At 49.4% G+C, this 57,671-nt stretch carries 47 protein-coding genes (1 of these 47 running past the window's edge); 30 read left to right on the forward strand and 17 right to left on the reverse strand.

The genetic code is table 11. The features are described 5' to 3' along the window. Nucleotides 1-295: 295 nt before the first annotated feature. The 5 genes from aspA to Q1A04_RS18020 all read right to left on the reverse strand — a co-directional run bounded on the left by aspA (nucleotide 296) and on the right by Q1A04_RS18020 (nucleotide 5,877). Nucleotides 296-1,705: an aspartate ammonia-lyase gene (aspA, locus tag Q1A04_RS18000; protein ID WP_299708855.1), complete on the reverse strand. Its 1,410-nt coding sequence runs from the start codon at nucleotides 1,703-1,705 to the stop codon at nucleotides 296-298. A gap of 32 nt (nucleotides 1,706-1,737) precedes the next feature. Continuing rightward, on the reverse strand, nucleotides 1,738-2,922 hold the full coding sequence (locus Q1A04_RS18005; protein WP_299708858.1) for an HRDC domain-containing protein: 1,185 nt from the start codon (nucleotides 2,920-2,922) through the stop codon (nucleotides 1,738-1,740). A 127-nt stretch (nucleotides 2,923-3,049) separates the two neighbouring features. Further along, nucleotides 3,050-3,280, reverse strand: a complete 231-nt coding sequence (locus tag Q1A04_RS18010; protein ID WP_299708861.1) for a hypothetical protein — start codon at nucleotides 3,278-3,280, stop codon at nucleotides 3,050-3,052. Between the two features lie 310 nt (nucleotides 3,281-3,590). Then, nucleotides 3,591-5,315: a M28 family metallopeptidase gene (locus Q1A04_RS18015; protein WP_299708864.1), complete on the reverse strand. Its 1,725-nt coding sequence runs from the start codon at nucleotides 5,313-5,315 to the stop codon at nucleotides 3,591-3,593. Nucleotides 5,316-5,391: 76 nt separating this feature from the next. Continuing rightward, a complete protein-coding gene (locus Q1A04_RS18020; RefSeq protein WP_299708867.1) occupies nucleotides 5,392-5,877 on the reverse strand; it encodes a very short patch repair endonuclease in 486 nt (161 codons plus the stop codon). Between the two features lie 278 nt (nucleotides 5,878-6,155). Between Q1A04_RS18020 and Q1A04_RS18025 the strand changes: the two genes are divergently transcribed. The 5 genes from Q1A04_RS18025 to Q1A04_RS18045 all read left to right on the forward strand — a co-directional run bounded on the left by Q1A04_RS18025 (nucleotide 6,156) and on the right by Q1A04_RS18045 (nucleotide 13,503). Next, complete coding sequence (locus Q1A04_RS18025; protein ID WP_299708870.1) at nucleotides 6,156-8,912, forward strand: 2-oxoglutarate dehydrogenase E1 component; 2,757 nt, start codon at nucleotides 6,156-6,158, stop codon at nucleotides 8,910-8,912. Nucleotides 8,913-9,013: 101 nt separating this feature from the next. After that, nucleotides 9,014-10,588: a 2-oxoglutarate dehydrogenase complex dihydrolipoyllysine-residue succinyltransferase gene (odhB, locus tag Q1A04_RS18030; protein ID WP_299708873.1), complete on the forward strand. Its 1,575-nt coding sequence runs from the start codon at nucleotides 9,014-9,016 to the stop codon at nucleotides 10,586-10,588. A 206-nt stretch (nucleotides 10,589-10,794) separates the two neighbouring features. Further along, nucleotides 10,795-12,198, forward strand: a complete 1,404-nt coding sequence (lpdA, locus tag Q1A04_RS18035; protein ID WP_299708876.1) for a dihydrolipoyl dehydrogenase — start codon at nucleotides 10,795-10,797, stop codon at nucleotides 12,196-12,198. A gap of 140 nt (nucleotides 12,199-12,338) precedes the next feature. Next, nucleotides 12,339-12,548 (forward strand): hypothetical protein, encoded by a 210-nt coding sequence (locus Q1A04_RS18040; protein WP_299708879.1) that lies wholly within the window; start codon nucleotides 12,339-12,341, stop codon nucleotides 12,546-12,548. Nucleotides 12,549-12,714: 166 nt separating this feature from the next. Further along, nucleotides 12,715-13,503 carry a pentapeptide repeat-containing protein gene (locus tag Q1A04_RS18045; protein ID WP_299708882.1) on the forward strand — a complete coding sequence of 263 codons (789 nt, stop codon included), beginning with the start codon at nucleotides 12,715-12,717 and terminating at the stop codon, nucleotides 13,501-13,503. Between the two features lie 59 nt (nucleotides 13,504-13,562). On the opposite strand, the gene Q1A04_RS18050 is transcribed toward Q1A04_RS18045, so the two are convergent. Beyond that, nucleotides 13,563-14,558, reverse strand: a complete 996-nt coding sequence (locus tag Q1A04_RS18050; protein ID WP_299708885.1) for a S41 family peptidase — start codon at nucleotides 14,556-14,558, stop codon at nucleotides 13,563-13,565. A gap of 233 nt (nucleotides 14,559-14,791) precedes the next feature. Between Q1A04_RS18050 and Q1A04_RS18055 the strand changes: the two genes are divergently transcribed. Next, nucleotides 14,792-15,895: a histidine kinase gene (locus Q1A04_RS18055; RefSeq protein WP_299708888.1), complete on the forward strand. Its 1,104-nt coding sequence runs from the start codon at nucleotides 14,792-14,794 to the stop codon at nucleotides 15,893-15,895. A 16-nt stretch (nucleotides 15,896-15,911) separates the two neighbouring features. Next, complete coding sequence (locus tag Q1A04_RS18060) at nucleotides 15,912-16,664, forward strand: LytTR family DNA-binding domain-containing protein (RefSeq protein ID WP_299708891.1); 753 nt, start codon at nucleotides 15,912-15,914, stop codon at nucleotides 16,662-16,664. Nucleotides 16,665-16,691: 27 nt separating this feature from the next. On the opposite strand, the gene Q1A04_RS18065 is transcribed toward Q1A04_RS18060, so the two are convergent. After that, nucleotides 16,692-17,255 carry a hypothetical protein gene (locus tag Q1A04_RS18065; protein WP_299708894.1) on the reverse strand — a complete coding sequence of 188 codons (564 nt, stop codon included), beginning with the start codon at nucleotides 17,253-17,255 and terminating at the stop codon, nucleotides 16,692-16,694. A 307-nt stretch (nucleotides 17,256-17,562) separates the two neighbouring features. Here Q1A04_RS18065 and Q1A04_RS18070 point away from each other — a divergent pair, with 307 nt between their 5' ends. The 4 genes from Q1A04_RS18070 (at nucleotide 17,563) to Q1A04_RS18085 (ending at nucleotide 22,148) form a co-directional block, all read left to right on the forward strand. After that, a complete protein-coding gene (locus tag Q1A04_RS18070) occupies nucleotides 17,563-18,282 on the forward strand; it encodes an ABC transporter ATP-binding protein (RefSeq protein WP_299708896.1) in 720 nt (239 codons plus the stop codon). A gap of 45 nt (nucleotides 18,283-18,327) precedes the next feature. After that, on the forward strand, nucleotides 18,328-19,572 hold the full coding sequence (locus Q1A04_RS18075; protein WP_299708898.1) for an ABC transporter permease: 1,245 nt from the start codon (nucleotides 18,328-18,330) through the stop codon (nucleotides 19,570-19,572). A 186-nt stretch (nucleotides 19,573-19,758) separates the two neighbouring features. Next, nucleotides 19,759-21,009 carry an ABC transporter permease gene (locus tag Q1A04_RS18080; RefSeq protein WP_299708900.1) on the forward strand — a complete coding sequence of 417 codons (1,251 nt, stop codon included), beginning with the start codon at nucleotides 19,759-19,761 and terminating at the stop codon, nucleotides 21,007-21,009. A 41-nt stretch (nucleotides 21,010-21,050) separates the two neighbouring features. Further along, the gene (locus tag Q1A04_RS18085; protein WP_299708903.1) at nucleotides 21,051-22,148 is read left to right on the forward strand and encodes an efflux RND transporter periplasmic adaptor subunit; all 1,098 of its coding nucleotides are present in this window, start codon (nucleotides 21,051-21,053) and stop codon (nucleotides 22,146-22,148) included. Between the two features lie 54 nt (nucleotides 22,149-22,202). Here Q1A04_RS18085 and Q1A04_RS18090 read toward each other — a convergent pair whose 3' ends face one another. Beyond that, complete coding sequence (locus Q1A04_RS18090; RefSeq protein ID WP_299708906.1) at nucleotides 22,203-22,793, reverse strand: membrane-associated protein; 591 nt, start codon at nucleotides 22,791-22,793, stop codon at nucleotides 22,203-22,205. Between the two features lie 151 nt (nucleotides 22,794-22,944). Between Q1A04_RS18090 and Q1A04_RS18095 the strand changes: the two genes are divergently transcribed. Further along, a complete protein-coding gene (locus Q1A04_RS18095) occupies nucleotides 22,945-23,430 on the forward strand; it encodes a GNAT family N-acetyltransferase (protein ID WP_299708908.1) in 486 nt (161 codons plus the stop codon). Nucleotides 23,431-23,457: 27 nt separating this feature from the next. Here Q1A04_RS18095 and Q1A04_RS18100 read toward each other — a convergent pair whose 3' ends face one another. Beyond that, nucleotides 23,458-24,000 carry a DUF4864 domain-containing protein gene (locus Q1A04_RS18100; protein ID WP_299708910.1) on the reverse strand — a complete coding sequence of 181 codons (543 nt, stop codon included), beginning with the start codon at nucleotides 23,998-24,000 and terminating at the stop codon, nucleotides 23,458-23,460. Between the two features lie 156 nt (nucleotides 24,001-24,156). Here Q1A04_RS18100 and Q1A04_RS18105 point away from each other — a divergent pair, with 156 nt between their 5' ends. From Q1A04_RS18105 to Q1A04_RS18120, 4 genes are all read left to right on the forward strand, one after another. Further along, entirely contained in the window at nucleotides 24,157-24,945 is a 789-nt protein-coding gene (locus Q1A04_RS18105) for a phosphatase PAP2 family protein (RefSeq protein WP_299708913.1), read from the forward strand. Nucleotides 24,946-25,013: 68 nt separating this feature from the next. Further along, a complete protein-coding gene (locus tag Q1A04_RS18110; protein WP_299708916.1) occupies nucleotides 25,014-26,273 on the forward strand; it encodes a zinc dependent phospholipase C family protein in 1,260 nt (419 codons plus the stop codon). A gap of 242 nt (nucleotides 26,274-26,515) precedes the next feature. Then, a complete protein-coding gene (locus Q1A04_RS18115; RefSeq protein ID WP_299708918.1) occupies nucleotides 26,516-26,965 on the forward strand; it encodes a hypothetical protein in 450 nt (149 codons plus the stop codon). A 142-nt stretch (nucleotides 26,966-27,107) separates the two neighbouring features. Beyond that, on the forward strand, nucleotides 27,108-27,554 hold the full coding sequence (locus Q1A04_RS18120) for a hypothetical protein (protein WP_299708921.1): 447 nt from the start codon (nucleotides 27,108-27,110) through the stop codon (nucleotides 27,552-27,554). A gap of 33 nt (nucleotides 27,555-27,587) precedes the next feature. On the opposite strand, the gene Q1A04_RS18125 is transcribed toward Q1A04_RS18120, so the two are convergent. The 5 genes from Q1A04_RS18125 to Q1A04_RS18145 form a co-directional block, all read right to left on the reverse strand. Further along, nucleotides 27,588-29,102 (reverse strand): HTTM domain-containing protein, encoded by a 1,515-nt coding sequence (locus tag Q1A04_RS18125; RefSeq protein ID WP_299708924.1) that lies wholly within the window; start codon nucleotides 29,100-29,102, stop codon nucleotides 27,588-27,590. Between the two features lie 92 nt (nucleotides 29,103-29,194). Beyond that, nucleotides 29,195-29,698: a hypothetical protein gene (locus Q1A04_RS18130; protein ID WP_299708927.1), complete on the reverse strand. Its 504-nt coding sequence runs from the start codon at nucleotides 29,696-29,698 to the stop codon at nucleotides 29,195-29,197. 158 nt (nucleotides 29,699-29,856) lie between these two features. After that, on the reverse strand, nucleotides 29,857-31,221 hold the full coding sequence (locus tag Q1A04_RS18135) for a lysophospholipid acyltransferase family protein (RefSeq protein ID WP_299708930.1): 1,365 nt from the start codon (nucleotides 31,219-31,221) through the stop codon (nucleotides 29,857-29,859). Nucleotides 31,222-31,346: 125 nt separating this feature from the next. Beyond that, nucleotides 31,347-31,742, reverse strand: coding sequence for a hypothetical protein (locus Q1A04_RS18140; protein ID WP_299708933.1), 396 nt, complete (start codon nucleotides 31,740-31,742; stop codon nucleotides 31,347-31,349). 292 nt (nucleotides 31,743-32,034) lie between these two features. Further along, a complete protein-coding gene (locus Q1A04_RS18145) occupies nucleotides 32,035-32,256 on the reverse strand; it encodes a hypothetical protein (RefSeq protein ID WP_299708936.1) in 222 nt (73 codons plus the stop codon). Nucleotides 32,257-32,464: 208 nt separating this feature from the next. Here Q1A04_RS18145 and carB point away from each other — a divergent pair, with 208 nt between their 5' ends. From carB to Q1A04_RS18170, 5 genes are all read left to right on the forward strand, one after another. Further along, the gene (gene carB, locus Q1A04_RS18150; protein WP_299708939.1) at nucleotides 32,465-35,278 is read left to right on the forward strand and encodes a carbamoyl-phosphate synthase large subunit; all 2,814 of its coding nucleotides are present in this window, start codon (nucleotides 32,465-32,467) and stop codon (nucleotides 35,276-35,278) included. 433 nt (nucleotides 35,279-35,711) lie between these two features. Continuing rightward, a complete protein-coding gene (locus Q1A04_RS18155) occupies nucleotides 35,712-35,984 on the forward strand; it encodes a DUF4834 family protein (protein WP_299708942.1) in 273 nt (90 codons plus the stop codon). A gap of 42 nt (nucleotides 35,985-36,026) precedes the next feature. Further along, the gene (locus tag Q1A04_RS18160) at nucleotides 36,027-38,468 is read left to right on the forward strand and encodes a YfhO family protein (protein ID WP_299708945.1); all 2,442 of its coding nucleotides are present in this window, start codon (nucleotides 36,027-36,029) and stop codon (nucleotides 38,466-38,468) included. 39 nt (nucleotides 38,469-38,507) lie between these two features. Continuing rightward, nucleotides 38,508-39,413 (forward strand): 1-aminocyclopropane-1-carboxylate deaminase/D-cysteine desulfhydrase, encoded by a 906-nt coding sequence (locus tag Q1A04_RS18165; protein ID WP_299708948.1) that lies wholly within the window; start codon nucleotides 38,508-38,510, stop codon nucleotides 39,411-39,413. A 66-nt stretch (nucleotides 39,414-39,479) separates the two neighbouring features. Further along, nucleotides 39,480-40,109, forward strand: a complete 630-nt coding sequence (locus Q1A04_RS18170) for a DUF4230 domain-containing protein (protein WP_299708951.1) — start codon at nucleotides 39,480-39,482, stop codon at nucleotides 40,107-40,109. Nucleotides 40,110-40,134: 25 nt separating this feature from the next. On the opposite strand, the gene Q1A04_RS18175 is transcribed toward Q1A04_RS18170, so the two are convergent. Both Q1A04_RS18175 and Q1A04_RS18180 read right to left on the reverse strand, forming a co-directional pair. After that, nucleotides 40,135-40,383, reverse strand: coding sequence for a PLD nuclease N-terminal domain-containing protein (locus tag Q1A04_RS18175; RefSeq protein WP_299708954.1), 249 nt, complete (start codon nucleotides 40,381-40,383; stop codon nucleotides 40,135-40,137). 151 nt (nucleotides 40,384-40,534) lie between these two features. Beyond that, nucleotides 40,535-41,014, reverse strand: coding sequence for a regulatory protein RecX (locus Q1A04_RS18180; protein ID WP_299708957.1), 480 nt, complete (start codon nucleotides 41,012-41,014; stop codon nucleotides 40,535-40,537). Between the two features lie 135 nt (nucleotides 41,015-41,149). Here Q1A04_RS18180 and Q1A04_RS18185 point away from each other — a divergent pair, with 135 nt between their 5' ends. The 3 genes from Q1A04_RS18185 (at nucleotide 41,150) to Q1A04_RS18195 (ending at nucleotide 45,260) form a co-directional block, all read left to right on the forward strand. Further along, nucleotides 41,150-42,043, forward strand: coding sequence for a DMT family transporter (locus Q1A04_RS18185; protein WP_299708960.1), 894 nt, complete (start codon nucleotides 41,150-41,152; stop codon nucleotides 42,041-42,043). Nucleotides 42,044-42,156: 113 nt separating this feature from the next. Further along, a complete protein-coding gene (locus tag Q1A04_RS18190) occupies nucleotides 42,157-44,778 on the forward strand; it encodes a DUF5686 and carboxypeptidase regulatory-like domain-containing protein (protein ID WP_299708963.1) in 2,622 nt (873 codons plus the stop codon). A 116-nt stretch (nucleotides 44,779-44,894) separates the two neighbouring features. Further along, entirely contained in the window at nucleotides 44,895-45,260 is a 366-nt protein-coding gene (locus Q1A04_RS18195) for a hypothetical protein (RefSeq protein WP_299708966.1), read from the forward strand. Between the two features lie 75 nt (nucleotides 45,261-45,335). On the opposite strand, the gene Q1A04_RS18200 is transcribed toward Q1A04_RS18195, so the two are convergent. Next, nucleotides 45,336-46,286, reverse strand: coding sequence for an EamA family transporter (locus Q1A04_RS18200; RefSeq protein WP_299708968.1), 951 nt, complete (start codon nucleotides 46,284-46,286; stop codon nucleotides 45,336-45,338). Between the two features lie 254 nt (nucleotides 46,287-46,540). On the opposite strand from Q1A04_RS18200, the gene Q1A04_RS18205 reads away from it, so the two are divergent. The 6 genes from Q1A04_RS18205 to Q1A04_RS18230 all read left to right on the forward strand — a co-directional run. Beyond that, a complete protein-coding gene (locus Q1A04_RS18205; protein WP_299708971.1) occupies nucleotides 46,541-48,991 on the forward strand; it encodes a bifunctional UDP-N-acetylmuramoyl-tripeptide:D-alanyl-D-alanine ligase/alanine racemase in 2,451 nt (816 codons plus the stop codon). 110 nt (nucleotides 48,992-49,101) lie between these two features. After that, complete coding sequence (locus tag Q1A04_RS18210) at nucleotides 49,102-49,350, forward strand: FeoA family protein (RefSeq protein WP_299708974.1); 249 nt, start codon at nucleotides 49,102-49,104, stop codon at nucleotides 49,348-49,350. Nucleotides 49,351-49,361: 11 nt separating this feature from the next. Next, on the forward strand, nucleotides 49,362-51,515 hold the full coding sequence (gene feoB / locus Q1A04_RS18215; protein ID WP_299708977.1) for a ferrous iron transport protein B: 2,154 nt from the start codon (nucleotides 49,362-49,364) through the stop codon (nucleotides 51,513-51,515). Between the two features lie 929 nt (nucleotides 51,516-52,444). Then, nucleotides 52,445-55,657 (forward strand): SusC/RagA family TonB-linked outer membrane protein, encoded by a 3,213-nt coding sequence (locus tag Q1A04_RS18220; protein ID WP_299708980.1) that lies wholly within the window; start codon nucleotides 52,445-52,447, stop codon nucleotides 55,655-55,657. Nucleotides 55,658-55,668: 11 nt separating this feature from the next. Further along, nucleotides 55,669-57,147 carry a SusD/RagB family nutrient-binding outer membrane lipoprotein gene (locus Q1A04_RS18225; RefSeq protein ID WP_299708982.1) on the forward strand — a complete coding sequence of 493 codons (1,479 nt, stop codon included), beginning with the start codon at nucleotides 55,669-55,671 and terminating at the stop codon, nucleotides 57,145-57,147. Between the two features lie 285 nt (nucleotides 57,148-57,432). Further along, nucleotides 57,433-57,671: the start of a TonB-dependent receptor gene (locus tag Q1A04_RS18230; RefSeq protein ID WP_299708985.1), read on the forward strand. 2,119 nt of this gene lie beyond the right edge of the window; 239 of the gene's 2,358 nt are visible here — the first part of the coding sequence; its start codon is at nucleotides 57,433-57,435; the stop codon falls past the right edge of the window.

Consider the following 57,671-nt stretch of genomic DNA (forward strand, 5'->3'; position numbering starts at 1 on the left):
GAACAGAGAAGTTAAGCCCGGCTGCGCCGATGGTACTGGGGTCACACCCGGGAGAGTAGGTGGCCGCCAACCCCAACTAAAGGGCCGTCCCAAAAAGGACGGCCCTTTTCTTTTTTGTACCACACGCTACGAGCCGATCCGTATTGAATATTCAGGACTTATTCGTTGGCTAGGATAAATATCCTAAAGACCGGATATACTTTTGCGGCTAATCGCAAAAACCATATTTAAACAAGAAGCGGCTCTCCTATTAATAGGAGAGCCGCTTCTTTATGTGTTGGAGTGTGACTGATTTTTAGATATTGATGAATTTAGGATGAATCAAATTCTCCATAGAGAATATCTCGTCCCATTTGGCTTGTGTAATCAGTTTACGCTCCAAGACTGTAATCTCATGGATAGACTTGCCGGTTGCTAGAGCTTCTTTAGCAATAGAAGCAGACTCTTCGTAGCCTAATATCGGGTTAAGAGATGTCACAATGCCAATGCTATTCATTACCATGTTCTTACATATCTCTTCGTTGGCTGTGATGCCATCTACACATTTAGCTTGTAAGGTATAGCAAGCATTTTCAAGGAATGTCAGGGAGTTAAACAAGCTATAGGCGATAACAGGCTCCATTACATTCAGCTGTAACTGCCCAGCCTCGGCTGCCATTGTCACCGTCATATCAGCCCCTATTACATAATAGGCTGTTTGGTTCACTACCTCAGGTATAACAGGGTTCACCTTGCCCGGCATAATAGAAGAGCCCGGCTGCATCCGAGGTAAGTTAATCTCGTTCAAGCCGGCACGTGGGCCAGATGATAGCAGGCGAAGGTCATTACATATCTTAGATACTTTTACGGCGCAGCGCTTCATCACACCAGATACCTGTACATAGGCGCCTGTGTCGCATGTGGCTTCAATCAAGTCTTCTGCCAAGATTACCGGTACTTCCGAAATCTCACGGAGAATATCAGTTACCAATTGCGGATAACCTTCCGGGGCATTTATTGAGGTGCCAATGGCTGTCGCTCCCATGTTAATCTCACAGATTAACGCTCTCACCTCATTTAGGCGCTGAATATCTTCCTTGATGGTTGTAGAGAAACCATGGAATTCAGCACCTAGTGTCATTGGAACGGCATCCTGCAACTGAGTGCGGCCCATTTTCAATACCTCCTTAAACTCATCACTCTTTCGTGAAAAAGATTGTTGCAAGGCATCTAGGCTTTCGATGAACCCTTGGATCTTCCAGTAGAGCGCTAGTCTAAAAGCAGTAGGATAAGCATCGTTAGTGGATTGAGAGCAATTCACATGGTTGTTAGGGTGAAGGAAGTTGTAAGCGCCTTTTGTATGGCCCATATACTCCAATCCCACGTTGGCGATCACCTCATTCACATTCATGTTAACTGATGTGCCCGCACCGCCTTGAATCATATCAGTTACAAACTGATCTAAGTACTCTCCGGCTATTAGTTTATCGCAAGCATAGGAAATAGCCTCTGTTACCTCTTTGCTAAGTACCCCGCATTGATGATTAGCAAGGGCAGCCGCTTTTTTTACATAAGCAAAAGCTTTGATGAATAAAGGCTCTTTAGAGATAGGTATACCGGTTATGTGAAAGTTCTCAATTGCCCGAGCTGTCTGAATACCATAATAAACTTCGCTCGGTATCTCTTTCTCACCTAGGAAGTCATGTTCAATCCTTACTGCATCCATGTTGTATGTTCTCTTCGTGATGTATGTATTTGTTATTCACCCGGCTGGGGAGCTGTTATAGACAATGGTACATCTATGCCCAGCTCTTGCGCGGCAGCCAGCACAATATCAGTGGCGTATTTCTTCGTGCATCGCAGTTTACCACTTTGGCTAAAGTCTGTAATCAAACTCTGATTGATGATGAGTTTAGAGGCATACTCGCCGTAGTTAGCCATAATGTATTTCTGTACTTCTGTTAAGTGCTCTTTACGTCGCTCTGTCTCAGGGGTGCGCAGCGGTCTATGGAAGCGGTGCTCCGGGTAGTCATGACTTATGTTGTTTTCTTTCGCAGCAGCCTTAGACTGTTGCATGGCCTCCTGTAACAAGCGCTCATTTTTAGGTTTCTTAAGATTACCATGTATCCCCCTTGTGTGGTTGAGCCATTCATGCAGGTCTACATTGGGGTTGTTGGCCAACTCAACCAATGCCTCGTTCGGGATGACGAAGTGCGCCGGTTTGTTAAACTGCCTTGCCATCTCTTCTCGGAAGGCGTAAAGTCCTTTCAAGAGGTACTGCTGATAATAGTTGAGCCGGTATGAGTGCTTTAGTCTGAGATGGGGATTATCAGACTCTGTATATTTAAGTTGCTCCAAAATGTGGTTTTCCTCTTCCAACCAGTGCATGCGTCCCTGCTTTTCGATCTCCTCAAGCAATTTAGCTTTGATCTTATGCAGATATATGACGTCTATGGCAGCATACCGCAACTGGTCCTCTGTGAGAGGCCGCTTATTCCAGTTACTTGATTGCTGCGACTTATCGATCTCTTTGCTAAATTCCTCCTTGAGCACAGTTGCCAACGAAGAGCGCTCGTAGTTCAATATTTTGGCAGCCACATCGGTGTCCATAATACCTTTTACACTGCAACCCATCTTATCTAGTAACAGGATATCGTTGTTGGAGTGATGGATTATCTTTGTGATAGCAGGATTTTCCATCAGCCTGAAAAATGGGCTAAGGTCTTCTATGTAAAACGGATCTATGATAAAGCAAGTCCCGTTGCCATCTGCAATCTGTACAAGGCACAGATTAAAGCCATAGGTATAGCGGTTTTGATCAAACTCAAGGTCAACGGCCAACTCTGTGCATTGTTCTAACTGATTGATGGCCTGTTGCAAGGCATCTTCAGAAGCTACCAACTCAATAGCCACGCCATCCTCTTCTAAAGGTAAATTTTCCATTGGCTAAATTTAAACAAGTATTAAGCCATATCCACGCGCCAACCACTATTTTCTTTTCGGTGATCAGGGACAAAAAAAGTCCCCACCAACTAATTGGTGGGGACTTTTCTTCTATGTATCTATGTAATTACTGGATAGGTCTTTCCTCTGGAATTTGATCAGCTACACCGTCATTCACGGTAGTATCCATTACTGTAGTTGTATCAGCTTCCATATCCATATCTGCGTCCATGTCGATGTCCGTGGTCTCCACCTCATCAATACGATCTGTTTCTGTAGCCGTATTGTTCTCAGAACCACAGGCCGTGAAAGCGAAAAATGCGAATGCAGCGAAAGCAAATTTTATTGTCTTTTTCATGATAATTCAAGTTTTGTTAAACAAGTAAATTTGTACTTATTTATTCGTGTTATACGGAAAGGTAACCCGAATGATTAAAGTTTTTTTAAAATTTGCCAGTGAAACAGCCTTGTAAGCTTGTAAAAGGAGGTTTTTAGATAGTGTAAGGACTAAAACTGTGTCAGTATAGCTTAAGGGATATTATGGCTCTTATCTCTTGAAATAGGATATTGTTAATAAAGATCTCTATGGGTTTTGTCTTGGTCAAGTAAAAACAAAAGCCCTTTGGTTTTCCAAAAGGCTTTTGTTTTTACCTAAGCGGATTGACACATTATTGTGCCAAAGAGCTATCACGTTTAGCTTTAAACTCCGACTTTTCTCGCCACTCGGGGTAAGTCTCGCCGTTAGCAACGCGGTATCCTACCAGGAAGAATAAACGCAGATCCTCTACGGCGCCATCCAAGTTCCAGTCATCACGCACTTCATCGCTTACTTTATGGTAGTGGTCTGCTGTGTATTGTTCCTGCCGCTTGGTAATGTAGTCAGCATCTTGGCCACGGGCGATTATACCTGACTTGGCGTATAGTGCAGGCACGCCCTGCTTGGCAAACTCAAAATGGTCGGAACGGTAGAAAGAGCCTTTCTCTGGAGAAGCCTCCGGTACAATGCGTCTGTTTTGTGAGCGGGCCTCTTCTGCCAAAATATCCTCTAGCGAAGAGTTTCCATGCCCGATCACGATCACATCTTCTGTAGGGTGATAAGGATTGAGCACATCCATGTTGATATTAGCCAGTGTCTTGTTGAGCGGGTACAGCGGATTAGACGCGTAGTATTTGGACCCAAGTAGGCCTTTCTCCTCTGCTGTCACGGCCAAGAACAGAATGGAGCGCTTCGGCTTTTCAGGCAGCTGGGTAAAAGCCTTAGCCAGCTCAATTAGGCCGGCAGTGCCGCTGGCGTTGTCCATGGCACCGTTATAGATTTGATCGCCTTGCAGCTTTTCGTCTTTGCCCAAGTGGTCCCAGTGCGCGGTATATACTATGTACTCATCTGTTAATTCCGGGTCGCTACCTTCTAACTTTGCAATTATATTGCGCGAGTCAGTCTCGCGTAGTTGATTCTTTACTGTAAAGTTAGCCTTAGCATTCAAGTTAATAGGCTTAAAGCCTTTTTGGGCAGCGGCAGTCTTCAGTTGTTCAAAGTTATTGCCAGCCGCGGAGAAGAGTTCTTTGGCCTTGGCCTCTGTTATCCATGACTCAACTGCTATGAGGTCCATGTTTTTGCCGGTGTTGCTGATATCAAAGTTCTCACGACTCCAACTGCCCGACACTACTTCATAAGGATAGCCAGCAGGTCCGGTTTCATGGATGATGATAGCGGCGGCGGCGCCTTTCTCGGCGGCTATCTCATACTTGTAAGTCCACCGGCCATAGTAGGTCATGGCTTTGCCGCCGAACATGGTACTGTCTAACTGGTCTGGATTGTTTGGGCTAGGTATAGGCGGATCGTTGATGAGCATCACGATAGTCTTACCCTTAACGTCCACTCCCTTGTAATCGTCCCAGCCATATTCCGGAGCTACGATGCCGTAGCCCACGAACACCATGTCGGAGTTGTTAACGTTTACATTCTGCACAAAGCGGCGCGACACGGCCACATAATCATCTGGGAAGTTGAGGTTGATGGTTTTGCCTCCGGCTGTGAAGTTGGCTTTTGGCTGTGCTGTAAAACCGAACATTGGTACGTTTTGGACGAATGTGCCATCCGGGTTGCCGGGCTGCAAGCCCAGCTTTTTAAACTCGCGGGTGAGGTAGTTTACTGTGGAGTCTTCACCGGCTGTGCCCGGGCTCCGGCCTTCGAACTCGTCAGAGGCCAGCACCTTGATGTGCTGCAGCAGGTCATTGGCATTTATACTTTGTAGTGCGGGCTGTATCGAGGCACTATCAGTGTCCACTACGGAGCGCTCGTCGGTTGTTTGGTCTGCGACCTCTCTTGCGTTTTCGCTGCAGGCAAAGGCCACTAGGCTAAGGCAAGCCAGACCGATAATATTCTTTTTCATAGGGTTAGTATAGGTGTTAAAGTACTGAAGATAATACTTTTATTCACGCCTATAGTTACGCCGTGCCGGATTTTACTTAGGCTGCCACTTCCCAGCTGGCTGGCACGCCACGGTGCAGTACTTTGATTAGACCAAGGCAGGCATCCAAGTCTTGGTAGAGCTGACACTCCCAAATAACCACGCGCTGCCAACCTGCTTCCCGGTATTGGATTTTATAGCGTTCGTCACGCTGTTGGTTACTAGTAAACTTTTCTTCCCAGAATCGTAGGTTTGATTTGGGAAAAGCCGGCTGACAATGAGGGCAGCGATGCCAGAAGCAGCCATGCACGAAAATAGCGAGCCGGCGAGAAGGGTAGCAGATATCTGGTTTGCCGGGAGCTTTGCGCCAATGTATTCTGTAGCCACGGAGTCCCTCTTTCCAAAGGGCACGTCGAAGCAACAGCTCAGGCTGTGTATTGCGGCTCTTATTGGCGCGCATGTAGCGTGTGACTTTCTCACGGGTTGTGAGGGCTTGTGGGCTTACGGCCTGCTTATACTTTTTTGCGTTTTTCTTAATAGCCAAACTAGGTAGACTAATTGATGCTGTAAGGTAAACACTGAGCCAAAGGTATAAGTGCCAGTAATGGTTCTAGATCAATCAAAAAGGCTGCTTAAGAATCGCTTTATGGAAAATCTAAATCATAATAGCTTGTTGCTGCGGTTAACACTAAACTAAATAGAAATCTTATATATAAAGGTAGTGAGTTGATAAAGAGACGTATTTGCTTATGCGAATGTATAAAGTTTGAATTGTTGTAAATACTCTTAACTTTGCCTTTACACACAGCCGTAAACTTAACTATGGATAAATATACCTACATCGCAAATGCGCACGGGACTTACATCGATGAGCTTTACAAATCTTATCAACAGGACCCGGAGTCGGTAGACTTTGGATGGCGCAAATTCTTCGAAGGCTTTGAGTTTTCGACAGCCTATAACGAGAACGGCCACGAAGTAGAAGGCGCTCCCATGGCCGCCCCAGCCAAGGCTGCGGGAGCAGCTGGTGAATCTGACAAGGAAGTAGCGGTTCGCAACTTTATATACGCTTACCGCAGCCGCGGACACCTGCGCTCTAAGACCAACCCGGTGCGTGAACGCAAAGACCGTAAAGCGCTGCTAGATCTAAAGGACTTCGGTCTGTCAGAAGCTGACCTAGACACAACATTCCAAGTTGGTGAGATTATCGGCATCGGACTTGCCAAGCTGCGCGACATTGTGGCGGCTGTGCAGAAGATATACGAAGGTCCTATCGGTTACGAGTATATGTACATCCGCGACCCGGAGGTACTGTCTTGGCTGCAGAACAAGATCGAGAACGAGTCATTGAACTTCAACCCGGGTATTGAGTACAAGAAGCGCATCCTTTCCAAACTGAACGAGGCGGTTGTATTCGAGAACTTCCTGCACACAAAATTCTTAGGTCAGAAGCGTTTCTCGCTGGAAGGTGGCGAGACGACTATACCTGCATTGGACGCCATCATCGACAAAGCCTCTGAACTTGGCGCTAAAGAAGTCGTGATTGGTATGGCGCACCGTGGCCGTCTGAATGTGCTGGCCAACATCATGGGCAAAACCTACGAGCAGATATTCTCTGAGTTCGAAGGGACGGCCACGCCAGACCTGACCATGGGCGATGGGGATGTGAAGTACCACATGGGCTTCTCTTCTGAAGTAGATACACCATCTGGAAATAAAGTGAACCTAAAGCTGGCGCCTAACCCATCACATTTGGAGGCGGTGAATCCAGTGGTGGAAGGTTTTGTGCGAGCCAAGATCGACTGCATGTATGATCGCGATCCGAAGCGTATTGTGCCGATTCTGATCCATGGTGACGCAGCCGTTGCCGGGCAGGGCATTGTATACGAGGTAACGCAAATGGCAAAGTTGTCAGGTTACCAGACGGGTGGTACGATTCACTTTGTGATCAACAACCAAGTAGGTTTTACGACTGACTTCGAAGACGCTCGCTCTTCCATATACTGCACGGATGTGGCCAAGATTATTGATGCGCCAGTGCTGCATGTGAACGGCGACGATCCGGAGGCTGTGGTATTTGCCGTGCGTCTGGCCGCTGAGTACCGTCAGAAGTTCGGTAACGACATTTTTATCGACATGGTGTGCTACCGTCGTCATGGACACAACGAGGCAGACGAACCGAAGTTCACGCAGCCGCACCTCTATAACCTGATCTCGAAGCACCCGAACCCACGCGAGGTATACAACAAAGACCTGATTGCTCGTGGTGATATTAATGCAGAACTGGCCAAGTCTATGGATAAGGAGTTCCGACAGATGCTGCAGGACCGTTTGGATATGGTGAAGCAAAAGCCACTCCCTTACAACTACCAGTCATTGGAGAAGGAATGGAAAGAGTTGCGCCGCTCTACCCCTGAGGATTTCAACCAGTCGCCTGAGACAGGTATAGCACAGGAGGTGATCGATAAAGTTGGCAAAGCGCTTACTAGCGTGCCGCAAGGCTTTAAACCACTCAAGCAGATTGAGAAGCTGTTGAAAGAGCGTAAAGATATGTTCTTTGAGAGCCGTCAGTTGAACTGGGCAGCCGCCGAGTTGCTGGCTTACGGTTCCATCCTAGCTGAAGGCAGAGTAGTGCGTCTGAGCGGACAGGATGTGCAGCGCGGTACATTCTCGCACCGTCATGCTGTCCTGCGCGACGCCAACACAAGCGCTCCTTATTCTAACCTGAACTACATTCAGGAAGATCAAGTAAAGCTTGAGATTTATAACTCGCTACTTTCAGAGTATGGTGTGCTGGGCTTTGAGTTTGGCTATGCCATGGCAAACCCAAATGCACTCGTGATCTGGGAAGCCCAGTTTGGTGACTTTGCCAACGGTGCACAGGTGATGATCGACCAGTTTATTGCCGCTACAGAGTCTAAGTGGCAGCGTATGAACGGTGTGGTAATGCTGTTGCCGCATGGTTACGAAGGTCAGGGACCGGAGCACTCTAACGCCCGCCCTGAGCGCTTCCTGCAGCTGGCCGCCGAGAACAACATGTTCGTGACCAACATCACAACACCAGCTAACTTCTTCCACTTCCTGCGTCGCCAACTGGCCCTGCCATTCCGCAAGCCGGCTATCAACATGGCGCCTAAGTCACTGTTGCGTCACCCGAACGTGGTTTCGCCAGTAGAGGAGTTTACTAAAGGTGGTTTCAGAGAAGTGATCGGTGACAGCTATGCTTCGGCTAAGTCGGTGAAGAAGGTGTTGCTGTGTACTGGTAAAGTTTACTTCGACCTGCTGGAGGAGCAGCAGAAGAACAAGCGCAAGGATGTGGCCCTGATTCGTATGGAGCAGCTGGCACCATTCCCGAAAGTGCAGCTGGAAGCCGAACTGAAAAAGTATAAGAACGCGAAGGTATACTGGGTACAGGAAGAGCCAGAGAACATGGGCGGCTGGATGTACATTCTGCGCATCATGCGCAATGGTATAGAAGATGTAGTGGCACGTAAGCCAAGCGCATCGCCTGCTACCGGTTACAACAAGATCCACGGCAAAGAGCAGCTGGAGCTAGTTGAGCGCGCGTTTGCTATATAAATAATTAATGGGCAGGTATAAGAGATTAACTCAGGTGATTTAGTCTATTATACCTGCTCGTTCGTAAGTCATAATTCGTAATTCATAATTTATAAAAAAATATGAGCTTAGAAGTTAAAGTGCCTGCTGTAGGTGAGTCGATCACCGAGGTAACCATAGCCCAGTGGCTAAAAAAAGACGGCGACCGTGTGGAAATGGATGAGGTGATTGCTGAGCTGGAATCTGACAAAGCCACCTTTGAACTGCCCGCAGAAGCCGCAGGCATTTTACGCATCGTAGCGCAGGAAGGCGATACCATTGAGGTGGGTGCCACGATCTGCCGCATCGAGCAAAACGGCGAAGCAAGCAGCGCCCCTGCTGCCCCAGCCGCTAAACAAGAAACTGCCGCTCCGGCCGCAACTGCACAGGAGTCTGCTCCTGCCGCTGCACAAGGTTCTGGCGAAACAGTAGAAATGCGCGTACCAACAGTAGGCGAGTCTATCACGGAAGTAACGATTGCCAGCTGGCTGAAAAACGAAGGCGACCATGTAGAAATGGACGAGGTAATCGCCGAGCTGGAGTCTGACAAAGCAACTTTTGAGTTGCCAGCAGAGGCTGCTGGTACTTTACAGATCGTTGCCCAGCAAGGAGACACAGTAGAGATCGGTGGACTGCTTTGCCGCATCGTGGCAGGCGCGGGTGCAGGTTCCTCTAAACCAGCTGCCCAACCAAGTGCTCCAGCCGCGCAGCAGGCTTCACAACCAGCTGCCGCTGCTCCATCTGGCGCACAAACTTATGCTTCCGGAACGCCATCGCCAGCTGCCGGTAAAATTCTTTCTGAGAAAGGAATAGACCCAGCTAATGTGCAAGGTACAGGCCGTGACGGTCGCATCACGAAAGAAGACGCGATGGGCGCTCAGAAGTCAGCTGCACAGCCAGCCGCCGCTCCGGCTGCTAAGCAAGAGTCTGCTGCTCCAGCGCCGGCCGCTTCTGGCGAGCGCAACCAGCGTCGTGAGAAAATGAGCTCACTGCGTAAGACAGTTGCCCGCCGTCTGGTGCAGGTGAAAAACGAAACGGCCATGCTGACTACCTTCAATGAGGTAGACATGAAGCCGATCATGGACATCCGTTCCAAATACAAAGAGCAGTTCAAGGAAAAGCACGAGGTAGGTCTTGGATTCATGTCCTTCTTCACGAAGGCTTGTACTGTAGCCCTGAAGGAGTGGCCGGCAGTAAACGCACAGATCGATGGCAACGACATGATCTTTAATGATTTTGTGGATGTTTCAATCGCCGTTTCTTCACCTAAAGGTCTGGTAGTGCCGGTTATCCGCAACGCGGAAAGCCTGACACTGGATGGCATCGAGAAAGAAGTAATTCGTCTGGCTAAGAAGGCGCGCGACGGAAAACTTTCTATCGAGGAGATGACAGGGGGTACCTTCACTATCACCAACGGTGGTGTGTTCGGTTCTATGATGTCAACGCCAATCATCAATGCGCCGCAGTCTGCCATCCTAGGTATGCACAACATCGTGCAGCGCCCGGTTGCCGTGAACGGACAAGTTGAGATTCGCCCAATGATGTACCTGGCTCTTTCATATGACCACCGCATCATCGATGGCCGCGAGTCGGTTAGCTTCTTGGTGCGCGTGAAGGAGTTGCTCGAAGATCCGATGCGTCTATTGCTTGGCGTTTAATTTATTGAGATGATAGAAGGAGGGGTAAGCGACAGAGTTTGCTCCTCCTTTTGATTGCAATCATATTGGAAATTGTCCCCTTGAGGGGACTGCAGGGGTTTTTGTCTGCTAGACGTTAAACATCCCCCTACCCCCTTCAAAGGGGGACTTTCTCAAAGAAATCAAATACAAACCGAGAGTATACCTCTTCCAAAGTATAGAAAGAAATGAAATACGACGTTACAGTAATCGGTTCTGGTCCTGGCGGGTATGTGGCAGCTATACGCTGTGCGCAGCTAGGCCTGAAAACCGCTATTATAGAGAAGTATAACGTACTGGGTGGTACTTGCCTGAACGTAGGCTGTATCCCATCGAAAGCGCTGCTCGATTCATCAGAGCACTACCACAATGCGGCGCACACCTTTAAGGAGCACGGTATTGAGTTGAATGACCTGCAGGTGAACATCGAGCAGATGATCAACCGCAAGGCGGGCGTAGTGAAGTCGAACAACGACGGCATCGCTTTCCTGATGAAGAAGAATAAGATCGACACTTACTATGGTCTGGGCTCTTTTGTGAGCAAGAACAAGATCAAAGTAACAGGTGCTGACGGCAACGTGCAGGAGATCGAGACGGACAAGACCATTATCGCGACGGGTTCTAAGCCAACTTCGCTGCCATTCCTGCCAATCGATAAAAAGCGCATCATCACCTCTACAGAGGCCTTGACGCTGACGGAGGTACCGAAGAAAATGGTTGTGATCGGTGGCGGTGTGATTGGTCTGGAGCTGGGCTCTGTATATGCCCGCCTAGGTACGAAGGTACAGGTGATTGAGTACATGGACGCTATCATCCCGACGATGGACCGTGCGTTGGGTAAAGAGTTGCAGCGTGTACTTAAGAAAACACTGGGCTTCGAATTCTTCTTCAACCACAAAGTAACTGGCGCTACCAATGAAGGAGAGTCAGTGACCGTGACGGCTGAGAACCCTAAGGGCGAAACAGTGACATTCGACGGCGACTATGTGTTGGTATCAGTTGGCCGTAAGCCATACACCGAAGGGCTTGGTCTGGAGAACGCAGGTATACAGATGGGCGAGCGCGGTATGATTGCCGTGAACGACCACTTAGAAACCAACGTACCGGGTATCTACGCCATCGGTGACGTAGTGCGTGGCGCAATGCTGGCACACAAAGCCGAAGAAGAAGGCGTGTTTGTAGCCGAGACCATTGTTGGTCAGAAGCCGCACATTAACTACAACCTGATACCGGGTGTGGTGTATACTTGGCCGGAAGTAGCAGGCGTAGGCTTCACTGAAGAGCAACTGAAAGAGCAGGGCCGTGCTTACAAGACCGGTTCCTTCCCGTTCAAAGCGTCAGGCCGCGCGAAGGCGTCAATGGACACAGACGGTTTTGTGAAAGTACTGGCTGATAAAGAAACCGACGAGATTCTGGGTATGCACATGATCGGCCCGCGTATTGCCGACCTGATTGCAGAGGCGGTAGTGGCGATGGAATTCCGGGCATCGGCGGAGGACATCTCCCGCATGAGCCATGCACACCCGACGTATACAGAAGCCATAAAAGAAGCTTGCTTGGCAGCGACTGAAAACCGCGCCCTGCATATCTAACATATCAGTTAGAAAACACAAGTAAAACAGCGCTACCTAATGAGGGTGGCGCTGTTTTGTTTTATGGCTATATAGGGATCAAAACTGTTTTAATGCTTTTGCGTTAGAGGTAAATATGAAAAATTAAATATGATACGGCTATGAGACAGCAAGAAAACCTCCGCGGAAAGACACTCAGACTTCTATTGCTGTCCGGCATTTTCATTCCTTTCTTAGTGGCCAGCTTTACAAGCCAAACTGTGGGTGCCAACTTCCTAGAAATAGCCATGATTTTCAGTATGGTTTTTCTGTTTAGCTCCCTAGCTTATTGGATCATAGCACGGACTATCGTGCAGCTGCTGGAAGACTGATCCACTTATTTTAGCTACTACATGTCTTAGCTGCAGCCAGTAATCTTGCCAGCGTGGTTCTTCGTGTCTTATCAAATAAATTTATGATGCAGGCAACCCTCTAATGGCAGGGTGCATCTATGGGGGTATAAGCTGATGTTCAACTCACTAAATATACCTTGAAACCATGAAAAAATCATTCCTATTTCTATTCCTGTTGGCGGTGCCTTTCTTGGTTCAGGCACAAACTCGTGTAAACGCTTCCGAAATCATCGCGAAAATAAACAGAGGCGAGGCGGTGACTTATAAAGATGCCGAGATCGTGGGTGATCTGGATATGACGCAGCTACAGAACATGAAACTGGAGAAAGAACCAGATAATAAGTATAGCACAAAGGAATTTATCAGTACCGTGACCGCTCCATTAACTTTTATAAACTGTACTTTTAAAGGCGACGTGCTGGCCTATTCCAACCCAGAGAGCCAGAATATCAAATTGCTGAGCAATACCAGTAAGAACGAGGTATATAATACCAATTTCGAAAAGGCAGTGCGCTTCGAGAACTGTGTGTTTGAAGCTGCCAGTGCTTTCAAGTATTCTAAATTTAAAGAAGACGTGTCGTTTGCTGGCAGCCGTTTCCAGCACGAAGCTTTGTTCAAGTATAGCAAGTTCTCCAGATCAGCGGATTTCAGCCAAGTGCGGTTCGGTGATGAAGCCAATTTCAAATATGTCACTTTCCCACAAGCCGCTAGCTTTGAGAGTACCTCTTTCAGCAGAGAGGCGAACTTCAAATATGCGAAGTTCAGCAAAGACGCCAATTTCGCACGGGCAAACTTCAAGGGCTTGGCAAATTTCAAATACACGAAAGTGGCGAATAACATGAATCTGCAAAAAGCCGTGTTCGATGGAGATGATGATTTTAAGTATACGCAGGTGAGTGACCGCAAAGTCAGCCGGGCTGATTTGATGAATTAAGATTGTTCATCGGATACCCTCGAAACAAGGGCGCCAGTTTAGGGATTGGTGCCCTTGTTTTATTTTTTAGGCTTGTTGATGTGTTGGATGGCAGTGCTTATGTATAAGTAACTGTTGGTGGTAGCGCTCCGGGTAAGTTGTACTTCAACATCAGGCGCAATCTTCTCACCATATACTTTACCAGTCCTGTCTACCATTTTGGAGGTTGTTAAATTTAGGTAAGCCCCGTCAGAAAGCTTATATAAGGTGTTACTAGTTGTGAGCCCATTTGTGCGGGTGCCAATCAGTTTTGTTTTTTGGCGGCCTATAAAAGCGGCAGCTACCATTTCGGCTGAGCTGGCGGTGTTACCACTTATAAGTATACTCATGGGTGCCTTTGTGTTTTTTCCAGCGTATGGAGCCGGAATCGTATATTCTTTCCCATGGATATCTCTAACCACCCCATTTTTATAAGCGCTGTATTCTACTTTATGATCAGGTGTCTGCCAGCCAAGAAGTTCACCTTCGCCTAGTAGCGGTGCCAAGCCTGCCAGCATTGGGTGCATGTTGCCGCCGTCATTATGACGCAAGTCTATTATCCAGCCTTTCGGGTGTTGCGCGTCCAATGCCCTGATGATTGCCTGTAAGGAGTCTGCATAAAGCAACTGCTCATCTGGATCAAATACCCCGAAGGCTGGTACAATGATGTAAGCGTATTTTCCATCAATCATGTTTCCGGAGGGCATGGGCATCTTTTGGCCTAAAGCTCTGTAACCCACCAAATGGGCCTCTACCAATTCTTTGCTGTAAAATTTGCTGTGCCCATCTTCTAGCTTTTGCGTTGCGCTGTAAATAACAGGGTAGGTATCTCTGATTGTCTTCGCTTTATTCGCCTCATCTAAAGTTTCGGTATAGAGCTTTTCCCAATTTATGCTGTGCTTGTTAATAGAGTTTTCTCTCATGATATCCAGTGCCTCCATTACATAACTCTGGATGGAATCGGGTAACGCTTGCGAGAAAACATGCTGCGTGGTGGCGATAATTAGGATCAAGAGAAGGGCGAGTGACTTTTTCATGGATATAAATTTTTGTGCTTTAGGTCAGCGTGGTTGTTCGTTTAACTTGCACAAACATATGACAGGCCTTACAGTACAAGTGACTGTAATACACGAACAGCCCATTTCAATTGACGAACCGGAAATGCGGTGCGGTAGCGCTTTGCTACAGCTGAAAAACCTGTTGGTAAAGGAATTTTAGGGGTTAATGGATTTTGGTGGGTATATTCTCTTCTATTCTTCTATTTTTAGGGATGAATAAGAAGAAAATCATTCTCTTTCACTGTCTGTTCTGGTTCTTCGATTTCTTCAAGGATACGATTTACGGTTTTCAGTATTACTACTTCTATGATGCACAGTATACCTTGGCCTCGCTTTACAAAACCACGGCCATTGACTTTGTGCGCACGCTGCTGACCGCGGCGCTGTTTTATGCTAATGCTTTGGTGTTGGTACCGCGTTTTTTCGGCAAAGGCAGGTATGGAGTTTATGCAGTAAGTGTGCTGGCCTTGCTGGTCGCCTTCACACCGGCGCACTATCTGCTGGAGGTTATCCTTTTAAAGTATTTTAACTGGGCTACCTACGGACGTGAAATCACCATGATCTGGATTTTTCAGAGTGTGCTGCGTGCTAGTGTGATGTACCTGATGCTAGGTATAGCGTATGGCTATGTGGTCAGTTATTTCAAAACGCAGGAAGAGAAAAAAGAACTGGAAAAGGCGAAGTTGGCTACCGAGTTAGCCTTCCTAAAGTCGCAGATCAACCCGCACTTCTTATTCAACACGATCAACGACATTTACGCACTCACTTACCAGAAATCCGATCTGGCACCTGATGCGCTACTGAAGCTATCGGGGTTATTGCGGTATATGCTCCGCGAAAGTGAACAGGAACAGGTTTTACTGACCAAAGAAGCCGACTATTTGCAGGATGTCGTTGAGCTTCAAAAGATAGGCTTGAAAGGAAACGCTTATATCGCGTATAGCTGCGAAGGAATTTCAGCGCACCAACACATTGCGCCACTCCTGCTGATTTCTTTTGTAGAGAATGCCTTTAAGCACGGCGTCTGCACTGACCCGGCACATCCTATTATTATCAGTCTGGTCGTGGAGGAGGAAACCTTGCTGTTCTCGGTTTTCAACAGAAAAAACAGGGATCAGAAAGACCGCACTGGCGGTATCGGACTGACCAATGTGCGTCGCCGTCTGGAGTTGCTATACCCTGACAGGCACAAATTGGAGATTGTGGAAGACGACTATACCTATACCGTGGATCTGACGCTGCAGTTGAATAACACAACCTTCGCTGTCGAAGCTAGATCATCAAAAGGCGAAGCTATACCTGCCGAAATTTATTAAACTGAGAAGCCCCAACATGAAAACAATACGCTGCCTTGTAGTAGACGACAAGCCCTTAGCGCTGGACATACTGACCGATTATATCAATAAAATAGATTTTTTGGAATTTGTTGGTAGTACTACCAGTGCTTTGGAGGCGCTTAAAATAGTGGAGCGAGAGCAAATTGACTTGCTCTTTCTGGACATCCAAATGCCCGAGCTGACAGGTATACAGGTGATGAAAATTCTGGGAGACAAGTGCCGCGTGATCCTGACCACTGCCTATACTGAGTATGCGCTTGAAGGCTATGAGCATAATGTGGTCGATTACCTACTTAAGCCGATTGCTTTCGACCGTTTCTACAAAGCCGCCCAAAAAGCCCGTCAACAGTTTGAAGCTACACACGCTCAGGTTACGGGTCCGGTTATACCACCACCTGAAGAAAAACCAGTCGGGAAAGCTACCCGCGATATCATCTTCGTGAAAACGGAATACAAGATTGTGAAGGTGAGGCTCGATGATATTCTATATGTGGAGGGTTTGCAGAACTACGTGTCTATCTATACCCATTCCGAGCGGATTCTCTCCCTTCGCAATATCAAGAAGATGCAGGAGCAACTGCCTGAAAGTCAGTTTGTGAGGGTGCACAAGTCTTACATCGTTTCACTTGACAAAATCGACTCTATTGAGCGGAGCCGGATCTTTATTGGGGATGCTGTTATACCTGTTGGAGATACTTACAAAGAAAATTTCTTGACGTTGATAGAGCATATGAATTCCAACAACTAGAGCAGGTTTTATCTGTTTCGTCTATCTCTAAAGACCGCTCAAAGAGTGTATCAATTTCGCCAACGGACTCTCTTGTAGATATACAGGTACAGGAGCTAGCCCAAGCCACTCAGTCCGCACTTGGTTAACCAACGCCAAACCCATTGGCTGGTTATACCTTAGGGCAGCCATGTGTACCGCCACTGCTGTTTTGAGTGTGTTGGCTTTAACCCTGATTGTATGCTCGCTATACCTTGCCGGGTGCAGATGCACGTGCCTTCCTTCAACTACGCCCCATCGCAAAACCCACTTACTACCGTCGGACAACGTGATTACCCTATACCTTGCTTCGCTGTCGGATAGGTAGATTTGGTAAGCCTCTGGAGAGAGGGTATGAAGCGCTTGCAGGTATAGGATGGTCTCGCGGGCAATTTGTTGGGCTGATAAGTTGCCAAGGTATAGGTCAAGCTGCGAACTGCCGATTGTCTTCAGCTGTGCTTTCAGATAGGAATCCTCTGCGTCTACATTCGTTTCTATGAACTCCCGGATATAGCCCAAGTGATGTTTGAGCGGATGAAAGAGGATAGGCTGGGGGAGAACCGAATATCGCATAGCTTTTCTACGCAGGTAAGGTATAGCAAGTAATTATTTACCCGAGCGCAGGCAACCTTTGGCCTGCCTTTTCCATCTTTATCATGAGCACGGCAAAATAGTCGTGTATTGAGTTTCGTTTTAACTTAAATAAGGTGTTCCCGGTCAGAGTTTATCTTTTCTGCAGGCTTGTTTTGATAGACAAACTATACCTGTCAATCGATATAATAATACTGTAGGTATAAGTTTTAGAAAACTTAGCACTATATAGCGCACCTTGTTTAGCAAATACTTGTAATTTATTTGCCATCACTTTTGTCTGCCGCCTATGATACAGTTGGAAAATATACACAAATACTATGCGGTGGGGCACAACAAACTTCATGTGCTCAAGGGTATTGATATGCACATAGAGGAAGGCGAACTGGTTTCGATCATGGGCTCATCCGGCTCCGGCAAATCCACTTTGCTCAACATCCTTGGCATCCTCGACGACTACGACAGCGGCAGCTATACCTTGGCGGGCACGCCCATCCGAAACCTGTCAGCTGCGAAGGCGGCTTATTACCGCAATAAGTTTCTGGGCTTCGTGTTCCAGTCCTTCAATTTGCTTTCTTTCAAAAACGCGATGGAGAACGTGGCCCTGCCACTCTACTATCAGAATGTGGGCCGCAAGCAGCGTAACAAACTGGCTTTGGAATACCTCGACATGGTAGGCTTGAAAGACTGGGCTGAGCACTCCCCCAACGAAATGTCAGGTGGACAGAAACAGCGGGTGGCCATTGCCAGAGCCCTTATTTCGCAACCCAAGCTGATTCTGGCGGATGAACCGACAGGCGCTCTTGATACGCAGACCTCATACGACGTGATGGACATCTTCAAAGATGTGAACAGCAAAGGTATGACCGTAGTGATCGTGACGCACGAAAACGACATTGCCGCCCAAACGCACCGCGTCATCCGGCTCAAAGACGGTCTGATTGTGCACAACGACCATAGTGCAGAAGATGCAATATTGGCAGCAGAGGCCGTCGCTGCGAAAAGCTAAGGATAACGATTAACAAGCCATAATTAACCACCAGCAATCCAAAACATGTTCGATTTAGACAAATGGCAGGAGATACTCGGGACGATGCAGAAGAACAAGCTGCGTACGTTCCTGACCGCCTTTGGCGTGTTCTGGGGCATCTTTATGCTGGTGCTTTTGCTGGGTGCGGGCAAAGGATTGGAGAACGGGGTATATAACCGCTTCGGAGCCGGCGCCAAGAATAGCATCTATCTCTGGACCGGAAAAACAGCGCTGGCCCACAAAGGCATGTCGCCGGGGCGGGAGATAAAACTGACCAATCAGGATCTGGCCTCGGTGCACCGCGATGTGGATAACATACAAGTACTTTCTCCTCGCAACCGGGTGTTGGGCGAGTATACCATCAACTACAAAACCCAGAACGGCTCCTATCAGGTGTTTGGCGCCGAGCCGGGCTTCCTGAAACTCAACGGAGAAATTCCGTACAGGGGCAGGTTGCTGAACGAAATTGACGAGCGTGAAAAACGCAAGGTAGTCGTGATCGGCGACCAAGTAAGCAAAGTGCTGTTTGGGGAGGCCGATCCGGTGGGCGAGTACGTCAACATCAAAGGGATACACTTTAAAGTGGTGGGCACTTTTAAAATGCGCGGCAACAACAGTAGCCGCCGCGAGGAGCGGGCTTACATACCTTTCTCGACGTTGCAGGCTACTTTTAACCAACCCAATCAAGTGCAGATGATAGCACTGGCAGCCGAGCCCGGTGTGAGTGCCAAGGACATGGAAGGCCGTCTGCGTAACCTGCTGGCCGAGCGCCACAAGTTCTCGACGGAAGATAAGATGGCCATCGGGGTGGAAAACACCGAGGCGGAGTTTTTGAAAGTGATGGGCCTCTTCAATGGTATCAAGATATTTGTGTGGATAGTGGGTATAGGCACCCTGATCGCCGGCATCGTGGGTGTGAGCAACATCATGCTGATCATCGTGAAAGAGCGTACCCGCGAGATCGGGGTACGCAAAGCCTTAGGCGCAACGCCATTCTCTATTGTGAGCCTGATCCTGCAGGAGTCAGTGGTAATCACAGCTTTTTCGGGTTATCTGGGTTTGCTGGCAGGCACAGGTGTACTCGCTGGTCTGGAGTACCTGATGGAATCATCGGGGGCAGAGGCGCCCTTCTTCGCCAATCCGGAAGTAGACCCCGGCGTGGCACTGGCGGCCACGGTGGTACTGGTGATCTCCGGAGCCTTAGCCGGTCTGATGCCAGCCCTCAAAGCCGCAAGGATCAAGCCGATAGAGGCGCTGAGGGCGGCGTAGAATTTTGAATGAGTGATTGAGTGAATATTTTGCTCGTGTCGCTTTATCCAGAATATCATAAAAGTAAAAGGTATAGCTTTAGTATAGACCAAAAGAGAAAGGGTAATTATTCTCTCAATCAAAATTTCAAATTATAAACATTCACTCAATCACTCATTCACTCATTCACTCATTCAAAATGAACCCATGATCGACATTGATAAATGGACCGAGATTTATAACACCGTAAAGAAGCACAAGCTGCGTACGGCGCTGACGGCTTTTGGGGTGTTCTGGGGCATTTTCATGTTGGTGCTCTTGCTGGGGGCCGGTCGTGGACTGGAGAAAGGTATAACAGCGGAGTTTAATGTGGCCAAGAATGCCGTGTTCGTGTGGACGCAGCGCACCAGTGTGCCTTATATGGGCCTGAAAGCGGGTCGCTTTATCCAGATGACCAACGACGACATAGACGCCATTCGGACTTTTGTGCCGGAGGTGGGTGTGATCGCACCGAGTAACCAACTGCGCGGTAGTTTTTCGGTGATATACGGTACCAAAAGCTCGGCTTTTACCGTGAACGGCGAAACGCCAGAAGTACTGCACGTCAAGCCGACCAATGTGGTGAGTGGCCGCTTCATCAACCAAAAAGATGTGGAGGAGCGCCGCAAAGTAGCTGTGGTAGGTCCAAGGACCTTGGAGCTATTGTTTGGCGATGGCGAAGACCCGATTGGCAAGTACATTAGCATCAAAGGCATTTACTTTCAGGTGGTAGGCACGTTCAAGCCGCTCGGCAAGGACGAAGATGTGGTGCAGGACGCCCAGACTATCTTTATACCTAACACGACCTTGCAACAGGCCTTTAACCAACCCAATCAGGTGAACTTCTTTGCCATGACGCCCAAGCCCGGCGTGCCGGCCGCAGTGGTAGAGGAGAAAGTGAAAGCCCTGTTGATGAAGCGGCACAAAGTAGCCCCAACCGATCTGAAAGCCTTTGGCTCGGCCAACGTGGAGAAAGAGTTTCAGGATGTGCAGGGGCTCTTTGCAGGTATAGCGGGCTTTAGTTGGCTGGTGAGCATCGGCACCATCATCGCCGGTATTATCGGGGTGGGCAATATCATGCTGATCGTGGTGAAGGAGCGGACAAAAGAAATAGGTATACGCAAGGCACTCGGCGCAACACCTTTTTCCATCGTGAGCCTGATTATACAAGAGTCGATTGTGATCACGGGCTTTGCCGGTTACATCGGGTTACTGGCCGGTACTGGGCTTATCGCGGCCATCGAAGGCTTTATGGTGGACAACAACGTGCAGGCAGGCTTTTTTGGTCCGCCGGAGGTAAACCCGACTGTGGCTGTCACAGCGACGATACTACTAGTAGTGGCTGGCGCTTTGGCAGGCCTTATACCTGCCACCAAGGCGGCCCGTGTGAATCCGGTCGTGGCCCTGCAGGAAGAGTAATTTTAGGATCGAATAACAAGAACATTATAGAGTATAGCACTATGAAAAAGGTTTTTATCGGACTGTTCGTGATCGTCATGCTGGCCGCATCTGTTTGGCTGGGCCGGTACTTCTACAACAAGGCCAACACCGACCCAATCGTGTATAAAACAGAAGAGCCCTTCGAGGCCGACATCGTGAAGAAGACGGTGGCCACAGGTTCTATTGTGCCGCGTAAAGAGGTGGAAGTGAAGTCACAGGTATCGGGCATTGTGGAAGAACTGTATGTGGAGGCCGGGCAGATCGTGAAACAAGGGCAGCTGCTGGCCAAGATCAAGATCGTGCCCAACATTGTGAACGTGAACAATGCGCAAAACACGCTGGAAACCGCCCGTATCAATTTCGAAGAAGCGAAGCGCGAACTGGCCCGTCACGAACAGCTCTACGAGCAAAAGGTGATCGCCGAACAGGAGTACCGCCGCTTTAAATCAGACTACGACCTGAAGCGCGAAGCTCTGCAGTCGGCGGAGAGCAACCTGCAACTGGTGCGCGAAGGTGCCTCCAAGCGTAGCGGTCAGGCTTCCAACTTGGTATACTCCACTATCGACGGCATGCTGCTGGATGTGCCGGTGAAAGTGGGTACTTCAATCATTGAGCGCAACAACTTTAATGAGGGCACGACCATCGCCTCGGTTGCCGACATGCGCAGCCTGATTTTCGAAGGCAAGATAGACGAGTCGGAAGTGGGCAAGCTGAAAGAAGGAATGGACCTTTTACTGACTATTGGTGCGATCGAAGGCCGCGTGTTCGATGCAGAACTTGAGTACATTGCCCCGAAAGGCGTGCTGGAAGAAGGATCCATCAAATTTCCGATCCGTGCCAAGGTATTGCTTGACGAGAAAGACTTCATCCGGGCAGGGTATAGCGCCAACGCTGATATCGTGCTTGACAAACGCGAGAACGTAATGGCGGTGAAGGAAAGCTTGCTCAAGTTCGAGAAAGAGAAGTCTTATGTGGAAGTAGAGACCGCCCCGCAGGTGTTTGAAAAACGCGAAGTAAAAACCGGCCTGTCAGACGGCATCAACATTGAGGTAGTGTCTGGGCTGAAAACTTCTGAGAAAGTGAAAGTGCCGGACGCCAATGCGCCGCAGAATATTTAATTGTTTGTTTAAGGTGAGAGAAAAAAGCGGGTTCAGCCCGCTTTTTTTATGCGCTCAGTTAAACAGCCACTGCAAAATAAGATGCGAAGGTATAAAGATGAAGATTGGAAAAAACAACATAGCCAGCACAAAATACAGTCCCTTAGGTATAGTTTTCTGTGGCTCATTTCCCGGACCGAACACCCAGTTCACGTTCTCTTTAGGGTTAGTGAGGAAGTAACTGAGCGGCAGCACCACCCAAGCCAGTGCCGTCTGGTACCAGAAAGCGCGGGTATCGTAACCCCATTCTATCAACAGCCAAATCACGATGGCTGGCAGAAAGACATGGAAAAGGGAGAGCCCCCGCAAGAACAGGCTCTTGTCCTGATGGAACATGTAATCGCTCAAGCCTAATAGCTCTTTGCCTGTGAGCAGGCGACCGAAGTAGTCCACGTTCCAGACAAGCTCCAACCCCAACACCCCCACGGCCATCATGCTTAGCAAAAGGTGGTTCCCCGTCCAGAGTACGATGCCCACCGAGAAAAGCGCCACATCCGAAAACCATAGAAAGTTGCCCGGACCATAGTGTTTCCAATATACCGGCACCAATACCAACAGAAATAAGGTATAGGCTATGGGCAACCAAAGCGGAATGGTTTCGGGCATTGTGGTTTGAGTTTCAGAATAACTATTATACCTGTAAAGTTTAGAAAGGATTGGGTGCGGTGGCTAGTTTGTAAGGTACAGCGCATTTAGGGGCTCCTGTTTGACAATGATGCAGGTATAGGCGTACCTTTGCAGTAAATTAGAATACCTTATGCACTTGGCTACTACTGAAGCTACCGTACAGATACTGGATTTTGAACCACAGCACGCTGGCATGTTCCGCAGCCTCAACGAAGAGTGGATCACCCGCTACTTCGTCATGGAGGAGGCCGACCACAAATCGCTGGGTAATCCCCAAAGCTACATTATAGACAAGGGTGGCTATATTCTAATGGCAAGCTACCAAGGTGAGATCGTGGGTACTTGTGCGCTGATCAACGATGATGACGGGGTGTATGAATTGGCTAAAATGGCGGTAACCCCCAAGGCGCAGGGGCTGAAGATCGGTAAGTTGTTAGGAGAGGCCGCTATCCGGAAAGCCTGTGAAGTTGGAGCCCGCATGGTATACTTGGTGTCTAATCGTAGACTGGAAACAGCCCTGACGCTGTATCGTCGCTTAGGCTTTGTGGAAGTACCAATGCCGCCCAGTATTTACGAGCGTGCCGATATCAAAATGGAATTGCCTCTTAAAGTTTAGGTGTTCGGTTCTGGGCAGGTACAGCGTTTAGATCAGGCTGGTCTGGCGGTTGCTGTCCTGTCGGGCAACACCCACGGTCATCCAACAGCCTTTGTACATGCCTTTGCGTTGCTTGGCCAATATAAAAAGATAGGGTACTTGCTCGCCGTTTGTGCCTTTCACTACTACCAATTGGTAGGCCGTGTCATCCGTAATGATCATCTTTCCTGTTTTGTACGAATCAAAGTTCAGCATCGGGCTGTAGGCCGGGTCGCGCACCATCATCCGGAAGTGGTTAAGCGGACCAAGACTTACCCGACTGGCGGGCGAGGAGAAATTGAAAACAGTGATAATGCCACTGTCGGTCATATCGTTTCTTTGGAGTGCGTGCAGTTGTATCTTGATGACTTGGCGGGGGGAAAGGGCTTTAGAAGGCTTCAGAAAGCGGGCTTTGGAGTTAAGCACAGTCTTGGCTTCGTCCGATGTGTAGCGGACATTGTCCTGCGCATCCATCTCTGGCATTGCCGGGAACTGCACCCACAGTAACACCAACAATACAACCCCCACAGCGAGCAGGAGTTTGTCGTACATATTTTCAAACCCTCTCATAATATTATGTACTTTATATAGAGCTAAGAAGTTGTCAATTAATCATTTTGCCATGTAAAAGGGCCTTTTTTGAAGGTAAGTGGCGAATTGGCTATCTCAAAGTAAGAGGATTACGTATATGGTTTGGATTTTTCCTGTATGAAGAACTTCCTCACATATCTTTTTCAGTCCTTGGTCGGTTGGCTTTCGAGACAACCGCTGGTGCAGCGACTGGACCGTCGCTTTCCCAAAGTATTTCGCTTCTTGCAACACCGCTTCGACACGACCACCTTTATAGGACTGCCCCTGACTATTCTGTTGTTTGTGATCGGTATCAACGCCGCTTTGCTTTCCCAGCTGACCGAAGATGTAGTGGAGTCTGAAGGAGTAGTGCATGCAGATGAAGCTTTCACTGCTTTTCTGTACGGTATCCGGAGTGAGTGGCTGAGCCATACCTTTTATGCGCTCACACAATTGGGCACGCGCGAAGCCGTGTTTGCTATTGGCGGACTGGCCACCATCGTGTTTCTGTACAGGCGCCGCTACACGGCGGTGCTGGCTTTTTGGCTGACCATGGCAGGGGTAGGGCTTTCAGTTCAATATGGAAAGAAGTTCATCAGCCGCGACCGGCCCACGGAGGTCGCCTTTTACCCGGAGCACAACTTTTCCTTCCCGAGCGGGCATGCCACTACCAGCATAGCGCTTTGGGGTATACTTGCTTATTTTGGGTACCGCCATCTCGACCAAAGGCGACAGCGCCGGCTTACAATCCTAGCTGCCGGTGTGTTAATTCTGATGATCGGTTTTAGTAGGATTTACCTAGGTGTGCACTTTCTCTCGGATGTGCTGGCGGGCTTTCTGTTAGGAGCCATGTGGGTGCTGCTAGGTATCAGTCTGATGGAGGTGATGAGCTACCTAAAAGCCCGAAAGAAACTGCGGGCATCCTGACAAATATAGAGCGCCGACTATCTATCGCAGCGGATTTTGCGTACAATTCCTGACGCATCCATTTACCTATGAACTACCGCACCCTTATCAGGCTGAGCACGCTGGCCTTCACCCTATACCTGTTATTGGCGGCTTCCTCCGCTCGCGCCTATGGCGTGCTCACCCACCAAGCCATCATCGATGCAGCTTGGAAAGAGTCCATTGAGCCTTTGCTGCGCAAGCGCTTTCCCAAAGCCTCTGACGAAGATCTGAAGAAAGCCCACGCCCATGCCTATGGCGGCTCCATTGTGCAGGACATGGGCTACTTTCCGTTTGGCAACACCTTTTTCACGGACCTAACCCACTATGTGCGCAGCGGCGACTTTGTAGAGAATCTTCTTAAGTCGGCCACCACAGTGGAGGAGTATGGCTTTGCCCTCGGGGCTATGTCGCACTACAACGCCGATATACACGGGCATCCGCTGGGGACTAACAAGGCCGTGGCGCTGGTATACCCTAAAGTGCGCAATGAGCACGGCCACGAAGTAACCTATGCCGAAGATCCGGTGTCGCACATCAAAACGGAGTTTGGCTTTGATGTACTGCAGGTAGCCCGTGGCAACTATGCGCCAGATGACTATCAGCGTTTTATCGGCTTCGAAGTATCAAAAGAGCTGTTGGAGCGGGCCTTTCTGGAAACCTACGGACTTAAGTTAAACGATGTGTTTCTGAACGTGCCGTTGGCCATCAGTACGTATCGCTTTACCATTCGCGGCTTCATGCCCGACCTCACCAAGGCAGCTTGGCAGGCAAAGAAAGGCGATATTCAGGAAGCGAACCCCGGCACTACCCGCCGCCAGTTTCACTACCACATGCGGCGGGCCGAGTTTAATAAGACGTGGGGAAGTGATTACCAGAGACCCAACATCTTCGCCCGTTTTGTGGCTTGGATCATCAAAGTACTGCCCAAAATAGGTCCGTTGAGCACGCTTGCCTTCAAGCCACCTACGCCAGAAGCTGAGGACCTTTTTTACAACAGCTTCAACAAGACGGTAGAGAACTATAACCAACTCATTCGGCAGTTCAAGCAGGAGGGCAGCCCAAAACTGACCAACATGCAGCTTGATACCGGCGAGCCAACCAAGCCCGGAGGCTATAAACTCACCGACGAAACCTACTCCGAACTCGTCCTCAAACTCGCTAAGTCTGATTTCGAACACCTAAGCCCTGCTTTGCGACAGGATATTTTGAACTTTTATCAGCCTAAAAAAGCCATCAAAGAGGTAGAGGAGGATGAACAGGAGGACGTGAAAGACGCATTGGAGAAGCTCCGTGCGTTACATCTTTAACATCATTTAGGTGTGCCCAATCATGGATGACCTGTTTTAGGAAGCTTATCGGAATGCAAATTCAATCTGTAGGGGAAATGTGATTATTGCGGGCTCGGTTTGTGCCTAGGGGGAATTATTCGGCCTTTTGCAACTATATCGCCCCAAAACCGATAAATATAAGTCTGATGCCCCGGCAATTAACGCCAAGTGTAGAAGTCGGCTGGGTCATCAACATGTGTTTAATTAAAACTAACTTACCTATGGAAAACAAAGCGAATCAGAATCCGCAATCAAATCAGAATTCTTCGGCTCAGAGCAGCTCGAAAACTAATACATCTACTATCGGTTCAGCCAGCCAGTCATCTGTTTCCGGATTAGGCAACAACCCGTCTTCTTCGAGAAACGCTTCTGGCAGCCAGTCTGGATCATCTAGCAATGCAGGCAAATCTAACTGGAAGGATACTTTCAAAAAGGAGAACCTGAACAACCTGACAGGCAAACTGCAGGAGTTTGGTAACACAACCATGAACAAAGTGAATGGCCTGAGCACTACCCAGAAAGTAGTGGGTGGTTCTTTGCTGGCACTAGGTGCAGGTTGGGTAGCCATGAACTCAATGGGAAAAGGCAAAGGGAAAATGGGCTCTAAGATTGCCAGCGCACAGGAAAAACTGAACAAAAACCTGAACAAGAAGCTAAATAAGAACAGATAGTCTTTTCAGGTATAGAAGCTACATTGCAAGGAGCCGGGCGTTGAGCCCGGCTTTTTGTGTCGTGTAGGTATAGCAAACGATGTAATTACGTATACCTACCAATAAAATCGAACCTACAACACGCTATGAAGAAGATAATACTATGGAAGTAAGCAAAGCATTGGTGAGCGGACTGGCGGGAGCAGTCGCTTTGACCATCGCACACGAAACCCTAAGAAGACTTGTACCTGAAGCGCCCCGCATGGATGTGCTGGGTATGCGGGCCATATCAAAAGCTATGAAAAAAGCCGGAGCTCAACCGCCTGCCGGCAGCTCCCTACGTGCTTGGGCCATGGTAGCCGACGTTGTGTCCAACTCCATGTACTACAGCCTAGTCGGAGTATGCAAAGACACTTGGCTAAGGGGAAGTTTGCTGGGAGCCGGGGCCGGAGCGGGTGCTGTGCTGCTGCCGGGGCCCATGGGCTTAGGCTCAGACCCGAGTAACCGCACCAACAGCACCCGCGCCATGACAGTGGGGCTATACCTGATGGGTGGTCTAGTAGCCGCCGGCGTGGGCAGCGCACTTGCCTGTAACGATAAGAAGTGCTAATATGTAGCTAGGTACATTGTACCTGCGGCAGCATTACTCCGGTAAGTTGGCGCAGGTGCAGAGTACTTCCCGCTGTGGCTCCGCCGGCTGGTAGTCAGGCAGGGTATATTCTTTCATGTAAACCACCTGCAGTTCCTGCACAGGATTTGTCGGGTGCGCTTCGTTCCAGCGGCGCACCAAATAGTTGCAGTAGTAGGGCCTCAGGAAGGCGTAGTGCACAAACAGGTAATTCTCAGAGTACTTTCTCCAGCGATCATTCTTGAACATAGACATGACCGAAACAGGTTTGGCATAGTCGGCCTCCTTTCCTTCGCGGTTCAGGTCAATGAGGTGCCCTTTGGTGGTGTGGCCCTCCATCACATACCAGCCATCGTCCTTAAACACAGCCGGTGCAAACATACCCCAGCGTTGGTCTACCCGCAACAGGCTGCCCAGCCACGTGGTGGATGGCGGCATGACCGGTACATGGCGCGTTGCCCCCGACAGATTCCACCAGATGCAGTAAAGCAAAATAAAACTCACAAAGCCTTCCCGAAGGTAGCGTAACTGTGGCTTGGTGAGAAGAGGTTTCTGCAAACTGAACTGCACCTGCAATTGCGCCGGGCTTTTAAAGCCTTTGAATATGCGCTGAAACTGCCCTGTGAATGGCCGCCTGAACGAGGACAGCAGACGCTTTTCGATCCAGTCCATAGCCTTGGGTGGCAACAGGCCCGAGATGGAAGCAATGTTGATGAGGTAGAAAAGACCCACAAACAAGGTCAGGCTAATGCCAATGTGGAACATGAACAGTACCCCCACCACTACAAGCCGCCATACATGGTTGTAGAAAGGGATAAGCAAGAGAAAAGGCAAGAGCAGCTCGGTGTACCACGTAATGTGGGTTAGAAATTTCAGTAGCTCTGGATAGGGGTAGATCAGCTCGCCGACAGGCATCAAAATCTGGTCGAGGCTGAGCGCATAGTAAAGCGCAGTACCTTCGGTGGTCCACTCGGGTGAGCTTTTGAGTAGGGCAGTGCAGAAGTACACCAGAAAGATCTGCATGACGTAGGCTGCCGTTGCCGCACTGAAATAAGTAGTTGGCTGCAGCTCTGGCTTTTCGGTTTTGGTGGCGTCGTAGCTATAGAATTTTCCCCAAGGCAAAAATATCCCCCAAAAGAGCAGCATGCGGAGCAAATCATCCCCACCTTGCGAGATAAAAGTATTGCGGTTCTGGAGCGATACCAGCAGCACCCAACTGATGATGGTGGCGGTACGGGTTTTATAGCCCAGCAGCAGGCAGACAGCGAAAATGGCCGCTATGAGAAAAAGTACGGCTTGTACCTGCCAGAGTCCGCTCAGGGTATGAAATGAGAAGTGGTAAGGATCCCAGCCGAACTGATGCAGCACATGGAGCGGCAAAACACCCATATTGGAGTAATGGGCTTCAAGGTCGGTAGCGCGTATGGCCAGATCGGTCAAAATAATACCGGCCACCCAAATGCGCATAATGGCTAGGGCACGGAGGTCAACTGTAAAAACACGGCGTAGGTATCGTTGCAGTTGATTCATGGTGTCAGGTGTAAAAGGTTAGATAAAAAACAAAAAGGCAAAAACCGAATGGTGCTTGCCTTTTTGTTTAAATAAAATGGGTAGCGCTCCTGCTATCTTGGAGTTGTACCCATAGTGGTTGTGCCAGTTGTTGTACCCGTAGTGGTACCAGTGGTAGTACCAGTGGTAGTACCAGTGGTAGTACCTGTGGTCGTTCCGGTCGTTGTGCCAGTAGTCGTACCAGTTGTAGTTCCGGTAGTGGTACCTGTGGTCGTGCCGGTAGTCGTTCCGGTTGTTGTGCCTGTCGTAGTGCCAGTAGTGGTACCGGTCGTAGTGCCAGTGGTCGTTCCCGTTGTAGTACCGGTCGTCGTACCTGTAGTGGTACCCGTTGTAGTACCTGTCGTTGTACCCGTTGTAGTACCTGTCGTTGTACCCGTTGTAGTTCCAGTCGTGGTACCGGTAGTCGTTCCAGTAGTAGTACCCGTGGTTGTACCGTATTCGGTATCCGTATCAGTTGCGTCGGTATCAGTGCCTGTTGTGGTGGTGTCAGCACAACCTGCTAATACTGTTGCAAACACGAATGATGATGCAAGTAAATTTACAAATGTCTTTTTCATAGTCCTTAGATTGTAATACTGTAAAATTGTTTTCAGTATCCTATTTACGGAACTAGCGCTATTTGGATAATTTTTTGTGGAATTTCGCCTGTTATTTCAGCTTTTGGTGCTAAAAATCTGGAGAAAATATGGCGTGATAGTGGCTCTGAGGGAAGAGCTTATCCGACGTTTTGGCCATTGGCTTGCAAACGAAGGTACTCTACACGGGCCTGATCCAACTCATCTACAATTTCCTGACGTTGCCTTTTGAGATCTTCGGCGACCGGGCTACTGTTAAGGAAAAGCTGCAACAGCAGCCAATGTTCCCGCACCCGCAGCAGGGTGTTCCAGTACCGGAGCGTAAAAAACCCCGAAACCGGAAGGCTTAAAAGGTATAGCAGAAGGTATGTCTTGTCAGGCTGAAGCTGCCAGAGGGCTATTGCCTGTATCGCGTAAAGCACCGGAAAAGAAAATATGCCCACCGACAGCATAATCGGGGCCCGAAACTCTTTTTCTTCGGTAAGGGCATCGGCTACCCGCGAAGGAATAATGTAAGCGAGGTAGTTATTGATAAGGCCGTACAGGTACAGTGGCACTGTCAAAGCCAAGAGCAGAGTCCGGATGAGACTTTGGCGCAGCAGCACGTTGTTCTCCTCAATGGAGGGAAGGTGCTGCAGGTCCAGTTCCTGCAACTGCTGATTGTACGATCGCATTTTCTCACGAAAGCGCTCTACCCGCTGGGGTTGCCTTTCTATAAAATACCCTAGACTCTTCACAAGAGCCCGCGTGAGTAGAAAGTCACGCACATGCCTCGGTGCTTCTATAGGGGTCTGCTCTGCAAGTCGTTCTTTGTATACCTGTTCAATCTGGCGCACTAGGGTGTCTTCGTCGTCAGAGGGAGTCACGACGATGAGTTTTTCCAACTGCTGGCGTATTACATCAGTCAGTTCATTCACTGTGCCCACACTATCTTGCTTGTACCGGTCAAGGTATGGCGCCACGTCAATCGGTTTGCCCACGTTCACAAACACATCACTCCTAAAGCGAGTGGGGTCAGAGTAGTTTAGCCCCACCGGGAGGATTTGCAGGCTGGCCGCGTCAGCAGTGTTATCCACGGCGCCCAGCGCCATGCGGGCAGTGCCAGTCTTGATTTTGCGCAGGCGCCTCTCGCTAAAGCTGGTGCCTTCTGGAAAAATAAGCAGCGTTTTGCGCTCAGCCAGTGCTTGGTAACTGGCGCTGAATGTTGCTTCGTTATCAAGCAGCAAGCCGGACATGTCTTCGCGGCGGTGTATCGGGATAAGGTTCATGCGGTGCAGCAGCCACTTGCGAAAAGGCGAATTGAACACCGTGCTTTTGGCAATGAAATATACCTGTTGCGGCAGCAGCGAGGCTATCACAATAGGGTCCATAAACGTGTTGGGGTGGTTGGCCACTACCAGCAGCGGACCGCGGCCGGGCATGAGGTGCCGGTTGCGCACCACAAACCTGCGGAAGAACACCCAAAGGCCAGTGCGGAGGATTAGCTTAAGTACAAGGTATAGCATGCGCTTTTCAAAACAACAGCGCCTGTTAGGGTAGCAGGCCATCTATTTAGCCTGTCAATATAAACAATATCTTGCTATTAAACAGTAGGGGAAGGTGCCGCTTGCCCAAGCTAGCGTGGCAAAGGTTATTCTGCGGTGGTAAGCCAGTCGTAGGCGGAGGTCAGGTCATCAAACTCTTTCACTTCAAAGGGGAGACTGGGTTGTGATGAAAAAATTTGCTGTATCTGGCGTTCCGCGGTTGGGTCGAAGGGATTAAGGGAGGCGGATCGCTTAAGTGGAAGCTGGCTGAACGCCTGTGCATACACATCGCGGGTCCACGCAAGGTCATCCGGATCGAGGGGAGCAAGGAGGCGGCTATCGATGATGGCATAGGGTGCCCCCAGTTGCCGGGCAAGCCGCACAAGCTTGATGAGCGCCTGCCGGTATTGCAGACTGCTGCATTTGCCGTACCACTGGCTCAGTAAGACATGGCTGGAGGCATGGTACTCTACCAGCAGATAGTCTGTATGGAGGTACACCATAGTTTCCGTGTAAAATGTTGAATATTAGGCTAATGATAGGTAAAAATAGCCTGAAGCCCAAACAAAAGTCAGGAAATAATACAGATTTAATATTTTAGTAATGTTGCGATGTACTGCTATGTGCGGTTTTAATGACACTGGCTGTAAAAACCATCTCTGGAAAAGTTTAAATAGGCTTACCCATGGGACTTATTATAAAAGTAAAACCCGCAATTGTCTGCAGCTGCGGGTTTTTTTAATATGCAAACAAGCCAGAGCCTTAAAGGATGGGGCGAGTCTTTTGCGGGCTGTATTACTTAGTTCTGAGGTTGTTAGCGTTGCTGCCGTCCAATTCGCGGGTGTCCTTTTCTTCCTTGGCAGCCACGTTGCCGCCTTCCTCTTTGCCTTCCGGCTCTGGGTCCAGTATGTCGTGTTCTTCTTTTTTTAGCCCCTCCAGTGGTTCCGGGTTTTCTTCAGGTAGGCGCTCGCTCTCTTCGGAGTTGGTTATATAGTCATCTTCGCGTGGTGTTTCCATAATGCTTCACGTTAGTTTATAGCTTTGTTTACGTATGCTATCGGTAAGGTTCAGATGTACCCTTTTTTATGGGTTTTAATTAGCACATGAAGAGCAATGGAAGCATTTTAATGTTCACCAACGAGCTAGAATCGCAGTCCTTCAAATTTTCTTTTGCCTAGCCCAACATTTTGCGGTAACTTTGGGCAATTTATACCTACCAAACAACATGCCTAGAGACACCAGTATTAAATCCATCCTGATTATTGGTTCTGGCCCCATCGTTATCGGCCAGGCCTGCGAGTTTGATTATGCGGGCTCCCAAGCCTCCCGCTCCCTTCGCGAAGAAGGGATTGAGGTAACGCTTATCAATTCGAATCCCGCTACTATCATGACCGATAGCGTAACGGCGGACAATGTGTACCTCAAACCGCTTGAGAAGAAGTACATTATTGAGATTCTGGAGAAGCATAAGATCGACGCCGTGCTGCCGACTATGGGTGGACAGACAGCCCTGAACCTGTGCATTGAATGCGACAAGGCAGGCATCTGGGAAAAATACGGTGTTCGCATCATCGGGGTGGACATCAATGCGATCGAGACTACCGAAGACCGCGAGAAATTCCGACTGAAGATGCTGGAGCTCGGGGTGAATGTTTGTAAGGGAGAAACAGCCACCTCGTTCCTAGAAGGAAAAGAGATAGCGCAGGAAATTGGTTTTCCACTCGTGATTCGCCCTTCGTTTACCCTTGGTGGTACGGGGGGCGGTTTTGTTAATACCCCTGAGGAATTTGACGCTGCCCTTACCCGCGGCTTGCACGCCTCGCCGGTGCACGAAGTGCTGGTAGAGCAAAGCATCATGGGTTGGAAAGAGTACGAACTCGAACTACTTCGTGACAACCTCGGCAATGTGATCATCATCTGTTCCATCGAGAACTTTGACCCGATGGGCGTGCACACCGGCGACTCCATTACGGTAGCCCCGGCCATGACCCTGCCGGACACGGTATACCAGCAAATGCGCGACTTGGCCATCAAGATGATGAACGGTATCGGGCAGTTTGCAGGCGGCTGTAACGTGCAGTTCTCTGTGAGTCCAGATGACGACACGATTATCGGTATTGAAATCAACCCGCGTGTGTCGCGCTCTTCGGCGCTGGCTTCTAAAGCGACGGGCTACCCAATTGCCAAGGTGGCGGCCAAGCTGGCCATCGGCTATAATCTTGACGAACTGAAGAACGCCATCACCAAGACCACTTCGGCTTACTTTGAACCGGCCCTAGACTACGTGATCGTAAAAATACCGCGCTGGAACTTCGATAAGTTTAAAGGCGCTAACCGTACACTGGGTCTGCAGATGAAGTCTGTAGGTGAGGTGATGGGCATCGGCCGTACCTTCCAAGAGGCGCTGCAGAAAGCCTGTCAGAGCCTCGAGATAAAGCGTAATGGTCTGGGTGCTGACGGCAAGGAGATGACCAACTACGATGAGCTGGTATACAACTTGAAGAACCCAAGCTGGAACCGTTTGTTCTGCATCAAAGATGCTATGCGCATCGGTATACCTACCAGTACGATCCAGAATCTGACGAAGATCGATCCTTGGTTCCTGAACCAAATCGAGGAAATCGACATGCTGGAGAAGGAGATGGAGAAATATACCTTGGCAACCTTGCCGGGCGAACTGTTGCGAGAAGCCAAAGTGAAAGGTTACGCTGATCGTCAGATAGCCCACATCCTGCGTTGTTTGGAGAGCGAAGTGCATGCCGTTCGTATGGAACTGGGTATAGAGCGCGTATTCAAAATGGTGGATACCTGCGCTGCCGAGTTTGAGGCCAAGACACCATACTTCTACAGCACCTTCGACGGCGAGAATGAGAGTATTGTGAGTGATAAGAAAAAGATCGTGGTGCTGGGTTCCGGCCCGAACCGTATCGGTCAAGGCATCGAGTTCGACTACAGCTGCGTGCACGGGGTGCTGGCGGCCAAAGAGTGCGGCTACGAGACCATCATGATCAACTGTAACCCGGAAACGGTTTCGACTGACTTCGACATTGCTGACAAGCTCTACTTCGAGCCGGTGTTCTGGGAGCATATCTACGACATCATTCTGCATGAGAAGCCAGAGGGCGTGATTGTGCAGTTGGGCGGGCAAACAGCCCTGAAGCTGGCCGAAAAATTGGACCGCTACGGCATCAAGGTAATTGGCACGAGCTACAAGGCGCTTGACCTAGCTGAAGACCGTGGATCGTTCTCTTCCTTGCTGCGTGACCTCGACATCCCATACCCTCCGTTTGGAGTGATCGAAACGGCAGAGGAAGCGCTGGCGCTTTGCAAAGAGCTGAAGTTCCCGCTACTGGTGCGCCCGAGCTACGTACTCGGCGGACAGAGCATGAAAATCGTGATCAACGAGAAAGAGCTCGAAGCCCACGTGATCGACTTGCTGAAGGATCATCCGGGCAACAAGGTGCTGCTCGACCACTTCCTCGACCATGCCATTGAGGCAGAGGCCGACGCGATCTGCGACGGCGAGGACGTGCACATCTGCGGTATCATGGAGCACATCGAGCCAGCTGGTATCCACTCCGGTGACTCGTATGCCGTATTGCCTCCGTTCGACCTGAGCGAGAACGTGATCAAGAAGATTGAGGACTATACGAAGCGCATCGCACTGGCATTGGATACTGTGGGTATCATCAACATACAGTTTGCCGTGAAGAACGAGGTAGTATATGTGATCGAAGCCAACCCGCGTGCCTCACGTACTATCCCGTTCATTGCGAAGGCATACCGCGAACCATACATTAACTATGCTACCAAGCTCATGCTGGGCGAGAAGAAGATCAAGGATTTTACCTTCAATCCGCACAAAGAAGGCTACGCCATCAAAGTGCCGGTGTTCTCACACAGCAAGTTCCCAGAAGTGAACAAGGAGCTCGGTCCGGAGATGAAGTCAACGGGTGAGGCGATCTACTTTATCGACGACCTGCAGGACGACTACTTCGTGAAGATTTACTCCGAGCGTAACCTATACCTGAGCGTGTAGTGATCAGGATATAAAATAATAAAAACCCTCTCCCGAACAGGAGAGGGTTTTTTGTTTTTCGGCGAAGCTTCCTTTTATGTTCTATTGCCCTCGCGCGCGTCCCGCAAGTGTGCGTTATCTAGTGTCGTCCCGCCACTTGTGTCGCAGGCACAAAAAAAAGCGACCAGTCCCAGATCCCGAATGCCTTCGGGAAGTCCGCCTGATAGCGCACACTCGCGGGACGCGAGCGAGGGCGAAATAGTTTATAAGCCTTGGCTAAGATGTATACAAGCATAACCCTCATTTTTAAGCCGGCCACAAAATCCATATCTTTGCATCGTTCCCGCCGAAATGACAGGAAAAACTTTTTGGCAGGGGAATTGTATCTGAACAGGTACTGTTTTTGTTAACAATAGGCAGCCGCCGTAGGCTGGCTATACCTTAACCGACCATCATGCTTAAGTTCATATTCGTTACTATACTCGTTATCTTTTTTATCAGGCTAGTTGCTCCTGTCCTGTTTCGCTGGTTGCTGGCTTTCTTTGTGAAGAAGAGCCTGCGCAACGGAACTTTCTTCTACTCTAACATGAACCAGCAACGGCCTGACCCACGCGCCAACAATAATGGCCGTCAGAAAGAGGGCGTCAAAATTGACTACATTCCAGAACAGCCCGAGCGCAAGGATTTCAACGGCGGGCAGTACGTCGATTATGAAGAAATAAAATAAAAAGCCTATCTTTCAGCTCTATTCTGAGGTTTCCTGAAAGATATGACAGCTGCTATTGACTTTAAGCGCGATGTGCTCCCGCATCTCATCGCGATCCTGATTTTCCTTCTTCTTACCGCCGTATACTTCGCCCCTGTCCTGTTTGAGGGCAAGGCGATGGCCCAGCACGACATCCTGCAGTTTAAGGGCGGCGCCAAAGAGATACAAGATTACCGCGAGGCCACCGGCGAAGAGACCCTCTGGACAAACTCCATGTTCAGCGGTATGCCTTCCTATCTGATCAACACACGCTATTCCGGCGACCTGTCGGGATACATCCATACCTTGCTGACCTTTAACCTGCCGGCTATGGCGGGTAATATCTTCATCACGCTGCTCTGCGCCTACATTCTGCTGGTCACGCTGCGGCTCAATACGTGGGTGTCCATTATTGGTGCCATTGCCATCACGTTCACGTCCTACAACTTCATTATTCTGGAGGCGGGCCACAACACCAAATCGCTTACTATTGCCTACATTCCGCTGGTGCTGGCCGGTATGTTCTATGCCCTCAGGCGGAACCTCTGGATAGGGGCGGCCATCTTTGCGCTGGGCCTCACGCTCAACCTGCACTTCAACCACCTCCAAATGACTTATTACATGCTCCTGATGGTGCTGGTCTGGATGGTGGTGGAATTGATCTATGCTGTGAAAGAGGGCCGAATAGCCGACCTGATCAAGCGCGGACTGGTGCTGGCCGTGGCGGCCGTACTGGCGGTGGGCGTTAACTTCGGCAGACTCTATACGGTGGCTGAGTACAGCCAGCACAGTATTCGCGGCAAGTCGGAGCTGAGCGTAGCCAACAGCGGCGAGAAAACCTCCAGCGGCCTCGACCGAGACTATGCCTTTAGCTGGAGCTATGGCGTGGGCGAAACCATCACGCTGCTTATACCTGATTTCTATGGTGGTAGCAGCAGCTCCAAGCTCGACAAAGATTCAGAAAGCTACGCCGCCTTTACACGTATGGGTTTGCCACCCGTGCAGGCGGAGCAAATCGTGAAACAGGGCCTTCCGACTTACTGGGGACCACAACCCATGACGAGCGGTCCGGTATACGTGGGCGCTATTGTTGTTTTCCTGTTCGTGTTGGGACTCTTCATTGTGCACAAGCCTACCCGCATCTGGCTGTTGGGCGCAACCATTTTGTCTATCCTATTGGCTTGGGGTAAGAATTTTGAGGCTTTCAACTACTTCATGTTCGACTACTTTCCGGGCTACAACAAGTTCAGAGCAGTGTCGTCGGCGCTGGTAATTGCCCAGATCACGATGCCGCTGCTGGGTATACTGGCACTCTACAAAGTCATCCGCGACCGCGACCTGATCAAAAACCTAGACAAGAAGCTCCTGATTTCAGGAGGTATTACAGCAGGTGTCTGCTTGCTGGTATGGCTGTTTGCGGGCTCGGCTAGTTTTGCGGCCGATGTGGATGCCCAGCTGCAGCAATCCGGCTTCCCGATCGATGCCATCCGTGCCGACCGTGAGAGCATGATGCGGTCCGATGCGCTGCGCTCGTTTGTGTTCATTGCTCTGGCCGTTGGCCTGCTGTACTTTTACCTAAAAAACAAACTCTCAGCCACTATGGCCATGGCAGGAATAGGCCTGTTGGTTTTGGTGGACCTGTGGGGCGTGAACAAGCGCTACCTCAACGATGGCGACTTTGAGAAACGTGTGGTGGAAAACCATTTCCAGCCAACGCCAGCCGACCAGATGATTCTGCAGGACAAAGACCCGCACTACCGTGTGCTTTACATGCCGAATCCGTTTAATGATGCCCGCACCTCTTACTTCCACAAGTCAGTGGGTGGTTACCACGGTGCCAAACTGCGCCGCTATCAGGACGTGATCGACCGCCACATAGCCCAGAACAACCTCGAGGTGCTGCGCATGCTCAACACCCGCTACGTGATTACGGGTGACCAGCAACAGCCCGTGCAGCGCGTGCCGGGCGCCTTGGGCAACGCATGGTTTGTGAGCGAGGTGAAAACGGTGAACAATCCGGATGAAGAGATTGAAGCGCTGAATGGTTTGGATGCCAGCACCACCGCTGTGGTGGATGTGTCGAAGTTCAAAACATCAGCGAATACTTATAACGCCGATGGCTCTACCATCGAACTGACAGGATACCAGCCAAATGCGCTGACCTATGCGGTGAATGCGGCGCAGGCGGGACTGGTAGTGTTCTCGGAGGTATACTACGCCGATGGCTGGCAGGCATACCTGAACGGACAGCCTGTGGATCACATGCGTGTGAACTACATCCTGAGGGCCATGGAAGTGCCAGCCGGTAAGCACACCATCGAGTTTAAGTTTGAGCCGAGTTCTTATACACTAGGCAATACGGTGTCGTGGATCTCCTCTATCCTGCTCTTAGTGGTGCTGGGCGGGGCCATTTTTTACGGTATGCGCCGCAAGCCCGAAGAAGTTGAAAAAGAAGTAATCGTATAAGCACAAGGCCCTAATCTTTTGATTGGGGCCTTTGTTTTGATGCCTATGGAAGCACCGCTGCAACAATTGCACAGCCCGATCTGGGAAAGCCAAGGTATAGCGCTTTGGGTGAAGCGCGAGGACTTGCTGCATCCCACCATCTCAGGCAATAAGTGGCGCAAGCTCACCTACAACCTGCAGGAGGCAAAGCGACTGCAACACGACACGCTGCTGACTTTTGGCGGTGCCTACTCCAACCACATTGCAGCCGTAGCGGCGGCAGGGCAGGAGTTCGGTTTCAAGACCATCGGCATCATCCGGGGAGAAGAACACCTGCCGCTTAACCCTACGCTCAGTTTTGCCACAGCAGCTGGTATGAAACTGCATTACATTTGCCGCGAAGCCTACCGGCAAAAGACCGATCCGGCCTACCTTGCGCAACTGGCACAGCAATTCGGTCAACCTTATATTATACCTGAAGGGGGCACGAACGCCCTCGCCGTGAAAGGCTGCACTGAAATTGTGGCAGACATCGCCATCGAATACGACTACATCTGCTGCGCCAGCGGCACGGGTGGCACCATAGCCGGCATCATTGCCGGACTTGCTGGCAAAAGGCAGGTGCTCGGCTTTCCGGCTTTGAAAGGTGGTGCCTTTTTGCGTGAGGAAATCGAGCAACTAATCTACAGGTATAACGGAAAGCACTATGACAACTGGCAGCTCATCACTGATTATCACTTCGGTGGTTATGCCAAGGTAAAACCCGAACTGTTGGACTTTATGCGCAGCTTTCAACAAGCGCACAACCTGCCGCTGGAGCCTGTGTACACTGGCAAAGTGTTCTATGGCTTAGTCGATCTGATCCAGAAAGGCTATTTCCCGGAAGGTAGTCGGATTGTGGCGGTGCATACCGGCGGACTGCAAGGAAATGCCGGTTTTAAGGAACGGCTTGGTGTGGAGGTATAGGATTTGAACTTTAGCACCATAATTGCTGTGTAGACCGTAGTTAACACAACCGACAAAAATCAGCTCATGCCCCTCATCCGACTTTTGTTTCGTATGCTGCCCTTCATCCTGCTGCTCGTGGTGGGCTGGTATGTTTGGCGACAAGTGAAAGACTCCTTCGGCCCCGACGAGAAACAACCCGAAGTCATCGTAAACCACAACACCATTCTGACCACAGTAGAAGAGCTCGGAAAGATGGAACTGGTGCGCTATAATTTCAAGGACGTGGTGGAGTATGAGAAAAATGTGTCGCGCTGGGTGCCCAACTCAAAGGTAGTTTTGATAGTGACGGGAGAGGCTGTGGGCTGTATTGATTTCACGAAACTAACCGCACAGGACATCCGCTTTCAGGGCGATTCGCTGGTGCAAATCAGTTTGCCTGAACCAGAGCTCTGCTATTATAAGGTCGATCACAGCAAGTCCAAAGTATTTTCAAAAGAGAACACCTATTTCCAAGACGCGGACCTTGTGCAGGAAAGCTACCGCTATGCCGAATCTAACGTAAGAGAAGCGGCCATTAACTCAGGTATCCTGCGCCAGACACAAGTAAACGCGGAGAAAGTGCTCAAGCCCATTTTAGAGGAAGTGACCGGCCGCAAAGTAGTGCTGGTGCCACAGCGCCGTATCCAAAATCCGGAAATGCCGAAGAGAAGGTAGAAAACTCTTTCCTTGGAATGGTGATTTACTGCTGGGGTAGGCTGGTGACTTTTTGGTTTCTTCCAATCAGGAGGTAAAGCAAAGCACCTAGAACCGGCAGAAATGTGATGGCCATAAGCCAAACCACCTTATTGCTACCGTTCTCAAACTCGCTGCTGAGCAAGTCAAGGAGTGCCCACAACCACAGTCCAACCGGTACAGCCAAAAAGAACAGGAGGAGCACTATTTCAGAAAAACCAATAGTAGCGATGTACAAGGGTAGAGTTGTTTCCATGTGATTGTTTTTTAAGGTTATTGATCGGTTCGCAGAAATATCCAGTACAAGTCGCTATGCACAGTTTTGTTCGCTAATACATTCGCAGCTTGGGGTATAATAGATTACTAATATATAGTTTATTTCTGATAAATGCCAACCAATCATTTCTTTATTCAATCTTCTTGATCGCGTCCTGCACTAGATCGCTCTCGTAGCCTTTGCTCATGAGGTAGTAAGTGAGTTTCTGGCGGCGGACGAAAGGGTTCTTTTCTTTTTCAGAGGCGTTCTTTTTCTCGAGTAGCTGCTGCAGGTTCTGCTCATACACATCGTAATCGATTTCCTTCAGGCCCTGCTTGATGCAGTAGTCCGAGATGCCTTTGGACTTGAGGCCCTGCACGATTTTGCGGCGACCCCATTTCTTGAGGCCGTACTTGCCGCGCACATAGGACTGCGCATAGCGCTCTTCGTCCAGCATCTTCTCCTGCCCGAGGCGTACAATAATCTCCTCTACATCATCCGGTTCCAAACCATAGGTATAGAGCTTCGTGCGCACTTCCTGCTGCGTGCGCTCCTGATAGGCACAGTAAGCCGCCGCCTTGATCAGGGCTTCTTTCGGGGTATAGGTTTTCTGTTTTTTCTGTCGTTCCAAATCGTTCGTTTTGCTCCTGTTTAGAACAAGATGTAGCTCACAAGAGTTGCGCTTTCCTAAGCAATCACCAATTTAACAATCTAACAATTAAACACACAACTAATCTGAATTACCCGCACCTTTGTGGCTTCAAAAATGAATTCAACTATGTTTTCAAAAGGAGTCAGGTATATGCTGCTGTCTACGCTGTTCTTTTCGCTCATGAACGTGTGCGTGAAGCTGGTGCCGCATATACCGGCTATTGAGATTATTCTGTTTCGCTCGGTGGTGTCGCTGGTGATGAGTTTTGTGGTGCTGCGCATGAAGCGGGTAAGCGTATGGGGCAGCAATTATGGTCTCCTGATAGCCCGCGGAGCTGCCGGGGCCATGGCGCTCATGCTGTTTTTTACCACGCTGCAGAACATACCGCTGGCTACGGCAGCTACTTTGCAGTATTTGTCGCCCATCTTTACCACCATCATGGGCATTTTCATCGTGAAGGAGAAAGTGATGTCTTGGCAGTGGGTGTTCTTTGCCGTGTCGTTTGCGGGAATTCTGGTTATTGAGGGCTTTGACACTAGTGCCGACTCATTCTATGTATGGCTTGGTGTGATGAGTGCCGTGTTCTCGGGGCTGGCTTACAATTTTATCCGACGGCTCAACACACGTGAGCACCCGCTGGTGATCGTGTTCTACTTTCCGCTGGTGGCGCTCCCGATTTCAGGTGTCTACTCCATCTTCAACTGGGTGCAGCCCGAAGGTTGGGACTGGGGCATTCTGTTGCTGGTGGGTGTGCTCACGCAGTTGGGGCAGTACTACATGACCATGTCGTATCAGGCTGAGGAGATCTCTAAGGTGGCTAATCTGAACTTCATTGGTATTATTTATGCGCTATCGCTGGGCTTTATATTGTTCGACGAGCATTTTGAGCTGGCAACTTATGTCGGTATGGGGCTCGTGCTGGTTGGGGTAGTCCTGAACGTGCGCTACAAAAACCGACTGTCGCAGCGCGAGATCGCTGCCCACGAAACGAAGCTGCCGAAGGTATAGGAGAGTAGCTTCCGGAATAAGCGGTTTCCCTGAACGACAGCAAAGCATGCAAATCCTTTAAATTCTAAAAAAGCTAAACACGATGAGCGGGTTTTGTCGTTAGTTCTTAAATTGTGAAGCTTAACATTCAAAACAAGAGCCAACTATACATGCGCCCTGTCTTTTTGCTTTTCCTGCTATACCTGTTGCCGGCCATCTCCTTGGCGGGTATACTGCGTGGGCGCATTATCGACGAGAATAATCAAGGGCTGCCTTTTGCCAGTATCTACATCAAAGAAACCGCCAGCGGCACCGCCTCCAACGACCAAGGCAACTACCAGCTGCAGCTGCCGGCGGGCACCTATACCTTGGAGTTTAAGTATGTCGGGTATAGAGCCCGCATCGAAACCGTGACGATCGGTGACGGAGCGCAGGAACTCAATGTGCAACTGATGCCGGAAGTGCTCAACCTGAAAGAGGTGGTGGTGAAGGCTGCTGACGAGGACCCTGCCTACGGCATCATGCGCAACGCCATCCGGCTGCGCAAGTACCACCGCGACGAGGTGAATGCGTGGAGTGCCCGTGTGTACATGAAAGGCGTGGCCCGCATGGACAAAGTGCCCGGCAAGGTGCTGGGGGTGCGGGTAGTAGATGTGGACACGGGTATTGTATACCTGTCGGAGTCGGTGTCGGAACTGCATTTTAAGAAACCAAACAAGGTGAACGAGCGGATTATCTCCTCTAAAGTGAGCGGCAAGAAACAGGCCTTCAGCTTCAATCAGGCGTCGGAGATGAACATCAGCTTTTACGACAATCTGCTCAAAGTGCAGGGCCTTAGCGAACGGGGCTTTGTGTCGCCGCTGGCCAACAATGCACTCTTCTTTTACCGCTTCGAATACCTCGGCACTTTTGAGGAGAATGGGCGCACGATCAACAAAATAAAAGTCATACCGAGGCGCAAAAACGACCCGGTGTTTCAGGGGAACATCTACATCGTGGACGGCACGTGGCGGATACACAGCACCGACCTCACCCTCACCAAAAACGCAGGGATAGATTTCGTCGATTTTATCCGGGTGCGGCAGGTATACGCGCCGGTGCAGGACCATGTATGGATGCCGGTGTCGCAGCGCTTTACCTTTGAGGCGTCAGGACTGGGCTTTAAGGGCGGTGGCTATGCTACGGGCGTGTACTCTCGGTATAAGGTGCAGCCTGCCTACAGCCGTCCGCCAGCGGTAGTAGAATCGGAGCCGGAAGTGGTGGTGGATGCCATGGTAGTGGAGGTAAAACCCGCTAAAAGGCAGCGGGCCCGGGTGATCAAGCCTAAGGAAGTTACGCCTGAGGAGCAACCCGCCATACACGACGAGAAGCTTTTCAGCCGCGAGGTACTGGTAGTGGAGAAGGAAGCCAATACCCGCGATTCTGCCTACTGGGCCGAGATAAGGCCGGTGCCGCTCACCGAGGAAGAGCAAATCGACTATCAGCGCAAAGACAGTCTGGAGGTCATCCGCGAGTCGCGGGTGTACAAAGACTCCGTGGACCGCATTCGCAACAAACCGACCTTTGGCAGTTTCTTTATGCGCGGCTATACCTACAGCAACACCTACGAGCGGCGCTATTTCCGGATAGACCCACTGTTGAGCCTGACAGGCGGACCGAGCGTAGTGCAGTACAATACCGTGGAGGGTACCGTGCTGAACGTGGGCATGGAGTATCGGCAGAGCTTTGAGGACCGTCGTCAGTATGAGATAGAGCCGACCATCCGCTACGGACTTGCCAACGAGAAACTCAACGCCAAGCTGCGGCTCAGCTATACCTACGACCCGATCAAACGGAGCACGGCTTCGGTGGAGGGTGGCCGATTCGTAGACCAGATCAATTCCACGAACCCCATCTCGCCTTTTGTTAACTCGGTCTATACCCTGCTGCTGCAGCGCAACTACATGAAGCTCTACCAGCGCGATTACGCAAGGGTAAACTACCGCTCTGAGATTCTGAATGGCGTCACGATAATCACGTCACTGGACTACTCTCATCGCATGCCTTTGGAGAATTCCACCGATTATGCTTTCCGGGAGAGCAGCAGCTCGGGCTTTACCTCTAATGTGCCTGAAAACGCCGAACTGGCTGACGCTTCCTTCGAGCCCCATCAGGTCTTGACGGCAGCCTTTACCGTGGCTTTCCGGCCGGGCATGAACTACATCTCCCGACCCGACCGCAAGATCAACATTGGCTCGCGCTGGCCTACTTTCTCGCTGGGCTACCGGGGGGGTATCAAGGCATTGGGTGGCGATGTGAAATACACGACCATGGCCCTGCGCATCACCGACGACTTTAGCTTGGGCTTGTTAGGTAGCAGTGTGTATAGCTTTACGGCGGGCACTTTCTGGGGCAAAGAGAATATGCGCCTGATGGACTACCGCAACTTCAACGGCAACCGCACCATTTTCGCGGGGGTGTATACCGGCTTCCAGTTGCTCGATTATTACCGCTACAGCACCAACAACCGCTACCTCGAAGGGCACTACGAGCATCACTTCAATGGTTTTCTGTTCAACAAAATACCCTTGTTCCGCCGCTTGAAGTGGCAGGAGGTGGTGAGCCTGCACTACCTCAACACAAAGGAGTCGGATAACTATCTGGAGCTGGGTTTAGGTATAGAGCATATCTTCAAAGTGCTGCGCGTCGATTTCTTTACTTCCTTCCAAGAGCGGCAGAAAGTACATACAGGCCTGCGGGTGGGTTTAGGCTTCTAAGCAAGCGAGGCATTCTGCAGAATAGTGCTTGCAAGGCTCCAGAACAGCTGTTTTACAACCTAATAGCAAGTATGGACGTTAGAAATGAGAGATGACTTAATCATTTTGAAACGACCATGAAAAACCTGAAAGATATACTTAAAACCGGATTTGCAGCTGCCCTTGTTGCTACAATAACGGTAAGTTGCGGCGATAGGCCGGCTTCGAACCCAACTGACGACACAAGCACCTCCGAGGCCATAACGGAACGGAGTAAGTCCACCCAAAACCTGAATGAGCCACGTCCCGCTCCGATAGGCCGTACAGCCGAGACTGGAGAGCAGGCCGACCGCTTCGGCGATTTGCCAGCTAACGTGGACTCGGCTGCCCGTACCAAAGTGGAGCTTGACAAGCAAAGGCAACTGGAAGAAAACCCTGATCAGCGCCCTAGACCACGTACGCCGACAGGACGCCGCGTAGAAGGTGGACGAGTGGATCAATAAGAACTACTGCAAAGCAAAAAGAGGCCATACCTGTACAATTAGCAGGTATGGCCTCTCTGTTTTTATCGCTAGCTGCTACTTCACCACCGCCGTAGTGCCAACCGGAGGAATCACCATGCCGGCGCCAGTTCTCTTACGGCCTTTCAGGTTGATGTTGTAGATGATCACCGAGATGAAGATCAATATATAAGCCGCCACCTTAACCGCCGTAGTCTCTTCGTTGAAGTACAAAAAAGCCACCACAAAGTTGAGAATCGGGTTGATATACATCAGAATGCCGATGGTGCCTGAGGTGAGTTCTTTAAGGGCGTACAGATTTAGAAACAACGGCAACACCGTAAACAGGGCGCTCAGTATACCGGTCATCAAAAAGAAATGCCCATCGAGTGCTACTTCCGAGCTACCCTTGAACTGTTCATAGAATGGTGCGATGAATACAAAAGAGAGCAATAGCTGCAGCGTGAGCAACACGATCTTGTCGTATACCTTGAGGATGCGCTGTGTGATGAGGTAAAAGGCATAACTCAGCGCGATGAGCAGACTGAAAAGCAGACTCGTCAGTTCACCCGTCCCGATCAGCACGCAGCTCAAAGCACTCAGTCCAATGGCCACCCACTGGTTCGTTCGCAACTCTTCTTTGAGCAGCACAAAACCCAGCACCGCCGTCAGGATAGGGCAGAGGAGGTACGAGAAAGAACCCGTCTGGATGTTGATGTGGTTGATGACGTAGATAAACGTCAGCCAATTGATGGTCAACAGCGAGCCGCCCAGAAAGGTATAGAGAAAAAACTTGCGTGCCTCCCTTGGTTTGGAGGCCTTTACTTGGGCAATAGTCTGCATCATGTTTTTGCGGCGGAACAGCAGTAAAATGAGTAGCAGCAAAGCAACTGACAGGGCCACCCGGAAGAACAGGATCTGTCCGCTTGGGTAGTCGGCCAGCGCCTTGAGCGGGAAAGGTATAAAGCCCCAGATAACGAAGGCCGCTATACCTGCCGCATAGTATGGTTTGGTTTTCGTTGTTTCCATTTCAAAATAAAAGAGCGCAAAGGTATCGTTTTGATTTTGAAAAAGCCCCTATATAGTTTTTGATTGTTGAGGCTGGCAACTACTATACAGGTGAAATTAGCAAGACGCGAAGTGGGCAGCTTTTACATGCCTAGAACAGCAGTAGCTTGACTAGCACGAAGAGAGAATTTCCATGAGGGGAAGTGTAATTATAGCTTTCCCTACAGCTGCATTAACCTGAAACACTATCTTTGAGCTCTTAAACTGATTTGTTTATGCTCTCTTTCCACCAGCTTCAAGATATCACAGGCGGTACTTTAGCGCAACTGACGCAGGATAGCGCTGTCATGCACATGCTCACCGACAGCCGAAAGCTCTCGCAGCCAGCAGGCACGCTGTTCTTTGCCATTCGGGGGAAGTATAATGACGGACACCTATACCTGACTCAGTTGTATGAACTGGGCGTGCGGCAGTTTGTGGTGGAAGAGGCAGCAGGCCTGACGGCTTTATACCCAGAAGCCAACATCCTACAGGTGCGCAGCAGTTTAGATGCCTTGCAGGCGGTAGCGGCTTGGCACCGGACTCAGTTCCATATACCTGTACTGGGCATCACCGGCAGCAACGGCAAGACCATTGTAAAAGAGTGGTTGGCGCAATTACTAAGCCCGGAGGAGCTGGTGGTAAAGAGCCCGCGCAGTTACAACTCTCAGATCGGCGTGCCGCTCTCGGTTTGGCAACTCGACGCAAATCATACCTTTGGCATATTCGAAGCAGGTATATCGCAGCCCAGCGAGATGCAGAAACTGCAGCAGGTCATACAGCCTACACTCGGTCTGTTCACCAACATCGGTAGCGCCCATGACGAAGGCTTTGCTGACCGCCGACAGAAGGTGGCTGAAAAACTGCAGCTGTTCAGTCAGGTAGAGCTGCTCTTCTATTGCCGGGATCGCGAACTGGTGCACGAAGCGGTGCAGGCGAAAGGGATACCTGCTTTCACGTGGTCTCGCAAAGAGGCGGCTGACGTACACATTACTTCAAGCACTATCTCTGGTCATAAAACCATTGTGAGCTATGCCTTTCGAGGTGAACAGCATAGCTTGGCCATCCCTTTCACAGACGAGGCTTCGTTGGAGAATGCCCTGCACTGCTTAGCGGTGCTGTTGCAGCGCGGCATCGGCCTGTCAGACATACAGGACCGCATGGACCGGCTACAGCCCGTGGCCATGCGCCTTGAAATGAAAGAAGCCATCAACGGTTGCTACCTCATCGACGATACCTACAACAACGACCTCGCTGGTCTTTCCATCGCCCTCGACCTACTGGCTAGTCAGCCGAGGCGCGGTAGGCGCACCCTGATTCTGTCTGACCTGCTGGAGTCGGGCATGCCTGAAGAAAAACTCTACAGCGAAGTAGCCGCCCTGACCAAAGCGCATCAAGTAGAGCGGCTGATTGGGATCGGACCCACCATACAGGCACATGGAGCCAAGTTTGGCGGCGACGCGGACTTTTATGCCAGCACAGCGGCGTTTCTGCAGCAGTTCAGTTCTGAGCAGTTCCGCAATGAACTCGTACTGGTAAAAGGCGCTCGCGTGTTTGGTTTCGAAAAGATCGTGCACGCTTTTCAGCAGAAAGTGCACGGCACGGTGCTGGAGGTGAATCTGGATGCGCTGGTGCATAATCTGAACTACTATCGCTCCAAGCTGGCCTCGGGCACCAAGCTGATGGTGATGGTGAAAGCCTTTGCCTACGGCAGTGGCAGTTCCGAAGTAGCCAACCTGCTGCAGTTCCACCGGGTAGATTACCTAGCGGTGGCCTACGTGGACGAAGGGGTAAGTCTGCGCGAACATGGCATTACGCTGCCCATTATGGTCATGAACCCATCGCCGGACAGCCTAGCCAAACTGCACCAGTATAGCCTAGAGCCCGAGATCTACTCCTTGGAACTGCTCCGCGAGTTTCTGGCCACTGCCCAGCCTGACAGCAGCTATAAGGTACACCTGAAACTCGATACTGGTATGCACCGCTTGGGCTTCACAGGAGAAGATTTCGACGAGCTATTCGCATTGTTAAAAGAGCATCCGCAGGTGCGGGTGGTGAGTGCATTTAGCCATTTGGCCGGAGCCGACGAAGCCCTGCACGATGACTTTTCGCGGATGCAGCTGCAAAACTTTACGACATTGGCTGCGGAGGTGGAAGAGCGCCTCGGCTACACCGTGCTCAAGCATATTCTCAATTCGGCAGGCATTGTGCGCTTCCCGGAGCATCAGCTGGAAATGGTACGCTTAGGTATAGGCCTGTACGGTATAGAAGCTACTGGCTCGGAGCAAGAAGCCCTGCAGCCGGTCAGTACGCTCAAAACCACTATCTCCCAGATCAAGCACATTCGGCAAGGCGAAACCGTGGGCTACAGCCGCAGAGGTATAGCCGACACCGACAAGACCATCGCCACCATTGCCATCGGTTACGCCGACGGCTATGACCGTCGCTTCAGTAACGGAGCCGGAGAGGTACTCCTTCATGGCAAAAGAGCCCCTATCATCGGTAATGTGTGCATGGACATGTGCATGGTCGACGTGACCGGAATACCTGCCAAAGTAGGCGATGAAGTCACCGTATTCGGTCCGCAGCTCACGCTGGTTGAGTTGGCCCAGCGCATTGGCACCATCCCTTACGAACTGCTCACCAACGTAAGCACCCGCGTCAAGCGCATTTTCTTCTCCGAGTAATCTTCAAATCACCTCATCTCCAAATCATAAGTTCTATTCTTTTGCAATACCGGGGAACAGCTTGTATCTTGCAGTTGTTTATAAACAGTCTAAATAAAAGAAGAGAAATCGTGCGTAACAGGATAGAAGATACACAGGCCCAGAAGAGTGTGCGCGATCTGAAGATCGGGGAGAGCGGAGAGATATGCTGTTTGAAAGACCCTGAGATGGCGCTCAAGCTGCTTGAGATGGGTTGCATACCTGGTACCCCCGTGAAGCTGAACAGCAAAGCCCCCTTTGGAGACCCTGTTACCATCATCGTAAATGATTACACACTCTCTTTGCGTTTAGACGAGGCTGAAACAATTCTGCTGAAGTAGATAATTACCACATGGCTGTTACCATAGAGGCGGAAGCGCCAGAGGCCACAAAAGTACCTGTCCACCTTCCGGTGGCCAAAATCGCTTTGATTGGCAACCCGAACTCGGGTAAAACTTCACTATTCAACCAACTCACAGGCCTTAACCAGAAGGTGGGCAACTTTCCGGGCGTTACCGTCGACAAGAAGACGGGCATCAGCCAGATCACTCCCAACCTGAAGGCGCAGATCATCGACCTGCCCGGCACCTACAGCCTGTACCCCAAGTCGCTGGACGAGCGTGTGATCATCGACCTGCTGTACGATCCGGCCTCCAAACACTACCCCGACCTTGTTATTGTAACGGCCGACGCTTCTAACCTGAAGCGTAACCTGCTGCTCTTTACCCAGCTGGCCGATCTGCGCATACCTGCCGTGCTTGGCCTCAACATGATGGACGTGGCAGAGGCAGAGGGCGTGAAGATAGACCTCGACGCGCTGCAGCGTGAACTGGGCGTGCCGGTTATTCCACTCAATGCCCGCAAGGGTATAGGTATAGCCGCGCTCAAGATTGTGATGTCGCAGCAGCTGGCTCCTACCAAAGCTACTTTCTTTGAAATTCCGGAGGAGCTGAGGGAGGTGGTTAGCCAAATCAAAGAGCGCTTCGACCTGCGCAACGATTACTTGGCGCTGCACTACGCCCATCAGTATAAGAATCTGCGTTTCCTGTCAGAGCAAGACAAGGCATGGATGGCCCAACTGCTGGAGTCGGCGGACTTTAAGTCGAACACAGTGCAGGCCAACGAAACGATAGCCCGGTACGTGCGCATAAACGAAGTACTGCTTGATGTGGTGCGCATAGAGAAAGCGAAGGAGGAGGAGAAGTTCAGCAATAGGCTTGATCAGATCCTGACGCACCGCGTGTTCGGCTATCTAATTTTCTTAGCGCTGCTGTTTCTGGTGTTCCAAGCTGTTTTCGCGTGGGCCAGTTACCCCATGGAGCTGATTGACGAAGGTATAGCCGGTCTGAACGGTTTGATTCAAGATAACTTTAGCGGACCGTTGATCAACCTGCTCACTGAGGGGGTTATCGCCGGTTTGGGTGGTGTGCTGATCTTTATACCGCAGATCGCTATCTTGTTTGCTTTTATCGCCATACTGGAAGAAACCGGCTACATGGCCCGCGTGACTTTTATGATGGATAAGATCATGCGCAAGTTTGGGCTTAACGGCAAAAGTGTGGTGCCGCTTATTTCGGGTGTGGCCTGTGCCGTGCCTGCTGTGATGTCGGCGCGCACCATTGAGAACTGGAAAGACCGCATGATTACCATTTTCGTGACGCCGCTCATGAGCTGCTCGGCCCGCATACCGGTGTATACCGTGCTCATTGCGCTGGTGGTGCCGGAGGTATACTACTTGGGCTTCATGAACTTGCAGGGCATCGTGTTAATGGGCTTATACCTGCTGGGCTTCCTTTCGGCTATCTTCTCAGCGTTATTACTCAAAGTATTGCTGAAGGCCCGTGAGCGTAGCTACTTCATTATGGAATTCCCGGTGTACAAGATGCCGCGCTGGAAAAACGTGGGACTGACCATTTTTGAAAAGTCCAAGACCTTTGTGTTTGAGGCCGGTAAGATCATCGTGGCAGTATCCATCATCCTATGGGTGCTGGCCTCATACGGTCCCGGCGACAGCTTTGAGCGTGCCGAGGAGCGAGCCACAGTGGAGGCTACAGCAAAAGGCCTGAGCGAAGAGCAAACCGATAATCTGGTATCCTCTTACCAACTAGAGTCGAGCTATGCGGGTAAGTTCGGCAAAGCTATTGAGCCAGCCATCCGTCCACTTGGCTACGACTGGAAAATAGGTATAGCGCTGCTTACTTCCTTTGCCGCCCGTGAGGTGTTTGTGGGTACCATCTCTACTATCTACAGCATAGGAGAGGAGGAGAACGTGAGCACGATCAAAGACAAGCTGATGTCAGAAAAAGACGCTGATGGTAATCCATTCTTCACACCGGCCCGGGCTTTCTCGCTTCTGATCTTCTATGCCTTTGCCATGCAGTGCATGAGCACGCTAGCCGTTGTGCGCCGCGAAACCAAGAGCTGGACTTGGCCACTCGCCCAGCTGGTGTACATGACAGGTCTGGCCTATGTGGCGGCCTTTGTCACCTTCCAGTTAATGAAATAATTATCGTATCAATCATAGCAAAGCCCGCTTCTACAAAGAGCGGGCTTTTTTTATGTCTTACTCTGAGCGATTGTAACTACTATGGATAGTGGTTTGCGTGTTGCAACAACTTGTTTTGTGAGGTACAAGAATGGCTACATTATAAGGTAAGTGCTTGGGATAGTATAGCTTACGTTTTAAAAATTTAATTTTTTTGATAAAGATTTGAATAAATTCATCCTTTGGATGACGCTCACGTATAAGGAACAACTTTCTCCGTTTTTTGCTAGAATTACCCGCATGCTATGGTACCTTAAACTGCAGCAGCGGCTAGGTGGATAAGATTTAAAATCGGTTAAAGAATCAAAAAACGTGTTAAATATTTGTTAAAACCGAAAACATTCTTTAAAATTGAGCTTCTCTCACCTTAAACAATAAAACAATGAAAAGATCTGTACTTCTTCCGGAGTCATTTTTACCCCACGGCCGCTTGTGCATCTCCACAAAATTAGCGGCATCCTAAAGAGTTCATACTAACACAAGCTGACTATCAGTGTCTTAAAACTGATGGCGGGCATTTCTTTGCCTGTCCCGGTCACTGGTTTGGGCTTTTTTCACAATAATTTTAATAATAAAGCTTTCTGGGTGTCTGATACAGTTAATCTGTAAAGGTTTGATCTCCCGTTCGCATTGGTGTTTGCAGGCTGCTAGCACAGTGTCAATTATAGAAGCCTTCTCTGCCAAACGAGCTGGAAAACCCCTTAGAAACTGATTTCAACTATCAGAAGCGAAGGAATAAAGGAGGTGATTATATAAAGAGCGGATGGAATAAATCCTTTGCCCCAATTTAGAAGAAGCAATACCTAATTCCCCTGTCTGACTAAAAGGAGGCGGATAAAGACTTTACCATAATTTACTTGATTTAACAATTTACCTAAACAAACAGCGCAATGAAAAAAGTTTTAATGCTATGCCTGTTACTTGTGTCGGCCTTGATACATGAGGCCATGGCTCAAGTCAGGGCGATCACCGGTACGGTGACAGACGCGACCACTAACCAACCCCTGCCGGGCGTTACGGTTTTGGTGAAAGGAACTACCGTAGGTACGGCTACCGGAGCAGACGGTACCTATACTGTAAATGTGCCTGAGGGAAGCAACACGCTTGTTTTCCGCTTTATTGGATATCAGACCACTGAAAGACCAATAGGTTCGGCTGCTACTATAGATGTGGCACTGCCTGTAGATGCACAGCAACTCGATGAGGTGGTTGTGACGGCTCTTGGTATTGAGCGTAACAGAAACGAGCTGGCCTATTCAGCTCAGGAAGTTAGCGGAGACCAAATCACCCGCGCCAGAAATGAGAACGTAGTAAACTCCCTTTCAGGTAAAGTAGCTGGTCTCGACATCAGAACTAACAACACAATGGGTGGTTCTACTAACGTTATTATCCGTGGTTATTCTTCACTTACTGGTAACAACCAAGCGCTTTTCGTTATTGATGGTGTGCCTGTAAGTAATGCTAACAACAACGGTGCGAACCAGGCTACTGGTCGTGGTGGTGCTGACTTTGGTAACGCTGCAGCTGACCTTAACCCAGATAACATTGAGTCTGTGAACGTACTTAAAGGTGCGGCAGCAACAGCACTTTATGGTTCGCGCGCAGCAAACGGTGTTATCATGATTACTACCAAGAAAGGCGCAAAGAACAGCCTTAACATAGCTGTAAACAGCGGTGTTACTTGGAGCAATATCGACAAAACTACTTATGTGAGATACCAGAAAGAGTACGGTGGTGGTTATTTCCAAGGCTTCCGTGCCCCTCAAGATCTAGGTAGTGGTGTAGCACCGGTAGTAAGATACCAAGATGACGCTTCTTATGGTCCTAAGTTCGATCCAAGCCTGATGGTTTACCAGTGGGATGCAATCGATCCCCTCCATCCTAACTTTGGAAAAACAAGACCTTGGGTAGCTGCTGCTAACGATCCAACTGCGTTCTTCGAAACTGGTGTTAACTCTAACCAGAGCGTTGTTGTGAGTGGTGGTGGTGACAAAACAACCTTTAATTTAGGTTACACTCGTAACGATATCAAAGGTAACTTGCCTAACTCGAAGATCGATAAAAACATGTTAAACTTCAATGCTTCTTACGAAGCTTCTGACAGGTTAACAGTTTCTGCTTCAGGTAACTACACTCGCACAGAAGGTATGGGTAGATATGGCACTGGTTACAGCGGTAACAACCCTAACCAGCAGTTCAGACAGTGGTGGCAAACCAACGTGGATCTAGATGAGCAGAAAGAAGCTTATTTCAGAAACAGACAGAACATCACTTGGAACTGGAATAGCTCGAACTCGGGTCCTATTTACTCTGACAACCCATACTGGACACAGTATGAGAACTACTCAAACGACAACAGAGATAACTTCTACGGTTTTGCAACTGCTACTTACAAAATTACCGATTGGATGAGTGCAATGGGTAGAGCATCTTTCAACACAACTACCGACTTCCAAGAAGAGCGCGTAGCTGTTGGTAGTGCTGGTTTGAGTAGCTACTCTAGATTCAACAGAGACTTCAATGAGTCTAACTTCGACGTGATGTTGAATTTTAACAAAGACATCTCTGAAGAACTAAGCTTTACTGGTTTATTGGGTACTAACCTTCGCAGAGAGCGTGCAAGCTCTATCAGTACATCTACAAACGGTGGTCTGGTTGTGCCAAGACTATACTCAATCTCTAACTCAGCTAGCCCGGTTAACCCTCCAGCTGAAGGATTCACTCGCAGAGGTGTTGACGGCATTTTCGCTAACGCGAACTTTGGTTTCAGAGACACATACTTCGTAGAGCTTTCTGCCCGTCAGGATAAGTCTACTACACTTCCAGAAGGCGAAAACACTTACTTCTACCCAGCTGCTGGTGTTAACGTGCTATTCTCTAACCTTATACAAACCTCTTGGTTGTCACATGGTAAAGTAAGAGCTAACTATGCAGAAGTAGGTAACGATGCTCCGGCCCTTAGTATCTACGATGTGTATGACAAGCCGACCGGTTTCGGTACTACTCCGATCTTCTCGCTTCCAAGCACTAAGAATAACCCTAACTTGAAACCAGAAAGATCTAAGAGCTTTGAGGCTGGTGTAGAAGCAGAATTCTTCAACAACCTCTTTGGTTTCGACTTCACTTACTACAAGACAAACACGATCGACCAGATTATGCCAGTTAGCCAGACTGCAGCATCAGGTTTTACAAACCGTTTTGTTAATGCTGGTGAGATAGAAAACAAGGGTATAGAGATTGCTGCTTTCGTAACTCCGATTCAAACAGGAGACTTCACATGGACCATGAACTTCAACTTCGCGCGTAACAGAAACGAAGTTCTGAGCCTGTACGAAGATGTGGAGAACTTGCCACTTGCTTCTTTCCAAGGTGGTGTTTCTCTTAACGCTGCTATTGGTCATCCTTACGGTGTTATCCGTGGTAACGACTTCGTATACACTAACGGTGAGAAAACTGTTGGCGCAAACGGTTACTACCTGAGATCAGACAGATCAGACGTTATCATCGGTAATCCAAACCCAGACTGGACTGGTGGTTTTAACAACACATTAACTTTCAAAGGTGTATCTTTGGGCTTCCTGATCGATGTTCGCAAGGGTGGTGATGTCTTCTCTCTGGACCAGTGGTATGGTGAAGCAACTGGCTTGTATGAGCACACTGCAGGGCTGAATGACAAAGGGTTCTCAACTCGTCTGCCAGTTTCTGAAGGCGGTGGTGTGAAACTGCCTGGTGTTAAAGAAGACGGATCTCCGAACGATATCTATGCTGAGAACCAAGATGGTGACGGTATGACTCCTTATGGTTACGCAGCAGATGGTTATGCTGGTGCTCCACGAGCCATGTATGTGTTTGATGGTAGCTTCGTTAAGTTAAGAGAACTAGCTCTTTCTTATGCTTTGCCAGAGTCAGTTATCGGGAACCTCGGTTTCGTAAAAGGTGTTGATGTTCAGCTAATCGGCCGTAACTTGTGGATCATTCACAAGAACATGGAGTACTCTGATCCAGAAGAAGGTTTGAGCTCAGGCAACGCTGGTAGAGGATATCAGTCTGGTGCTTATCCAGCTGTTAAAACTTACGGCTTCAACGTTAAATTTAATTTCTAAAATATCAGAAAATGAAGAAACTTATTATATGCTTATTCTCGCTGGTGTTTATGGCATCGTGCGTAGATGATCTGGAAGAATATAATATTGACCAGAAACGAGCAACAAGTGTTCCGGCTGTTACCCTGTTTACGGGTGCAACCAAAAACTTGGCGGATGTATTGACAACTCCTAACGTTAACACGAACAACTATCGTTTTTACGTACAGCATTGGACATCTACTCAGTATCTGGATGAGCCAAGGTATAACATGACGTCACGTCTGATCCCTCAGAACATGTGGACGACCTTATACCGTGATGTGCTGAACGATCTAAAGGAGGCTAAAAGGGTTATAAACGAGGACGAAACTCTTGCTGCAGGCGTTAAGCAAAATCAGCTAGCTCAAATCGAGATCATGGAAGTTTATACATGGTCAGTGCTGGTGAACACTTTTGGTGATGTTCCTTACACTGAAGCGCTTGATCCGCAGAATGCGCTACCTGTTTACGACGATGCACAGACTGTTTACAATGATATTCTGAATCGTCTCGATGCTGCTGTAGAGCAGCTTGATCCTGCGGTTGCTGGCTTTGGTAAAGGTGGTGATATCCTTTATGGCGGTAACATGACAAACTGGCTTAAGTTTGGTAACTCTCTTAAGTTAAAGCTTGGTATGGTGGTGGCTGATGTTGACAATGCAAAGGCTAAAGCGTTAGCAGAGTCTGCAACAGCAGAAGGTTCAGGTGGTGTAATATCTAGCAATGCTGAAAACGCAGCATTTGAATACCTGTCTGCTCCTCCAAACAACAACCCGATTTCTTCTAACGTGAAAGGTCCTCTTTCAACTCGTGAAGATTATGTTGCTGCCAACACGTTGGTTGACGCCATGAACGAGCGTAATGACCCAAGAAGAGAGTTTTACTTCACATTTTTGGATATAAAAGATGATCCAAAAACATCAGCAAATGAAGCGTTTACGGGTTATAGAGGTGGCAGATATGGTTTCCCTAACAGCTTTGCTACTAACTCAACTGTAAGTGCAAAGGTTGCTGATCCAACATTCGAAGCATTGTTGCTGGATTACGCTGAAGTGGAGTTCCTTCTTGCTGAGGCAGTAGAAAGAGGTTACAATGTAGGTGGTACTGCTATGGAGCACTACAATGCAGGTGTTACTGCTTCTATCACTTACTGGGGTGGCACTGCGGCTCAGGCTACAGCATACCTGTTGCAGCCAAGCGTAAACTACCTGACTGCTCCTGGCGACTGGAGACAGAAAATCGGTACGCAGGCGTGGATCGCGCTTTATAACCGTGGATACGATGCATGGGTAACTTGGAGAAGATTAGATGCTCCAACACTTCTTCCTCCGGTAGAAGGTCTAGTTGTTCCTACAAGAATGATCTATCCTATCAATGAGCAAACGCTTAACCCAGCAAACAATGCGGCAGCGGGATCATCGATTGGTGGTGACGACAGCAGCACGAAACTGTGGTGGGATGTTCGATAGAATAAGAATAGTTTGATTAATTAATTTTAAATTTTAAGAATACTAGGTAGTAGTCTTCTTCATTGGCAAAGGTCTCCGGGTTCCGGAGACCTTTTCTTTTTTTAGAGATTAAATAAAACTGGCAATGTCGAAATCTTATTATTGAGAAGGAGGAGTGTTAACGGATATATTAATTCCGACTTAGTGCAACCAGCAACTTTCTGCAAAAGCTTTTGTGGTTATTGGTAATTGAATGTCTAAACTTCGTATATTTAAAAAAAATATTATTACAATATTTAGCTCCATATGCCCCGGAAATCAGTTGCCTTGTTTCTTTTACTGTTGGCCTTTACCATTGATGTATGGGGGCAATCTGCAGCTCAAAAACAGTACAAATTATCAGGTACGGTAAGGGGAACATGGGGCGAAAGACTTGAGGGAGCTTTTCTAGTGGTCACACCTAGCGACAAGGGAGTGGTTACTGACAAGCAGGGGCGCTTTTCCTTACTGTTAGAGAAAGGTACTTACACAGTTTCCTGTCAGTA

This window comes from uncultured Pontibacter sp. (genome assembly GCF_947499215.1).
Lineage (GTDB): Bacteria > Bacteroidota > Bacteroidia > Cytophagales > Hymenobacteraceae > Pontibacter.

Coding starts and splice junctions, on each gene's coding strand:
- aspA (WP_299708855.1), bottom strand. CDS start 1,705: ATGGATGCAGTAAGGATTGAACATGACTTCCTAGGTGAGAAAGAGATA.
- Q1A04_RS18005 (WP_299708858.1), bottom strand. CDS start 2,922: ATGGAAAATTTACCTTTAGAAGAGGATGGCGTGGCTATTGAGTTGGTA.
- Q1A04_RS18010 (WP_299708861.1), bottom strand. CDS start 3,280: ATGAAAAAGACAATAAAATTTGCTTTCGCTGCATTCGCATTTTTCGCT.
- Q1A04_RS18015 (WP_299708864.1), bottom strand. CDS start 5,315: ATGAAAAAGAATATTATCGGTCTGGCTTGCCTTAGCCTAGTGGCCTTT.
- Q1A04_RS18025 (WP_299708870.1), top strand. CDS start 6,156: ATGGATAAATATACCTACATCGCAAATGCGCACGGGACTTACATCGAT.
- odhB (WP_299708873.1), top strand. CDS start 9,014: ATGAGCTTAGAAGTTAAAGTGCCTGCTGTAGGTGAGTCGATCACCGAG.
- lpdA (WP_299708876.1), top strand. CDS start 10,795: ATGAAATACGACGTTACAGTAATCGGTTCTGGTCCTGGCGGGTATGTG.
- Q1A04_RS18040 (WP_299708879.1), top strand. CDS start 12,339: ATGAGACAGCAAGAAAACCTCCGCGGAAAGACACTCAGACTTCTATTG.
- Q1A04_RS18045 (WP_299708882.1), top strand. CDS start 12,715: ATGAAAAAATCATTCCTATTTCTATTCCTGTTGGCGGTGCCTTTCTTG.
- Q1A04_RS18050 (WP_299708885.1), bottom strand. CDS start 14,558: ATGAAAAAGTCACTCGCCCTTCTCTTGATCCTAATTATCGCCACCACG.
- Q1A04_RS18055 (WP_299708888.1), top strand. CDS start 14,792: ATGAATAAGAAGAAAATCATTCTCTTTCACTGTCTGTTCTGGTTCTTC.
- Q1A04_RS18060 (WP_299708891.1), top strand. CDS start 15,912: ATGAAAACAATACGCTGCCTTGTAGTAGACGACAAGCCCTTAGCGCTG.
- Q1A04_RS18065 (WP_299708894.1), bottom strand. CDS start 17,255: ATGCGATATTCGGTTCTCCCCCAGCCTATCCTCTTTCATCCGCTCAAA.
- Q1A04_RS18070 (WP_299708896.1), top strand. CDS start 17,563: ATGATACAGTTGGAAAATATACACAAATACTATGCGGTGGGGCACAAC.
- Q1A04_RS18075 (WP_299708898.1), top strand. CDS start 18,328: ATGTTCGATTTAGACAAATGGCAGGAGATACTCGGGACGATGCAGAAG.
- Q1A04_RS18080 (WP_299708900.1), top strand. CDS start 19,759: ATGATCGACATTGATAAATGGACCGAGATTTATAACACCGTAAAGAAG.
- Q1A04_RS18085 (WP_299708903.1), top strand. CDS start 21,051: ATGAAAAAGGTTTTTATCGGACTGTTCGTGATCGTCATGCTGGCCGCA.
- Q1A04_RS18090 (WP_299708906.1), bottom strand. CDS start 22,793: ATGCCCGAAACCATTCCGCTTTGGTTGCCCATAGCCTATACCTTATTT.
- Q1A04_RS18095 (WP_299708908.1), top strand. CDS start 22,945: ATGCACTTGGCTACTACTGAAGCTACCGTACAGATACTGGATTTTGAA.
- Q1A04_RS18100 (WP_299708910.1), bottom strand. CDS start 24,000: ATGTACGACAAACTCCTGCTCGCTGTGGGGGTTGTATTGTTGGTGTTA.
- Q1A04_RS18105 (WP_299708913.1), top strand. CDS start 24,157: ATGAAGAACTTCCTCACATATCTTTTTCAGTCCTTGGTCGGTTGGCTT.
- Q1A04_RS18110 (WP_299708916.1), top strand. CDS start 25,014: ATGAACTACCGCACCCTTATCAGGCTGAGCACGCTGGCCTTCACCCTA.
- Q1A04_RS18115 (WP_299708918.1), top strand. CDS start 26,516: ATGGAAAACAAAGCGAATCAGAATCCGCAATCAAATCAGAATTCTTCG.
- Q1A04_RS18120 (WP_299708921.1), top strand. CDS start 27,108: ATGGAAGTAAGCAAAGCATTGGTGAGCGGACTGGCGGGAGCAGTCGCT.
- Q1A04_RS18125 (WP_299708924.1), bottom strand. CDS start 29,102: ATGAATCAACTGCAACGATACCTACGCCGTGTTTTTACAGTTGACCTC.
- Q1A04_RS18130 (WP_299708927.1), bottom strand. CDS start 29,698: ATGAAAAAGACATTTGTAAATTTACTTGCATCATCATTCGTGTTTGCA.
- Q1A04_RS18135 (WP_299708930.1), bottom strand. CDS start 31,221: ATGCTATACCTTGTACTTAAGCTAATCCTCCGCACTGGCCTTTGGGTG.
- Q1A04_RS18140 (WP_299708933.1), bottom strand. CDS start 31,742: ATGGTGTACCTCCATACAGACTATCTGCTGGTAGAGTACCATGCCTCC.
- Q1A04_RS18145 (WP_299708936.1), bottom strand. CDS start 32,256: ATGGAAACACCACGCGAAGATGACTATATAACCAACTCCGAAGAGAGC.
- carB (WP_299708939.1), top strand. CDS start 32,465: ATGCCTAGAGACACCAGTATTAAATCCATCCTGATTATTGGTTCTGGC.
- Q1A04_RS18155 (WP_299708942.1), top strand. CDS start 35,712: ATGCTTAAGTTCATATTCGTTACTATACTCGTTATCTTTTTTATCAGG.
- Q1A04_RS18160 (WP_299708945.1), top strand. CDS start 36,027: ATGACAGCTGCTATTGACTTTAAGCGCGATGTGCTCCCGCATCTCATC.
- Q1A04_RS18165 (WP_299708948.1), top strand. CDS start 38,508: ATGCCTATGGAAGCACCGCTGCAACAATTGCACAGCCCGATCTGGGAA.
- Q1A04_RS18170 (WP_299708951.1), top strand. CDS start 39,480: ATGCCCCTCATCCGACTTTTGTTTCGTATGCTGCCCTTCATCCTGCTG.
- Q1A04_RS18175 (WP_299708954.1), bottom strand. CDS start 40,383: ATGGAAACAACTCTACCCTTGTACATCGCTACTATTGGTTTTTCTGAA.
- Q1A04_RS18185 (WP_299708960.1), top strand. CDS start 41,150: ATGAATTCAACTATGTTTTCAAAAGGAGTCAGGTATATGCTGCTGTCT.
- Q1A04_RS18195 (WP_299708966.1), top strand. CDS start 44,895: ATGAAAAACCTGAAAGATATACTTAAAACCGGATTTGCAGCTGCCCTT.
- Q1A04_RS18200 (WP_299708968.1), bottom strand. CDS start 46,286: ATGGAAACAACGAAAACCAAACCATACTATGCGGCAGGTATAGCGGCC.
- Q1A04_RS18205 (WP_299708971.1), top strand. CDS start 46,541: ATGCTCTCTTTCCACCAGCTTCAAGATATCACAGGCGGTACTTTAGCG.
- feoB (WP_299708977.1), top strand. CDS start 49,362: ATGGCTGTTACCATAGAGGCGGAAGCGCCAGAGGCCACAAAAGTACCT.
- Q1A04_RS18220 (WP_299708980.1), top strand. CDS start 52,445: ATGAAAAAAGTTTTAATGCTATGCCTGTTACTTGTGTCGGCCTTGATA.
- Q1A04_RS18225 (WP_299708982.1), top strand. CDS start 55,669: ATGAAGAAACTTATTATATGCTTATTCTCGCTGGTGTTTATGGCATCG.